Source organism: Flavobacterium sp. IMCC34518 (assembly GCF_027111095.2).
GTDB classification, from domain to species: domain Bacteria; phylum Bacteroidota; class Bacteroidia; order Flavobacteriales; family Flavobacteriaceae; genus Flavobacterium; species Flavobacterium praedii.
The window spans coordinates 4105001-4162671 of record NZ_CP114284.2 but is presented as its reverse complement, the minus strand read 5'-3'; the positions used below and the strand labels follow the sequence as shown (position 1 = coordinate 4162671).

Here is a 57671-nt window from a genome sequence, read left to right as displayed (position 1 = left end):
CGATGGCCTCGGGTGTAGCGTCCATGGTGATGCCTTGTTGGGCAAGCATTTTGGTAACGCTATTCAATTGCAATCCTACAATTCTAGTAATATTGGCAGTGGTCAATGGCGTGAACATTACGATTTCGTCGATACGGTTGATGAACTCGGGACGCACGGTTTGTTTCAATAATCCGAGTACCTCGACTTTGGCGAGTTCGGTGGCGGCTTCGACACTTCCTTTGAGGTTTTCAAACTTATCCTGTATGATTTGGCTTCCCATGTTGGAAGTCATGATGATAATCGTGTTTTTGAAATCGGCCAAACGTCCTTTGTTGTCGGTCAGACGGCCTTCGTCAAGTACCTGTAACAAAATGTTGAAGGTGTCTGGGTGGGCTTTTTCGATTTCATCCAACAAAATCACAGAATACGGTTTTCTGCGCACGGCCTCGGTCAATTGTCCGCCCTCGTCATAGCCCACGTATCCCGGAGGCGCACCCACCAATCGGCTCACGCTGTGGCGTTCTTGGTATTCGCTCATATCGATTCGGGTCATGGCGTTTTCATCGTCAAAAAGGTATTCTGCTAATGCTTTGGCCAACTCGGTTTTTCCCACTCCTGTCGTTCCTAGGAAAAGGAAAGTTCCGACAGGTTTTTTCATATCCTGCAATCCGGCACGACTACGGCGCACGGCGTCACTCACGGCTTCTATGGCTTCTTCCTGACCAACTACACGTTTGTGCAGTTCTTCTTCCAGATGCAATAGTTTTTCGCGCTCGCCTTGCAACATTTTCATCACCGGAATTCCAGTCCATTTGGCTACTACTTCGGCAATGTCTTCGCGGGTTACTTCTTCTTTAATCAATGAAGTTCCCGATTGGTTTTCCTGTAATTGTTTGGTGAAAACGGCTAGTCGCTCTTGGGCTTCTTTGATTTTTCCGTAACGAATTTCGGCTACTTTACCGTAATCGCCTTCACGCTCGGCACGTTCGGCCTCATATTTGAAATCTTCGATTTCGGTTTTTACAATTTGAATGTTATCAACGACTTCTTTCTCAGATTTCCATTTGGCATAAATCTCATTTCGTTCTTCTTTGAGATTGGCCAAATCCATTCCCAATATTTTGAGTTTGCTTTCGTCTTTTTCGCGTTTGATGGCTTCAATTTCGATTTCCAACTGCATTATTTTTCGATCCAAAACATCCAACTCCTCTGGTTTGGAGTTAATTTCCATTCGCAGTTTAGAAGCCGCTTCGTCCATTAAATCGATGGCTTTGTCCGGAAGGAAACGATTGGTGATGTAACGTTGTGATAGCGTTACGGCAGCAATAATGGCGTCGTCCTTGATTTGTACTTTATGGTGTGTTTCGTATTTTTCCTTGATTCCTCTTAGAATCGAAATTGCACTTTCGGTATCGGGTTCTTCGATAATGATTTTTTGGAAACGGCGTTCGAGTGCTTTGTCTTTTTCGAAATATTTTTGGTATTCGTCTAAAGTCGTTGCACCAATGGCTCTCAATTCGCCACGAGCCAAAGCCGGTTTCAGGATATTGGCGGCATCCATAGCGCCTTCGCCACCGCCAGCCCCTACAAGCGTGTGAATTTCGTCAATGAATAAAACGATGTCTCCTTCGGCAGCAATTACTTCTTTGACAACGGATTTCAATCGTTCCTCAAACTCTCCTTTGTATTTAGCACCCGCAATCAAGGCTCCCATATCGAGAGAGAATACAATTTTGTCTTTCAAATTGTCGGGTACATCGCCATCTACAATTCGGTGTGCGAGACCTTCGGCAATGGCGGTTTTACCCACTCCGGGTTCACCTACCAGCATCGGATTGTTTTTGGTTCGTCGGGTAAGGATTTGCAATACACGACGGATTTCTTCGTCACGGCCAATTACAGGATCTAGTTTTCCGGATCGAGCCAATTCGTTTAAGTTTTTGGCATATTTATTCAAAGCATTGTAGGTTTCTTCGGCAGAGGCAGAGGTTACTCGCTCGCCTTTGCGCAATTCTTCGATTGCTGCTTTTAGTCCTTTTCCAGTTACGCCTTGGTCTTTTAAGATTTGCGCCACTTTGCTTTTGGAATCGAAAATAGCCAAAATCAAATGTTCGACAGAAACGTATTCGTCATTCATTTTTTTGGCTATGATTTCGGCTTCATTCAGAGTAGAATTAGCCGTTCTGGAAAGCTGAATTTCGCCTCCCGAAACTTTCGGAAAACTCTGAATGGTACTGTCTAGAATTTGTAAAAACAAAGGCACATTGACGTTTAGTTTTTTCAAAATAAACGGAGCCACATTCTCATCTACTTCAAAAATAGCTTTGAAAATGTGTTCGTTCTCGATTTGCTGTTGACCCAAACTCTGAACCAGCTGCTGTGAAAGCTGTATGGCTTCCTGCGATTTAATGGTAAATTTATTAATGTTCATGTCTAAAGGTTTTATTTTAGTGAATAGTGAAAAGTGAATAGTGAAAAGTTAGTAGTTAATAGTGAAAAGTTAATAGTGAAAAGTTAATAATGAAAACTCAAGTTTATACTTATTGCTGATTATAAGTGAAATAATTACGTAAAATCTGCATAATTTTTTTTTGATGAATATTACTCTTTTTGTGTATTAGATGATGTGTATTCTTTTTTACTATCGGCTAATTACTTTTCACGATTCACGATTCACTAAATCTTACTATTTAATAACTAACTTTGCAAATTAAATATCAAATTATATTCCACTATAAATTTACGGACAATTTGACGTTTAAACTATGATTTTCATTACTTTATAAAGACAAAAAGACATAAAATACGACAAAATGAGTATATTTAATTCCCTATTTGGTAGTTCAGAGGAAAATAAGGCCAAAACAAGTAAAATCAATTGGATTCCGTTAACGAACGTAGACCAACTGAATGAGATTGTTGCGTTATCGAATGAAAAGCCGGTAGCAATCTTCAAACACAGCACCCGTTGCAGCATAAGCAGATTTGCGCTGAAACAATTTGAAAATGAATTTGATTCGGCTGATGCAACCGACACTTATTTTTTGGATTTAATTGAACACCGTGATGTTTCCAATGAAATAGCGAGCCGTTTTAAAGTGGTTCATCAATCTCCTCAATTGTTGTTGATTAAAAATGGTCAATTGGTTTATGATGTTTCGCATAGTGATATTGACGCAAAGGATTTGGAGGAGAGGTTGTAAGATTAATAAGTAGTTTGTATATTAGTCTTGTAAAAAAGTAACTATGCAACTAGAGTCTTCACAAATTATTTTTATTTCTGAGATGAAAAAACAAATCAAAGCCGCGCAATATCGCGCTTTGCAAAAAGTAAATGCCGAACAAGTTATGCTTTATTGGAATATTGGTAAAGCAATAGTCGAACGTCAACAAGAATTTGGTTGGGGTAAAAGTATTGTTGAGCTTTTGGCAATTGAACTGCAAAAGGAATTTGTCGGGATTCAAGGGTTTTCTGCTCGAAATTTGTGGAGAATGCGAACATTATATGAAGAATATCATGTAAGTGATTTAATTCTGCCACCATTGGTGGCAGAAATTCCCTGGACGCATAATATTCTTATAATTGAAAAATGCAAAGACGAGCATGAACGGTTTTTTTATATTAATAGAACCAAAAAATTCAGTTGGTCTAAGACGATGCTTATTAATGCCATTGATGCACAACATTATCAAAAAACAATCCTAAATCAAACCAATTTTGATACGACTTTAGCTTTAGAAGAGGCTAATGATGCTAATTTTATTGTAAAAGATGAATATTTATTTGATTTCTTAAATCTATCAGAACCTCATTCTGAAAGCCAATTGGAACAAGCGATATTGACCAATATTAGAAATTTCCTTACCGCTTTGGGCGGAGATTTTAGTTTTATTGGTAATCAGTTTTCTGTAAAAGTCGAAAATAAAAATTACGAGGTTGATCTTCTATTGTTTCATCGGGAGTTGCAATGTTTAGTTGCTATCGATTTAAAAATTGATGAGTTTAATCCCGATTTTGCAGGGAAAATGAATTTTTATCTTTCTATTCTAAATTCTAAAGTCAAAAAGGAACACGAAAGACCAAGTATTGGAATCATTATTTGCAAGTCTAAAAATAGGACTATTGTAGAATTTGCACTTCAAGATGTTAATAAACCCATTGGATTGGCCACTTATTCTACATCACCGAATCTGCCGGTTGATATGCAACAGTTTTTTCCAACGAATGAAGAATTTGTTGAAAAAGTAGAAAGCATTACGCAATATATAAATGAAAAAAGTCCCAAATTTTGATTTGGAATCACCTTTTATAATTTGAGAACTTATCAATCTACTGTAATTGTTCCAGAGATTAGCACATATTTTTTTAAATTATGCTTAAAAAGCTGTGCTAATCTGTGAAATTTGTATTTAAAAGTTTTTGTGTTGGTCTGAATCTAAAACTCCCCATTCGAACCACCACCACTAAATCCGCCACCTCCAAATTCCATTGGTGATTCCTCGACTTTTGCTTCGGGTTTCAATCCAAATTGAGAAGCAACCACAAGCGATTGAACATTAGCAAAGGCATTTGGGTTTGTGAATCGGTCGACTTTAAAAGTAAGGCCCGTTTCGTTGTGTTTTATTTTTTTTATAGCAAAATAGGTAAAAGCAAATACAATAAGTCCACCAAAAGTCAAAGCCACTTCGGGAGGCAAAACATGATGATACATTCTGATGGTAAAAAAGGCAAAGCAAAGCGCCAGAAAACCAATCCAAAGCATCATTCGGTCTTTGTTTTTCAATGAGAAAAAGAGATAAACCAAAGGAATCGACATTGTAAAAGCCCAAAAGAATATAGCAAAAGGAATTTCGGGACTTTGACCGTCATAGAAATAATCATCAGACAGGCTAAAATTTAATTCTCTCACCACATAATAATTTCCTGCGAGATAGAATAAAATTAGACAAAAACCTTTGGCTAGTTTCAGTCCGTTGTAATAATAAGGAACAGTTAAATTTTGTAATGCTTTTTTTGAAATAAAATAAGACCCGCCAGAAAACAGCAACATCACAAAAGGCAAAATGGTTTTTCCGATTGTTAAATACTCGAATGTCGCGTACGCTAGACTTCCTGTTATTCCAAAACAGGCGAGTAGTGCCAAAGACAGATTTAGGTATCGCAAATAAGCAATACTCGAAACGATTGCCATTACTAAAATAACCGCCAGATAGTTGGTGTTATAATTTTGTTCAAAAGTGAGTCCAACCGCCGTCAATAGTGTTGCAATGCCACCCAAAATAAAAGCATCATCCAGACCAAAACCAAAATAATTCATATTCTTAGACATATATTCTTTGGCTCCAAAACCAATTACAGCAAAAAGATAGATGAAAAACAAGTATGCATTGTCCATAACGCCTATGCCCAAGAGCGATATAAATCCACAAATCGAAGAATACAACATGCCACCCAGAATAAAGAAACCAATTCGGATAAAGAGGTTGTTTTGACTTTTTAACCTTGGTAATTGATTGCCCAAAGCTTTGTATTGTTCGTGATTAATAAAACCCGATTCTTTCAATCGATTCGCTTCTTCGTCTAGGTAAACGTTGTTTAAAAGTGCTTTATCGTATGCTATCATCGGTAGTGTTTTTGTTGAAATGTTTAATCAATTTTATAAATCCTATTATGGAGCCAATAAAATAAAAAGGCGTTGTGAATATCAATACAGAGGATAGATCTTCGAAATGGATGGAATCTAAAATCTTTACAAAAAGGATATTTATGCTAATATAGCCGTATAAAACTGTAAACAGGAACAATGAAATGGATCTGATTTGATAACTTAAATTATAAAAATAATAAGTTGCAATTCCCAAAACTAAACCAAAAAGCAACCAGAAATCTTCAAATAAATTGACGATACAGGCTATGCTAACCAAATGCAATGAAAAAGTAAGATAGACCAGATTGAAGTGTTTTTTCAAATTGATTTTGTTAGCATACAAAGCCCAAAGCAATAAAGTTAAACCAAAGGCTAATCCAACATAACTTAAATAGGTATTATCAATCATCTCGTTTTCAAAAACATGCTTTGGGTCAACCGAAAGTCCCAAATAAGCTGCCATTCCAGTGATTCCAATGGACAAGACACTTTTGTTGTCAAAATAATAGGCGCAAAAAAGACTGATAACCGTTGGCACCAAAGTAGCCAATCCGAAATGTGTTCCAAAAGTTTGGTATTGAAACTGCAAATAGCCCACAAACGTACAGCTCAATATAACCGCGGTAAGTACCAAATAATCATACAGCGGATTAGGGAATAGAACTTCTTCTTTTTTGAAACCCGGATGATTTTTAAAACAAAAGTAAAAACAGATTAAAGTTACCAAAAGCAATAGTCCCAATATTGCGGTATGTCCAATCGAGTCGATATTTTGGTAAATCAAAATTCCAATCCCAGAAGTAAACATCAATATCGAAAGGTATAGTAAAAATTTCAGTTCATTGTGAACCGAAAACAAGTTCAAACCTCGATACGCTTGAATGGCTTCAAATTGTTCTCCGGTGATGTGATTATTGTCAAAAAGCGTTTGGGTTGCCTGTTCTTCGAAATTTGCCATGCTATTTATTTAAGATATTTCTCAAATATATAGAATTTTTAGTATGAATTAAAGAGTGAATGAAGAGTAATTTTTAAAATATAAGAAATGGGAGCAGATTATCATTTTTTGTATTTCCTTTAGTTTTAATTTTAAATACAAAGAATAAAAAAACCAACTCTTCTATTTAGAAAAATTGGTTTTAAAAATTGAATTAGTAAGCAATGTTATTTTTGGATTTTAATATCCACTACAATTCTTGGATCGTAACCCACTCTGTGAACCGATTTAATATAGATCGCTCCTTTTTTGCCAGCTGCATTTTTGAATAATACAACATTTGGCATTTGGCTATCAGGGAATGAATCATAATCATCGGTGTCAATTTTTATAGTTTCAAAATCAGAACCTTTTACTATTTTTTTGAAATTTTCAATTGTCATTAAATCATTCGGAGCATTAATAAAAATGGAAGCTGTAGCATTTTTGATACCATAATCAGCATTATTGGGGCTCATAAAATAGTTTAAACTAGAATTTGAACTATAGAAAACGATATCAATTTTGGGTAAAGTTGCTGCATCAATTTTGCTTTTTTTAAATGATTTTCCTAATTCTGTTGAAAAAAGTAGACCAGCGTCATATCCTTCGGATTGGTCTAATGAAAAAGTAACATCGGTAAAGGTTTTTAAGGTAGCGTTATCAGTAGTACTCGAGTCTGTTTTTGTTTCGTCATTGCTTGAACAACTGTTAAATAAAAGAGAGCTGATACATACTAAAAATGCAATTGTGTAGGTTAATTTCATTAGGGTTAGTTTTATATTTTTTTGTGAAAATATATAATATTATGTATGCATACTATTTCTTTAGTGTTAAATTTTTGATTTATATTGTTATTTTTTAGAGTTGTTTTAGTAATGTTTTAAAGTATAATTGGTTACAAAAAAAAATCCATAAAGAGTATTTATGGATTTTTAATTAGGATTATTTTTGAATTAATATGAATTCTTCATTTTATTCTTTATTTCCTCCAAACACAAATTATTAATACTTCCTTCGTGGGTATGTTTGGTTTGTTTTGGAGATTGGTAGGTTCCGTTTTCCAATTGTTCGGCAACGGCTTTGTAAGCATCTCTAAAAGGCACTCCCGCAACCACCATTTCGTTTAAGGTATCAACAGTAAACAGATAGTTGTATTTAGGGTCATTCAAAATGTTGTCTTTTACCGTGATGTCTTTTATAGAGAAAATAGCAATATCCAAACACGCTTTTAGGTTTTGAATCGCCGGAAACAATCCTTCTTTCAAGAGTTGTAAATCCCTGTGGTAACCACTTGGTAGGTTATTGGTGATCAATGTAATTTCGTACGGTAAGGCTTGAATCTTGTTGCATTTACCACGAATCAGTTCGAAAACGTCTGGGTTTTTTTTGTGCGGCATGATGCTGGAACCAGTTGTAAGATGCGATGGTAAACCAATGAAACCAAAATTCTGACTCATATACAAACATACATCCATAGAAAATTTTGAAAGAGTAGAAGCTACACTACTCATGGCAAAAGCAACTGTTTTCTCCGATTTTCCACGGCTCATTTGTGCGGCAACCGAATTGTATTTTAAGGTTTCAAAACCCAATTCTTTGGTAGTAAATGTTCTGTTGATAGGAAACGAACTTCCGTAACCCGCAGCAGAACCAAGTGGATTTTGATCTACAATTTTCAAAGCGGCATTGAGCATTGTGATATCATCAATCAGACTTTCGGCATAAGCGGAAAACCACATCCCAAAAGAAGAAGGCATCGCAATTTGAAGGTGTGTGTAACCTGGCAACAATACATTTTGGTGTTTCTCTGCGGATTCCATCATTAAATCAAAAAGCGTTTTTACTTGCTCTTTCAATTCTTTGACTACATCTTTTAAGTATAAATTTACGTCGACCAAAACCTGATCGTTACGGGAACGTGCGGTGTGGATTTTTTTCCCGGCATCGCCGAGTTTTACCGTCAGTAAATATTCGATTTTGGAATGTACGTCTTCAAAACTGTCTTCGATTTCGAAATTCCCGTTAGCAATGTCTTTTATGATTTCATCTAAAGCTAAAACCAAAGAAACGACTTCAGTATCTGTTAACAGTCCAATTTGTCCTAACATTTTGGCGTGGGCAATAGAGCCTAAAGCGTCGTATTTGGCCAAAACTAAATCGAGTTCTCTATCGTTTCCTACGGTGAAATGTTCGATTTGTTTGTTGGTTGGTATTCCTTTTTCCCAAAGTTTCATATTCAATTTTAGATTTTAGATTTTAGATTTTAGATTTTAGATTTGGAAACTTCGGTTTTCAAACCTAAAAATGCTAAAATAAATTACTTTTTTGTTTTAAAAAATCCTCTTGTTTCCCTAATGCCCTAGCCCCGATAGAAGTGGAAATCCTTTTTATTTTTTCTTTAAAAATAAAAAGATTGCAACGGATAGCGGGATTAGCTCCTTGCTTCGACTATGCTCAGGATGATTATTTTAGTTTTTCAAAAAGTCTCCCAGTATTTTGATGTACAATTGGATTCCTTCTTCAATTTCGTTTACATATATAAATTCGTCTGCCGAGTGTGACCGCAGGGATTCTCCTGGTCCCAATTTCAAGGATTGACAACTTAAAACCGACTGATCCGAAAGGGTAGGCGAGCCATAAGTCGTTCTTCCCAATGCGATTCCGGCTTGTACCAAACCGTGTGAAACGGGAATAGATGAGGCGTTCAAGTGCATCGAGCGCGGTGTCACAATAACTTCGACTCCTGAATCTTTTACTCCCCCTTTGGGGGTTGGGGGGCTTATCGTTTCTAAAATCTCGATATTACTATAACAATCATTGACACGAATGTCGACCACCATATGGCATTCGGCAGGAACTACGTTGTGTTGTTTTCCGGCATTGATTTGGGTCACGGTCATTTTTACAGGTCCTAAAACATCTGATATTTTTTCGAATTGGTAGGTGTTAAACCATTCAATTACTTTCATCGCATTGTAAATTGGGTTGTCGGGGTTGTTGTGTGCGGCGTGACTGGCGGTTCCTTTGACAACGACATCGAGTACCAATAATCCTTTTTCGGCTACAGCCAATTGCATCAAAGTAGGTTCACCCACGATGGCGCAATCCAACACGGGTAAATGTTTCAAAACGCTGTTTAGACCTTGCTTACCACTGCTTTCTTCTTCGGCAGAAGCCACCATAACAATATTGTGGGATAAGTTTTCTTTGGCATAAAAATAAACGAAAGCCGCCATAAGCGAAACCAGACATCCTCCTGCATCATTACTGCCCAAGCCATACAATTTGCCGTCTTTTTCGATGGCTTTGAATGGGTCATTGGTATAGCCCTGATTGGGTTTTACAGTGTCGTGATGGGAGTTGAGTAAAAGTGTGGGTTTGGATTTATCGAAATGCTGATTGAAAGCCCAAATGTTGTTGTTTTCCCGTTCGAAAGGAATATTGTTATGACGGAACCAATTTTCGATTAAAAGCGCGGTTTGGTCTTCTTCACTTGAAAAGGAAGGAGTTTCAATCAGCGATTTTAGTAATGCGATGGCCTCTTGTGTTAGGGTTTCTATGTTCTTCATATATTTTCGTGAAACCTAACAGGTTTTAAAAACCTGTTAGGTTTGTTAGTGTTTTTTATAATTCAATGCTCGTATGAACAATTCCGACGTTTTGCAACATTCGGTGGTGTCCAATTTTTATTTTTTGAACGCCTTTGAACAAGCTGTTGAAACAATTGTCTAATTTAGGAATCATCCCGGAATGTATCGCTTTTTCGGCCTTTAATTTGGTGTACAATTCGTGATTGATTTTTTCGATTACGGAGCTGTCATCATCTGCATTATACAAAACACCTGGTTTTTCGAAGCAATAGGTCAAAGTAACTTCAAATACTTCGGATAATGCAATGGCCAATTCACTGGCAATCGTATCGGCGTTGGTATTCAATAATTGTCCTTTTCCATCGTGTGTGATGGCGCAAAAAACGGGAGTTATTCCGCTTTTTAGTAATGTTTCCAATAAAGAGGTATTTACTTTTTGTACGTCGCCCACAAAGCCATAGTCAATCGTTGGGTGATTTCTTTTTGTGGAAAGAATCAAATTGCCGTCGGCGCCTGAAAAGCCCATAGCATTAGTAGTATTCGCCTGCAATTGAGCCACAACATTTTTGTTGATTTCACCTGCATAAATCATTACCACTACCTCGAGCATTGGCGCATCGGTAATGCGGCGTCCATCAATCATTTGGGGCACTAATCCAATGCTTTTAGCCATTTTTGTAGCCGATTTTCCGCCACCGTGAACCAGTACTTTGTATCCTTCTATTTTGGAAAAATCAGTAAGGAATTGTGCCAATTCGGTTGGATCGTCGATGATGTTGCCACCTATTTTTATGATTGATAATGGAGTCATATTGATTTATGATTGTTGATTAACGATTTTAGATTTGTGTTGACTAAAATGTCTATTATCTATTTGTCTATGTTCTATTTTCTTTTCTCTAATTTTTTCAAAATCTTCTGCAATACCAATTGTGCCGAATAGGTTCTATTATTCGCTTGTTGAATTACAATAGAGTTTTCACTGTCAATTACTTCATCCGTCACAATTACGTTACGTCTTACTGGCAAGCAGTGCATGAATTTGGCATTGTTTGTCCCTTTCATTTTGTCGGCTGTGACGGTCCAATTCGGGTCAGAATTGGTGATTTTACCATATTCTTTGTAATTACTCCAGTTTTTGGCATAAATATAATCGGCGTTTTCAAAAGCTTTATCTTGGTCATACTCGATTTTAGAATCTTTGGTAATTTCAGGATTCAGTTCGTAGCCTTGGGGATGTGTAATCACAAAATCCATTTCGGTTTGCAATTGCATCATTTCCACGAAAGAATTAGGAACAGCTTGCGGCAAAGCACGTGGATGTGGTGCCCAAGAAAGTACCACTTTTGGTCTGTGTTTCGTTTTGTGTTCTTCCATCGTAATTGCATCGGCAAGGGATTGCAACGGATGTCCTGTGGCACTTTCCATATTCAGAATCGGTACAGTAGCATATTTCACGAAACCGTTTATTACAGTTTCTGCATTGTCTTTTTCTTTGTCAACCAATCCTGCAAAAGCCCTGATGGCAATGATATCGGCGTATTGAGAAACCACTTCGGCGGCTTCCTTGATGTGTTCCGAAGCGCCTTGGTTCATAATTGCACCGTCTTCAAATTCGAGGGTCCAGCCTTCGCTTCCAAAGTTCATCACCATAACGTTCATTCCTAGATTTATGGCTGCTTTTTGCGTGCTCAAACGGGTTCTCAAACTCGAGTTGAAAAACAACATTACTAAGGTTTTGTTTTTTCCCAGCTTCTTGTTTTTAAGTGGGTTTTCTTTAATTTTTAAAGCTTGTTTCACCCATTTTTGGAGTGAATCTATTTCTTTTATTGAGGTGTAGTTCATAATGTAAATAGTTTGTACGCTGATTAAACTGATTCGCTATCGCGAAGACACAGATAAGGCGCGGATTTTTTTCTTATGTTACTTATTATTTGTAAGCTGATTAAACTGATTCGCTATCGCGAAGACACAGATGAGGGGCGGATTTTTTAAACTTATAATTGATGCCGATTAAACGATTTTTTGTTTTCTTGCTTTTCGGTTGTTTTCATATATTTTTCTTTTGAATTCGGGTTTTTTTCCAAAGTTTAAAAGCAATCCCACTTCACAATCTGTAGCTCTTAAATAATTTAAAATTTGGTTTTCAAAATCTTTTACAATACAATCAGCGGCTTTTAATTCGAGAATAATCGTGTTTTCAACTATTAAATCAGCATAATATTCACCAACTTCAGTTCCTTTATAGTAAACGTTAATTCTCTTTTGAGCTTCAACATTGTAGCCTTTATTTTTTAATTCTAAATACAGGGAATTTTGATATACTTTTTCTAAAAAGCCATATCCCAATTCATTATAAACTTCATAAAAAGTTTTTATAATAATATCTGTTAATTCTTCGTGTAATAGACCCATATTTAAAATCAGTTTTAATTTATGTTTTAGCTAATCAGTATTATCAATGTTCTGTTTTTACACAATTTAAGTAAATTTATAAAATACTCAGTTTTTTTCTCAATATCTTAAGCTAATAAATAAAAAAAAATCAGTTTTTATCCGCGTCTTTGCTTTAGCAAATCCGGGTCATCCGCGTACTATTTCTACACTATCTTCGTAAATGCAATTTCATTGTTCAAAGCCTTCAACATAAAATTATCTTCCAGTCCATTAACAATCCAAGTTTCTATATTTGCCGCTTTAGCTATGGCAGCCGAATCAATTTTAGACTGCATACCGCCTGTTCCGTGAGACGATTTTTTGTCTCCAATTTCTTTTTGCAACAGCGACAAATCGGTAACCAATTCGATTGTTTCTGGAACTTCATCATTTATTGACGATTTGGTATAAATTCCATTAGTGTTGGTTGCAATAATCAGAATATCAACGTTTAATAATACCGCAGTTAAGGCTGCTAATTTATCATTATCACCAAATTTAATTTCATCTGTGGCAACCGTATCATTTTCATTGATAATCGGAATGTAACTGTTTTTGACCAATACATTGATGGTGTTTACAATATTGACTTTCGATTGTTCCTTTTCAAAATCAGAGTAGGAAAGTAGGCATTGCGAAATATGCAATCCCAAATCACTAAAATTCTCATGGTAAATCCGCATTAAATGGGGTTGACCAATTGATGCCAAGGCTTGTTTTACAAACACATCTTGATCGTTGTTGTCTAGTTTTACAAATTGTTTGGCGGCAGCAATTGCTCCTGAACTCACAATAATGAATTCGTATTCGTCTTGTAAAGCGGCTATTTGCACCCCAATGTCTTCAATTTTTCCTCTCGAAATATGATTGGTTTCTTTGGTTAAGGTGTTACTGCCTAACTTTAGTAATATTCTTTTTTTAGCCATTTTTATGTTTTTTTACCGCTTGAGGATTTTACCGCAAGGGACGCAAAGTTTTTTATAATTGAAACGCTTAAAAACGCGTAGTTCGCAAAGCTTTGTGCCAATATTTTACCGCAAGGGACGCAAAGTTTTTTATAATTGAAACGCTTAAAAACGCAATGTTCGCAAAGCTTTGTGTTAATATTTTACCGCAAAGGGCGCAAAGTTTTTTATAATTCGAACACTTAAAAACGCGAAGTTCGCAAAGCATTATCTTCCTAAAAATCTTTATTCTTTGTTCTTTTCTCTTTATTCTGAAATCAAAAATCGTTAATCAACAATCTGCAATCTTATCTTATCTGTCCGTCACCATAAATATACCATTTATTGGTCACCAAATGTTGCAATCCAATGGGACCTCGTTGGTGTAATTTATCTGTGCTTATCGCTAATTCTCCGCCAAGACCAAATTGTCCTCCATCGGTGAATCGGGTAGAAGCGTTTTGATATACCGCTGCCGTATCCACATTTTCCATGAATTCTTGAGCAACAGCGTCATTTTTGGTGATGATGGAAGCCGAATGTCCACCACAATATTTATTTATTTTTTCAATCGCTTCTTGATTGGAATTGATAACGCCAATTACAATTTTATAATCCAAAAATTCTTCGTACCAAACCAAATCAGATTCTATTTGAGGAACGTTTGTTGTTATTGAAATCGTTTCGTCTCCCAAAACGGTAACGTTTTTTTGTTGTAATTCGGCAACCACTTTTTGGGCAAAAGCTTCCCAGTTTGGCAAATTTGTGTCGATTAATATTTTGTCCAAAGCATTGCAAACTGAAATATTTGAGGTTTTAGCATTGATAATAATAGAAAGTGCTTGGTCTAAATTGGCTTCTTTATCTACATACACAAAATTGTTACCACGACCGCTTACAATCACGGGGCAAGTAGCGTGTTTCTTGACAAAAGCAATTAGATTTTCACCGCCTCTTGGTACAATCAAATCTACTTTTTGAGTTGGTTTTTCCAGAAAGGCTTGTGTTTCGTTTCGGTCGTAATTCAAATATTCGACCCAATTCGTATCTACATCATTGTCTTTTAAAGCTTGGTGCCAAAGACTGACAATCTTCAAATTGGAACGTAAGGATTCTTTACCTCCTTTCAAAAGGATTTTATTTCCCGATTTGAAAGCGATACCGCCTGCTTCAACGGTTACGTCCGGTCTGGATTCGTAAATAATCAATATCGTTCCGAAAGCCGCTGTTTTATTGGTGATTTTGATGCCATTATCGTGTACAAAATGAAAGCGTTCCTGGCCAACAGGATCTTCTTGCGCAAACAATTGACGTAATGAAAGTATCATACCGTCAATTTTGGTATCATCTACAAGTAAGCGTTTTTCCATTGCTAAATCATCTCCTTTATAGTTTTCAAGGTCTTCTTGATTGCTTTTTTTGATGTTGGTTCTTTCTTGCTCGAGCAAATGGGCCATTCGATTGAGAACAGCATTTCTTTTTTGTATGGGTAATAAATGGCTCATTGGTTTTTGGTTATTGGTTAGCGTTTATTCTATTTTAAAAAAGGATAAACTTTTGCTTAATTTGTTTAATCTCTTAATATTTCAAAAAAAGTTCAAACCATTAAGAGATTAAGTTTGTTAAGTTTTGCTTTGAAAAAGCATTCTATTGTTTTTATCTAGGCCTTTAATTCAGCTAAGCTTTCTTTCAATGCAACTATAAATGTATCAATAGCTTCCTTTTTGACAGTCAAAGGTGGAAGGATTCTCAATAGATTTTTATTGTTGGCACTTCCTGTAAAAATTAGTTTTTCGACAATCAGTTTTTTACGTAACGGACCTACTTCAAAATCAAATTCTACGCCAAGCATCAATCCTTTTCCTTTTACTTTTATTATTTCAGGAACTTGTTTGATAGCTTTAAGAAAATAAGTATAAACGTCATTTACGTTGTCTATCAGTTTTTGATTTTCAATTACGTCCAAAACGGCAATTCCAGCAGCACAAGCAAGATAGCTTCCACCAAAGGTAGTTCCCAGCAATCCGTGGCTAGCGGTGAATTTTGGAGCAATCAAGATTCCGCCAATTGGGAAACCGTTCCCCATTCCTTTGGCAAGACAAATAATATCCGGTTTAATGTTGTGGTGTTGAAAAGCGAAAAACTTCCCGCTTCTTCCGTATCCCGACTGTACTTCGTCCAGAATTAAAACTGCTTCGTATTGTACACACAATTTTTCTAATCCTTGAAAAAATTCGGTTGTTCCTTCGTCCAATCCACCAACGCCTTGAATTCCTTCGATAATCACAGTACAAACATCACCTTTTTTCAATTCGGCTTCCACTAAATCAAGATTGTTTAACGGCAAGAAAGTAACCACTTGCTGTGCGTTGATTGGAGCAACAATTTTCTTGTTGTCTGTTACCGCAACCGCTGCCGAAGTTCTTCCGTGAAAAGAGTTCTCAAAAGCAATTACCCTTGATTTTCCGTTGTGGAAAGAGGCTAATTTTAATGCGTTTTCATTGGCTTCAGCACCAGAACTGCACAAGAATAAGCTGTATTCCTCGCATACTGAAAGTTTGCCTAATTTTTCGGCCAATTCCACTTGTAATGGATTTTGGATCGCATTCGAATAAAACCCGATGTTGTCTAATTGATTTTTCAATTTGGCTACATAATCTGGTTGTGTGTGGCCAATAGAGATTACTCCGTGGCCACTGTATAAATCTAAATATTCTACACCATTTTCATCTGTAATTGTGCAATCTAATGCTTTTACAGGAGTGATGTTGTATAATGGGTAAACGTCAAATAAGTTCATTTTTAATTATTTAAAGATTTAAAAATTGAAGAATTTAAAGATTTATATCTTTTATGAATTTCACTAATTTTTCAACCATTAAATTCTTCAATCTTTTAATTATTTCTAGAATCCACTTGGTTTCAAATGCAATCCCGTACTTTCTTCCAGTCCAAACATCAAATTCATATTTTGGATGGCTTGTCCCGAGGCGCCTTTTACTAAATTATCAATTACTGAGGTAATCAAAATCCGGTTTCCTTTTTTGACTAAACTAATAATACATTTATTGGTTTGAACCACTTGTTTCATATTGATACCAGATGTGGTAACAGTTACAAAAGGTTGGTTTTTATAGAATGTTTCGTATTTGGCTACAAGATCCTCCAAGCTTTCGTCGCAAGTAGTGTATAATGTTGCAAAAATTCCTCTTGGAAAATCCCCTCTGTTTGGAATAAAAAGCAATTCGTTTGTGAAATCGTTTTGCAATTGGTGCAAACTTTCTGAGATTTCTCCCAAATGTTGGTGTTCGAAAGCTTTGTAATGCGACATATTATTGTTTCTCCAACTGAAATGAGAGGTTTCCGAAAGTCCGACTCCAGCTCCTGTGCTTCCGGTTGTGGCGTTGATGTGAATATCTCCATTTAATAATTTGGCATCCGCCAAAGGCAATAAAGCCAACTGAATTGCTGTGGCAAAACAGCCCGGATTAGCAATAAACTGAGCGTTTTTAATCGCTGATTTGTTCAGTTCCGGTAAACCGTAAACGAATTTTTTGCCATCAAAAACTTCGTCTTTGTGCAATCTGAAGTCATTTCCTAAATCGATGATTTTAGTATGGCTTGCAAACTGGTTTTCGGTCAAAAATGTTTTTGATTTTCCGTGTCCTAAACACAAGAAAACTACATTTACGTTAGGGTTTACGGTATCGGTAAAATTCATTTCGATATCGCCCAATAAATCGTGATGCGCTACCGAAAGCGGTTTTCCAGCATTTGTGGTGCTGTAAACAAAATCGATAGTAACATCGGGATGAAACATTAATATTCTGATGAGTTCTCCGGCTGTATAGCCAGATCCGCCAATTATACCTATGTTAATCATAATTTTTTATTTTTAAATATGCTATAAAACTGAATGCGTTTTGTTGCCTTTTCCTGCAAGGTCTTTTTTTGACCTTGTAGGTATATTTTAGGATATTTAATACCTACAAGGTTAAAAAAAACCTTGCAGGATAAAACCTGGTACTTCCTAATATTTCCTCTTGAGCCCCGATAGCAGTGAAAATCTCCCGATTTAGAAAAACAAGGCTTTTTTGCCGTAGTTTTTGTTTATCGGGAATTGCAACGAATAGCGGGAACCCATACCTCCAATAATGCCTAAACTTTCGCTCCTAACAATTCTTTAAATTGCCGTATTAATCGTGTGTCAATTTGTTTACAGATGAGAATATGTTTTGCGCATTACCCAGAATTTTGATAAATCCTTTGGCATCGTCAGACGTCCAAGCGTTGTTCATTTCGCCGTATTGACCAAAACCAGTATTCATCAAGTCGTTTTCGGACTCGATTCCATCAAGGGTAAAGTGATACGGTTTAAGCGAAACAATCACGGTTCCGTTTACCGTAGCCTGAGTGTCTTCAAGGAAAGCTTCGATGTTACGCATCACGGGATCCAAAAATTGCCCTTCGTGGAATAACATTCCGTACCAGTTTCCTAACTGTTCTTTCCAGTATTGCTGCCATTTTCCAAGAGTATGTTTCTCTAACAAATGGTGCGCTTTGATAATTATTAAAGGAGCAGCGGCTTCAAAACCAACTCTTCCTTTGATTCCGATAATGGTGTCACCCACGTGAATGTCTCTACCAATCGCATAGGCGTTGGCTAATTTTTCCAAAGCAACGATATTTTTGGTTGGAGTATCAAGAACATCGTTGATGCCCACTAATTGTCCTTTTTCGAATTGAAGTGTTACCTTCTCTTCATCTGTTTTTTGTAATTGTGATGGATAGGCTTCGCTTGGCAATGGTTTACTTGAAGTCAAAGTTTCTTTTCCGCCTACGCTAGTTCCCCAAAGTCCTTTGTTGATTGAGTATTGCGCTTTTTCCCAAGAATAGTGAACGCCGTTTTTTGCTAAATAATCTACTTCTTCCTGACGAGATAATTTTAAGTCTCTGATAGGAGTGATGATTTCAATTTCGGGAGCGATGGTTTGGAAAATTAAGTCAAAACGAATTTGGTCATTTCCAGCACCCGTACTTCCGTGAGCAATAGCTTCTGCACCAACAGATTTGGCATATTTTATGGCTTCAATAGCTTGAAAAACACGTTCGGCACTTACAGATAGGGGATAGGTGTTGTTTTTTAGAACATTTCCGTAAATCAAATATTTAATGGCTTTGTCATAATATTTGTCAACGATAGTTAGGTTGGCGTGTTTGGCGCTTCCTAGTTCGTAGGCTCTGTCTTCGATTGCTTTTAATTCGGCTTCATCAAAACCACCAGTGTTAATTAATACGGTATGAACTTCATACCCTTTTTCATTTTTCAAATATTTTAGACAATAAGAAGTGTCTAATCCTCCGCTGTATGCTAATACTACTTTTTTCATGATTTTGTGGTTTTTCCTATTCCTTAACATTCTCCGAGGGTGAATTTGCGGAAAAGGATTATGTTATATTTTGATTATATTTATTTGTTCTCTTTTTTTGTTTACTATCAAAAATCAATTTTAGATTTTTTGATGTTCCCCTTTCGGAGGATGTGGTCCCAAAAACAAAGCTTGTTTTATGGCTCTCAATCGGTTTAGAATTTTTACGTTAAAAGGATGTTTGGGTGGGTCTTTCGGTTTTTCTTTTGGGTCAAAAAGCATTCCGGTACACAAACACATTTTGTGTTCCTTGCTTTTTAATATTTCATAATTAGTGCAGGTTTGACAACCTTTCCAGAAACTAGGGTCGTTAGTCAGTTCCGAAAAAGGAACCGGTTTGTAGCCCAAATCCGAATTGATTTTCATTACCGCCAAGCCTGTTGTAATTCCAAATACTTTGGCGTCTGGATATTTTTGTAATGAATAGTCAAATACAAACGATTTTATTTTTTTGGCCAGTCCCAAATTTCTGTAATCTGGATGAACTATTAGACCGGAGTGTGCCACAAACTGACCGTGTTGCCAACTTTCGATATAGCAAAAACCAGCAAAGATTCCGTTGTTAAGTGCAATAACTGCATCGCCTTTTTCCATCTTCTTTTGGATGTATTCTGGTGTTCTTTTGGCAATTCCAGTACCTCTCAACAAGGCAGATGATTCTATGGTATCGCATATTTCCTGCGCATACTTATAATGTTCTTCCTGAGTTACTACAATAGAAATATTCATTTCAAGAGTTATATTTTAGGTTAAATAATGTACTGTAATGAAGTGTGGAATGTTCTGGATTTACAATGTCAAATATAGAATAAATGAAGTAAAGAACAATCCAAATAATTGAATTACAGATAGATAAAATGTGTTTGGTGATTTTTTTTGGATGTATAAATCCAAATAAAGATGGAAATAATTTCAAAACGATAAAATAAGAAATGAATAAATATAATACGATTACACTATGGAAGCTATGATTATAGCATCCGTACTTCGGGAGAAGTCGTAGGTGTAATTATCCGAGAGATAACTGTTTTATATGTTTCTATTTTTTTCATTGGTGCAAATTTACACTTATTTTTCAATCCAAATGCTAAAATTTTTGTAAAAGTCAATTTTTTAACAAATGGGTCTATTTTTGTAATAAAAAAGAAATTTTAAATTTAAATGAGTGTTTTTGAGCTTAATTTTTCTTTTTCAGGAAGTAAGGCTAAGGATTAGAAAAGAGTTTTTAAAATGATTTTGACTCATTTATTCTAAAAGTTCGTTTGGGCGTAACCGCCGCTAGAAAAAAGGGCTAGTTTCTTTGTCGTCATGGCCCTTTTCTCTAGCGGCGGTCGTGCTATTCGCCTTTACTTTGTATTTAATATAACACTAAATTTATTCAAAGGAAAACAGAGGTGAACTATGCTATCCGCCAAGCTTGTGACTTATGTAGCGCATTAGTCCTCTGTCTTCTCCTTGAATCCCGTTGAATTGCTTCAAATAGAATGATAGACATCAAGGTCTAATAAAGGCTCTAAAGAAGTTCAACATTTTTGTTTATCCTAAATTCAAAGTTATGAAAAACTATTTATTTTATGTAGGCGTTGACATTTCAAAATCAAAATTGGATGTGGTTCTTTTAAAAAAAGAAGAACCTAATGTAACTAATCATTTCATTGTCGAAAACAATTTAAAAGGCGTTAAGGAAATTTTTAAAAACTTAATAAAACAGAAGATAGATTTAAGTGCTGTTTTATTTTGCTGTGAAAACACTGGGGTTTATACTTTCCCTTTAAGCAGCTGTCTATCTGAAAACAATCTTGATTTCTGGGTTGTGCCGGCCATTGAAATCAAACGATCTAAAGGGATCTCGAGAGGTAAAAATGACAAAGCAGATGCCAAAGACATTGCTTTGTACAGTATTCGAAATATTGACAAACTAAAACTGTCTACTTTACCAGAAACAGTAATTCAACAATTAAAATTGCTTTTCACTGAAAGAGAAAAAGTAATGAAATCATTTAAAATTTTTGAAGGGACAAAAGAGAATGCTGATTTTACACCAAAACAAGTTTATCAATCAATTAAAGGAATAAATAATAAAACAGTGAAGTTTTTAAAAGCAACATTAAAATCTATTGAGAAGGAAATGAAAGCAATAATATGTAATCATTTTGAATTGAAAAAACAATTTGAGTTGATTAAAAGTGTTCCTGGCATTGGAGATAAAACGGCTATCTATATGCTAATTGTTACAAGAGGCTTTACAGCATTTGATAATGCCAGAAAATTGGCTTGTTACGCTGGAACCGCACCTTTTGAACATACATCGGGTTCGAGTATAAAAGGACGAACCAAAGTCAATCATATGGCAGATAAAAAAATGAAATCAATATTACAAATGTGTGCTTTAACAGCGGTAAAACACGATCCGCAACTCAAAGAATATTATGAAAGAAAAAAAGGAGAAGGCAAAAATGCTATGTTAGTCTTAAACAATGTAAAATGCAAAATAATAGGACGTGTTTTCTCTGTAATTAACAGACAAACACCATATATAAATACATATAAATTTGCCTGTTAATATTTTAAAATTATTTGTTTTTTATCATAGAATGCGCTACTTTGGTAGCTAGCTGCTATCACTTACGCGGATATAACATCTTTAGGAAAAAATAGGGGGTTTTTTTTATAAAAATAAAAAAAAAGAGAATTCTTTATGAACCCAAAATATATTAACAATATCGTTTGAGAATTATGATTGATTTTATTTCTCTTATATAATGCATTGAATATGATAAATGTCAATATTTGCGCAGTTTGATGTTCTTAAATTTACGACTCATTACTATTTATTACTTTGTTTAAATTCTTTATAACAATATAAGATTTGTTGTAATTTAAGACTATTATCATGAAAAAAGGATTGCTTTATTTACTATTTATAAGTGTAGTATTCGCTTGTAATAAAACTGAAAAAACAGAAGATGCTAATTTAACTCCACTTCAAAAACTCGAAGCAGGAAACAAACGATTTGCCTCAGGAAAACCCATGCATCCTGATGAAACTTTGGAAAGAATTCGCGAACTAAAAAAGGGTCAGCATCCATTTGCTATTGTTGTAAGTTGTTCCGATTCAAGAGTTCCGGCTGAACTTGTTTTTGATCAGGGCCTTGGAGATATTTTTTCGATAAGAACTGCAGGTAATGTAATGGGAGATTATGAATTAGGAAGTATTGAGTATGCCGTTGAACATTTAGATTGTAAACTGGTGATCGTGATGGGACATAAAGATTGTGGAGCTATGAAAGCTTTTATAAAATCAAATGGACATTATGAACAAACGGATCATATTAAAAAAATTATAGAATATATTGAAAGTGAGAAAGAAGAAAAAAATCTGGCAATTCATAATGATTTAGTGCTGGATAAAGTTATCGATGCCAATATAGAACATGGTGTTGCTTTTTTGAAAACTGCAGAACCTATTTTAAAAGAGTTTTATGATAACAAAAAAGTAGCTATTGTTGGAGCAGTATATGATATTGAAACAGGTAAAGTTATTTTTAATACTGACAAATAGTTTTTAATTTGTTTTATGTAAAAAAAAGAGGCAGTCTAAATTTTTAGACTGCCTCTTTTTTTAGTAATGAAAAGATCTTATTTTCTAAACGAATTTCGGGAAATAACCGAATTGATTTTGGCTTTCAAATCTTCGCCTGTGTCATAAACCATCTGTTCACTTGAAGGAAAGGGCATAATTCTCTTGTCGAAATAAGAGTAATAATTATCATCGGCTGCACGACGATCTCCTTTGTATGTAGAATAGATGTTTTCGAAAACAAATTCGCTAGTTATAGGGAATGACTCTATAGGTTGTTTGGTTTTGTTATCTACATAGTCCACTTTGGCAGTAATCTGACAGGATTTAAATTGTCTAACTTCATAAATATTTACTCTTGCATTAATAAGATTATCTATCATTACAGGTTTGCCTTCTCTGTCTACAACAACTCTGCCATTGGCATCAAGCTGTTTTTTCTGCCCGTCAACTACTTGGCGTTCTTTGATAAATTCTCTTTCTTTTATTTGTTCAGGCGATATAAAAATAGATCTAAATTTGATTTGCATTCCGTAATCGTAGTAAATATCTTTTTGTTTAACACTATGGTAAACAGTCCATTTATCATTTAATTTGTAACTTTTAAAATCCAGTAAATCATTCTGCAATTGTATCGGAATAATCATGTTAGTTTCATTTTGGGTATATACGATAACAAAATCAGTACCTTTAAATTGAGCTTCTTCCATGATTTTGGATACATCCTTAAAATTTGGATTTATTTTGTCCAAATAGGCTAAATCATCATAAACCCTACGGTAATTCATTTTATTTTTGGTTAGCATCAAGGCTTTAGCATTTGCGTACAAATAATTGGATAAAGCATTTTTGCTACTTATAATAGGTTCATTATAATTATCGAATGGAAAAATGGCATTTCGTCCTTCTTTAATTAATTTTAGCGGAAGCAAAGGTTTAATTTTTTCTTGTCGCTCATTTAGAGTTAGGTATGTGCTGTAAATTTTTTCTAGTTCATTCGGATTGTTCTCTTTACTCAAAAAACTGATAGTATTTAAATCGCGTTCTTTAGCTTTAGCGAAAGCTTCTTCGAGTAAATAAATGTAATCTTGTTTTCCTTTTTTGTCTTTATTGGAGCGTAAATTGGAAAGAGCAATGTCAATAGCTGCATCGTAATTTCCTGATGCCAAATTGTTTTGAGTTTGTTTTACTCCACAAGATGTAAATAGAACAAAAAAAGCAATTATAGTAGTAATTTTTTTCATGTTTTGGGGCAATGAATTATTTTGATTTTTGACTAAAATTATTTTGCAAACTTACTATTCCTTTGTCAAATTCAATCTTTAAATAGCATAAAAAAACCGACAACTATTAAATTGTCGGTTGGTTAGAAAGTATTGGGATTATTGTCTTACAAATGGAGGAAGTAATTTACTGGAGCATTCTCCAAAACCAATTCGAACCTGTCCGTTTTGACTGTATCCTTTAATGATAACGGTATCACCATCGTTTATGAATTTACGTTCGGTACCATCATTTAATTGTATTGGGTTTTTACCACCCCAAGTTAGTTCTAACATTGATCCAAAACTGTCAGGGGTTGGTCCTGAAATGGTTCCTGAACCCATCATGTCACCGGAGTTTACCCGACAACCGTTTGAGGTATGGTGCGCTAATTGTTGACTCATTGTCCAATACATATGTTTGAAATTAGATCGAGAAACAACTGTTGGAGTTCCATTTTCGGGTGCAATAGCCACTTCTAGATTGATATCAAAGGAGTGTTTTCCTTTTTGTTGCAAATAAGGAAGAGGTGTAGGTTCTTGTTTAGGGCCTTTGGTTCTAAAAGGTTCTAGCGCATCTAGAGTTACAATCCAAGGTGAAATAGATGAAGCAAAGTTTTTGGCTAAGAACGGTCCTAATGGTACGTATTCCCATTTTTGAATATCACGAGCACTCCAGTCATTTAATAAAACCATTCCGAAAATATAAGCTTCGGTTTCACCTACAGGAACATTCTCTCCCATAATATTGACATCGGTTGTGATAAATGCTGTTTCCAATTCAAAATCTACTAGTCGAGATGGTCCAAAAACGGGGCTCGTTTCACCATTTGGCAACGTTTGTCCCATAGGTCTGTGAACTGGAATTCCAGACGGAATAATAGTTGAACTTCTTCCGTGATATCCTACTGGAATATGTAGCCAGTTGGGTAATAAAGCATTTTCTGGGTCACGGAACATTTTTCCAACATTAGTTGCATGTTCTTTACTGGAATAAAAATCTGTATAATCGCCAATTAGAACGGGAAGTTGCATTTCTACATCTTCCATTCTGAAAATTACAATGTCTCTATGGGTAGTATTATCTCTTAATTCTGGATTTTTTGCATCAAAAAGTTCTGCAATTCTATTGCGTACTAATCGCCATGTTTTTTGGCCATCGGATATAAAATCATTCAGGGTATCTTGCATGAACATATCGTCCGTCAATTCGATGCCTTCAAAATAATTTAATTGCTGTAAAGCGCCTAAATCGATTGCAAAATTACCAATTCGAGTACCTACGGTAACGATATTTTCCTTGGTAAGAAAAACTCCGAAAGGGATGTTTTGTATAGGGAAGTCACTGTCTGACAGTACCTCTAACCATGATTTTCTACTGGTATCGTTGGCTGTTATTGGCATGATAATGTTAATTGTTTGTTGAAAATTACTTGTCAAATATATTATAATCTAACAGTTAAACAAACGTTTTTTTGTATTTTTGCGACAAATTAACGAAAATCAAAGAAATGCAACGCGACGAACAAATTTTTGACCTCATTCTTGAAGAACAAGACAGACAAATACACGGACTAGAACTTATAGCTTCTGAAAACTTTGTAAGTGACGAAGTTATGGAAGCAGCTGGATCTGTTTTAACGAATAAATATGCTGAGGGTTATCCTGGCAAAAGATACTACGGAGGATGTGAAGTAGTTGATGTAGTCGAACAAATTGCTATCGACAGAGCCAAAGCATTATTTGGCGCAGAATATGCAAACGTTCAGCCTCACTCTGGTTCACAAGCGAATACAGCCGTATTTTTTGCTTGCTTGAAACCAGGCGACAAAATATTAGGTTTCGATTTATCTCATGGAGGTCACTTGACGCACGGTTCACCAGTAAACTTTTCTGGACGTTTGTACAGCCCAGTTTTTTATGGTGTAGATCAAGAAACAGGTCGCTTGAACTATGATAAAATTCAAGAAATTGCTACTAAAGAACAACCAAAATTAATCATTGCTGGAGCTTCGGCTTACTCTCGTGATATGGATTTTGAGCGTTTTAGAGTGATTGCTGATAGTGTAGGGGCTATTTTAATGGCTGATATTTCTCATCCTGCAGGGCTTATCGCCAAAGGGTTGATGAATGATCCAATTCCTCATTGTCATATTGTAACCACTACAACTCACAAAACATTACGTGGACCTCGTGGAGGTTTGATCATGATGGGTAAAGACTTTGAAAATCCTTGGGGATTAACTACTCCAAAAGGAGAAATCAGAATGATGTCATCATTATTAGATCTTGCGGTTTTCCCTGGAAATCAAGGTGGACCATTGATGCACATTATTGCTGCTAAAGCGGTTGCTTTTGGTGAAGCATTGCAAGATGAGTTCTTTACGTATGCTAGACAATTGCAAAAAAATGCAAATGCAATGGCAGATGCTTTTGTAAAAAGAGGATACAATATTATTTCTGGAGGGACAGACAATCACATGATGTTGATTGACCTTAGAAACAAAGGAATCTCAGGAAAAGAAGCTGAAAATGCATTGGTAAAAGCTGAGATAACTGTAAATAAAAACATGGTTCCATTCGATGATAAATCACCATTTGTGACTTCAGGAATCCGTGTGGGAACTGCAGCAATTACCACTCGTGGTCTTGTGGAAGAAGATATGGAAACAATTGTTGCTTTAATCGATAGAGTTTTGGTAGATCACACTAACGAAGATGTTATCGAAGAAGTAGCTAATGAAGTAAACGAAATGATGAGCGAAAGAGCAATCTTTGTGTTCTAAATTTTTGTTTAAAAGTTTAAAGAGTTTAAAGTTTAAGGTTTTGTATTGTGCAAAAGTTCGAACTTTAAACTCTTTTTCTTTTTCAAGAAAACCTTAAACTTTAAACAAAATTTTAAACCTTAAACTAATTTTATAATGTCAGTACTAAGATTAAAATTACCAACCGACCCAAGATGGGTAAATATTGTTGAGAAAAACATCGAAGAGATTCTTACCGATCATGCTTGGTGCGAACAAAAAGCAGCCACCAACGCGATTACCATTATTACTAATAATTCAGAACACCAAGATTTAGTTCAGGATTTATTGGCTTTGGCCAAAGAAGAAATCGATCATTTTGAACAAGTGCACAACATCATCATTAAGCGCGGACTGAAATTAGGTCGCGAGCGCAAAGACGATTATGTAAATGAATTGTATTTGTACATGAAAAAAAGCGGTGACGGAAGCCGAGTTTCTGGTCTAGTGGAGCGATTGTTGTTTTCGGCCATGATTGAAGCTAGAAGCTGCGAACGTTTCAAAGTACTTTCTGAGAACATTAAAGACGAAGAACTATCAGTTTTTTATAGAGATTTGATGGAAAGTGAAGCCGGTCATTATACCACTTTTATAACCTATGCCCGAAAATATGGTGTTGGAATTGATGTAGAAAAACGCTGGAGAGAATGGTTGGAATTTGAAGAGTCTGTTATTGCCAATTATGGTAAGAATGAGACGATTCATGGTTAAAAAAAGTGTTCAGTGTTCAAGTTCTAGTGATCAGTTGATTGCTAGTTCTGAATTCTATTTTCTCCTTCAAACTTCTATTTTATATATTCAATGATCACAATAGTTAAAGCTACGGCAAACGATTACCCAACGATTCAAAATATAGCACATCAAACTTGGCCCGTTGCTTATGGAGAAATTCTTTCGAAAGTGCAATTGGATTATATGTTGGATGCCTTTTATAATGAGGAAGCCTTAAAGGATAGTGTTGCCAATAAAGGGCATCATTTTATTTTAGCCAAAGAAGGAGAGGAGACTTTAGGTTTTGCTTCCTATGAGCATCATTACAACCAAAAACAACAAACCAAGATCCATAAAATTTATATTTTGCCACAAACGCAAGGTAAAGGAATTGGGAAAAGTTTAATCGATTTTGTCGAAAATATTGCTAAAGAAAATGATTCGATTGCTCTTTCTCTAAATGTCAATCGTTTTAATAAAGCATTGGTTTTTTATAAAAAAATTGGTTTTAATATTGTAGATGAAGTTGATATTAAATTAGAACATGGTTATTTGATGGAGGATTATGTAATGGAGAAGCCATTTTAACGGGTTTAATTTTTTTTAATCAAAATTTAATTGAGCTAGTAATTATGTAACAATCATTATTTTTTTACATTTTTTTAAGTCGTATATTTATATCAGTTTTCGTATAAATAAGCGTCAAAAAAATATAAAATGAGGTTAAAATCAATATTTGTTTATGGATTTGCTTTTTTTCTAGTAATAGCTTGTGCTAAGAAGGACAACGGAGAAATTAAGCCTACTGTAGGAGATGTAACAGAAAGTGTCTATGCGTCAGGAGTAGTAAAGGCTCAGGGACAATATATTGTTTACGCTACCGTAAGTGGAAATTTAAAAAAAATTGATGCGACTGTTGGACAATCAATAGCGGTAGGTCAGAAACTATTTGAATTAGACGAAGATAGAGCTAGTTTGAACTCTCAAAATGCTGAATTGGCTTATCAACTTAGTAAAGAAAACAATCAATACTCCAAAGATCGAATTGCCGAAATTGAAATGAAAATTCAAACAGCAAAGAATAAAATGCTTTTGGATGAATCTATTTTAAAACGGAATAAAAGGGTTAAAGAGTTAGAATATATTTCGGATGTAGAATACGAAAAATTAGTGCTCACTTATAAAACTTCCAAACTGGAATATGAAGTAGCAATAAAACAATTGGCGCAACTCAAAGCTCAATTGCAAAACCAAGAAACTATAAATAGCAATACACTAAAAATCAATCAAAGAAATCAAAAAGATTTTACTGTTAAAAGTGCATTCTCTGGACAATTATTTGATATATTGGTTCGAGAAGGAGCTTATATTACCCCACAAATTCCACTAGCAACTATTGGTAAAACCAATTCTTTTTTGTTAGAACTTGAAGTCGATGAAAACGATATGGTTCGAGTAATCCTCGGACAAAAGGTCTATGTTACCATGGACAGTTACAAAGGAGCTGTTTTTGAAGCCATTGTTGATAAAATTTATCCCATTATGGTCGAACAATCCCGTACTTTCAAGATAGAAGCTCACTTTGTAAAACCGCCTCCTAAACTGTATCCCAACTTGACTGCCGAAGCGAATATCGTCATCAAAACCAAAAAGAATGTAATTACAATTCCAAAGAATTATTTGATTCAAGATGAATATGTTTTAGTCAGTAAAAAGGAAAAAAGAAAAGTAAAAACAGGCTTGAGTGATTATCAAAAAGTCGAAATTTTGGAAGGTCTAAAACCTGGCGAATCTATTTTTAAACCCGAATAATGAACTTCAAACTCATTTTAAACATTGCATTGCATTTGCTTCAAGCAAGGCTCAAACAAACTATAGTCGCCGCTATTGGTGTAACTTTTAGTATTGCTATGTTTATTGCTCTGGTTAGTTTTATGAATGGATTAAATGACCTGTTGGACGGTTTGATGCTCAACAGAACTCCGCATGTGCGTTTGTATAATGATATAAAACCAGCGGAACATCAGCCGATAACTTTGGCGGAAGCCTATAAAAACAACACTAATTTTATACGATCTATAAAACCAAAAGATATTGGTAAATCGATTTATAACAGTAAAGCCATTATTGCATATTTAAAAAAAGACCCACGTATTATTGATGTGGCGCCAAAAATTACTACCCCTGTTTTTTTTAATTCAGGAACGATTGAAATTTCGGGAGTTATCAATGGAATTGATGTTTTGTCAGAAGAAAAAATATTCAAAGTCAGCGAATACATTATCGAAGGTAAGGTTACCAATTTACTGCAAAATAACAGCATTATTCTTGGGAAAGGCCTTGCCAGTAAAATGATGCTCACTGTTGGGGATATTATTAAAATTACTTCTCCCAGTGGCAATTTGTCTTCTCTTAAAATTGTGGGTATTTCTCAAATGGGTATTGCTGAGGTTGATGATGTAATGAGTTATACTTCGCTCGACACTGCACAAAAAATATTGGGCGAACCTACTAATTACATAACCGATATTCAAATACAATTGCATGATAAATTAACGGCTCCAGAAGTTTCCAAAGAGTTTCGAGACAAATTTAATTTGGATACCATTGATTACAAAACTGCCAACGCCCAATTTGAAACAGGAAGCAGTGTTCGAACTATTATATCCTATGCAGTAGGAGTTGTGTTGCTGATAGTGGCTGGTTTTGGTATTTATAATATTCTAAACATGATGATTTATGAAAAAATGGACAGTATTGCCATTCTAAAAGCTACAGGTTTTTCTGGAAATGATGTAAGGTGGATTTTTATTTCTCTTTCCTTGATAATTGGTTTTGTGGGAGGAATGTTTGGATTGTTGTTTGGTTTTATTTTTTCATCGATTATAGATGTAATTCCGTTTAAGACTCCTTCTTTACCTACTATTTCAACCTATCCAATTTATTATGATGGGGTTTATTATGTCATAGGAATCATTTTTGCCTTATTTACAACTACAATTGCAGGCTACTTTCCTGCTTCAAAAGCCAGTAAGATTGATCCAGTAGAAATCATTAGAGGAAAGTAATTATGGAAAATAGTAAGATATTAGAAACCAAAGGATTGACAAAATATTTTTATGATCCCGTAAAATTCAAAGTGCTAACAGAAATAAATATGAGTATTGATCGGGGCGAATTTGTTTCGATTGTTGGGAAATCGGGTTGCGGAAAATCGACTTTATTGTATTTGCTTTCTACTATGGATACCGATTATGAAGGTCAAATATTAATTCATAATGAACTTGTAACAGGAAAAGAAGACAAAGTATTAGCCCAAATCAGGAATGAAAAAATTGGTTTTGTATTTCAGTTTCATTATTTGTTAATTGAATATAATGTTTTAAGAAATGTGATGTTGCCTGGACTAAAATTGGCAAAATATTCAGAACAAGAATTAGAGCATCGTGCATTGGAACATTTAAAAACGTTAGGCATGGAAGAACAAGCCTTAAAAATGCCAAATCAATTAAGTGGAGGTCAAAAACAGCGAGTTGCCATTGCTCGGGCTTTGATTAACGATCCTTTGATAATAATGGGAGATGAACCAACAGGGAATTTGGATAAGAAAAATAGCGATTTGGTTTATGATATTTTTAAAGAACTGACATTAGAAAAAAAACAAACCTTACTCATTGTTACTCATGATAATGATTTTGCACATAAAACCAATAGAATTATCACTATGGAAGACGGGAAGATTATTTCCTAAATAGTTACTTCACTATAATGTCGTGTCTATAAAGCAAACCTTTCAGACCTTCTAATGCAAAGATTGCTTTCTTTAATTTTGTGACTTTTGGGTCAATAGTGTAATTGTAACTGGTCTTGAAATTGGCTTTGTTGGCAATGGCTTTGGCAAATTCGGCGCGGTACAAATCACAATTTTCAAAAAGTACTTCGGTCAAATCGGTAGCCATAAAATCTACTGCAACCAAACTACAATCAATGAATGGAGTTCCTTTTATTTTCAAAGTATAAAACTTGGAAAAATCCAGTACACAATCGTTAAAGCGGACTTCAAAAATAAGTTTGTTGCACATCGCAAAATTAACATCCTTAATTTGGCAACGGTTAAAAGTCACGGTTCTCAAAGCCACATGATTGATTTTGCCTTCGCTAAAAATACAATCATTAAAAACACAATCAATAAAAGTAACGTCCATAAAGTTACAAGCCGAAAAGGTACATTTATTGAACGTACAACATTCAAATTCCTTGAAATTGACCTCATCCACGCCATAAGTATGGTTGTTGTATTCTTTATCTAGGAAATATTCAGGCATTAAAAGATTTTAAGTTCGTTGTTTGTATCATAATAGTGAACAAAGAAACAAATTTCTATAGTTAAAAAAGAGAAATATAAAAGTTTATAATTTGTGAACCTATTTTAGGCTGAAAGGGAATGGTTAATTAATTGATCTTCAGTTTGCACTTTGATTTTTAGTCATAGTCGAAAATAGGATGGTTGTATTGATAATGGGAATCATTATTTAAAAAAAAGTTAAAATTTATAAAAAGGAATTGCTTAGTCATTAACTTCGCCGACAAATGAAAGCAAATGTTTTATACATATTCTTAAGTTTCTTTCTACTTGGCGGTGGAAGTTATCTGCATGCAGAAACGCTTCCTGATCACATCGGTTACTCCTTTTCTAATAATCTTGTAAAAAAGGAACAAGTAAAACATAAAAATTCAAATCGAAAAAGCGTTGTTATTGAAGAAGCTGATATAGATTTGGACGAAGAATTTCATAATGTTGATGAATATAAAATTGGTGGAGATACTAAATTTTTAGTTCCAACAAACAATTTCCTTCAAAGTTGGTATTTAAATTTATCCAATCATTATCTTTTAAATTCTAATTCTAAGTGTACTAAGACTTTAGTGCCTTTTTGCGGTCAATCCAATCGTATTTATATTACACAAAGCGTCTTAAGGATTTGATCCAAACATTCATCAGTTACCACATTTGCAATTAAACAGATCTTGTCAGCGTAAAATAGTTTTACTTCTGCTGGTATCAACATTCAAATTTTGCTTTGGTTGCTGATTTTTTCTCCAAGTACCAAACTAATTCCAATTTTTTAATTACTTAATTTTTTAGCTCTTCGCTAAAATGTTTGGGTTTATGTCGTTTATTAATAAAAATGATTATTTGAATAACAGAAGTTTTATTTCTGAATATTTCAAATTCGTCATTCTTACTTTTAATAAAATGACTTTTCACCAATCGTTTTTTCCGAAGGCTTTAATTTCCATTTACACCATGAAGAAAACAATTGCATTCACAGGCTTGATAGCCTTGTTGTGCCTAACAAGCTGTACAACTAAAAAAGAAGAAAAAGAAGAAGCTGGTAAGTTTACCGTTACTAATGCTGCCATAATTGACACCTCATTTACCAAGCAGTACGTTTCTCAGATACGTTCTGTCCGTGACATCGAGATCCGTGCCCAAGAAAAAGGATTTCTGGAAAAAATTTATGTAGATGAAGGCCAATCTGTAAAAGCAGGGCAATTGTTATTCAAAATCATGCCAAAAATGTATGAGGCTGAATTGCTAAAAGCGCAAGCTGAAGCCAAAGCGGCAGAAATAGAATTGCAAAATGCCAAGACGTTGGCTGATAAAAATATAGTTTCAAAAAGCGAACAAGCAGTAGCTCAAGCCAAATTGGAACAAGCAAGAGCTGAAGTTTCGTTAGCCAAACTGCATCTCTCATTTACCGAAATTAGAGCGCCGTTTGACGGAACCATTGACCGTATTCCTAAAAAACTGGGAAGTTTAATTGACGAGGGTGAGCTATTGACTACGCTTTCTGATAACAGTCAGGTATATGCCTATTTTAATCTCTCTGAGCCGGAATACTTAGAATATCAAACCAATATAAAAGGACGCGGAGATAGCAAAGTAAGTTTGTTATTGGCCAGTAACGAACCTTTTGCTTACAAAGGAAATGTAGAATTGGTCGAAAGCGAGTTTGATAGTGAAACTGGTAATATTGCCTTCAGAGCTAAATTCCCAAATCCCAATAAACTTTTAAAAAATGGAGAAACAGGTTCGGTAATGATGACAGTCCCTGCTAAAAATGCATTAATTATTCCGCAGAAAACTACTTATGAAATACAGGACAAAATGTATGTATTTGTTGTGGATAATAAAAATGTAGTGCGATCTAGAGAAATTACTATTGCTGGAGCAATGCCCGATTTGTTTGTGATCAAAAGCGGTATTACTAAAAACGATAAAATTCTTTTAGAAGGTGTTCAGAAAGTGAAAGATGATGATGTCATTAAATATGACTATCAGAAACCCGAAGATGTTCTCGCTCATTTGAAATTAAAAGCAGAATAATTGTAATTCTAAATCTAAAAAAATGTTTAATAAATTTATACAAAGACCAGTCCTATCGATAGTGATATCTCTGATGATTGTCTTACTGGGTGTTTTGGCACTTGTCAAATTACCGGTAACATTATTTCCTTCGATATCACCGCCAAAAGTAAATGTTACCGCTTCGTATCCAGGAGCAAACAACGAACTTTTGATTAAATCGGTAATCATTCCGCTAGAAAGAGCCTTAAACGGTGTTCCCGGAATGAAATATATAGCTTCAGATGCTGGAAATGATGGTGAAGGATCAATTCAGGTTATTTTTAATCTTGGAACTGATCCAAATCAAGCGTCACTAAATGTACAAAACCGTGTGGCTTCGGTAGTAAATAAACTACCACCAATTGTAGTTCGAGAAGGAGTAAAAATTACTCGTGAGGAATCCAACATGCTTTTGTATGTCAATCTTCATAGTTCTGATCCAAAAGCAGATCAAAAATTTCTTTACAATTTTGCGGATATCAACATATTATCAGAGCTAAAAAGAGTTGATGGAGTTGGAGATGCCGATATTTTGGGTAATAGAGAATATGCCATGCGTATCTGGTTAAAACCCGATCGTATGTTGGCTTATAAAATATCTGCTGACGAAGTGATGGAAGCCTTATCACAGCAAAGTTTGGAAGCATCACCAGGTAAAACAGGTGAAAGTTCTGGTAAAAGATCACAAGCATTTGAATATGTATTGAAATATCCAGGACGTTTTACTACCAATGAGCAATATGAAAATATTGTTTTAAGATCCAGTCCAAATGGTGAAATCCTTCGATTGAAAGATGTTGCAAAAGTAGAATTTGGAAGCTCGATGTATGATATTTATTCCAATTTAAATGGAAAACCTTCGGCTGCAATAGTCTTAAAACAATCTTATGGAAGTAATGCAACTCAGGTAATTAAAGATGTCAAAGCTAAATTGGCCGAACTAAAAGTTTCAACATTTCCAAAAGGAATGGACTATGAGATTAGTTATGATGTTTCTAAATTTTTGGATGCCTCAATCGAGAAAGTAATCCATACTTTGGTGGAAGCATTTATATTAGTAGGTTTGGTGGTGTTCTTGTTCCTTGGGGATTGGCGTTCTACTTTAATTCCCGCAATTGCTGTACCGGTATCCTTAATTGGAACTTTTATGTTTATGCAATTCTTTGGAATTAATTTAAACCTGATTACTTTATTCGCATTGGTTTTGGCTATTGGTATTGTTGTAGATAATGCCATCGTGGTTATTGAAGCGGTCCATTATAAAATGGAAACCAAGAATCTCAAACCAATGAAGGCCACCAAAGAGGCCATGCATGAGGTAAGTGGTGCTATTGTCGCAATCACTTTTGTAATGGCAGCGGTATTTATACCTGTTGCATTTATGTCGGGACCTGTTGGAATATTTTACAGACAGTTTTCGATAACTATGGCAACTGCAATTATCCTTTCTGGAGTTGTTGCATTGACGCTTACGCCTGCGCTTTGCGCGATGATGCTAAAAAATACGCATGGTCAACCTAAAAAGAAAACAATAGTAAATAAAATTGTAGAAAGTTTTAATGGTTGGTTTAATGGAGTTTCAGAAAAATATAGAAATTTATTGGGGCTGATTGTAAACAGAAGAGTCATTACTTTTGGAATGTTGACGTTTTTCTGTGTGGGGACTTATTTTTTGAATGGCAGTCTTCCTTCTGGTTTTATACCTAACGAAGATCAAGGAATGTTTTATGCGGTTATTCAAACTCCTCCGGGATCAACATTGGAAAGAACCAATCAAGTTTCTGAAAAACTGCAAAAAATTGCCGAAGGTATTGAAGGAGTTAAATCGGTCTCTTCATTGGCTGGATATGAAATTCTTACCGAAGGAACAGGATCTAATTCTGGAACATGCTTAATCAACTTAAAAAGCTGGGAAGAACGTTCTCATTCTTCACAAGAAATCATTGATGAACTGGAGAAAAAGGCCAAGGATATTCCGGGTGCCACCATTGAATTCTTTGAACCGCCTGCTGTACCGGGTTATGGAGCTGCCGGAGGATTTGAATTGCGTTTGCTGGACAAAGCAGGGTCTGGTGATTACAAGAAAATGGAAACCGTGAGTAATGATTTTGTTAAAGAACTCAACAAAAGACCGGAATTGGCATCGGTATTTACTTTTTACAGTGCCAGTTTTCCGCAGTATATGTTGAATATTGATAATGATATTGCACAACAAAAAGGAGTAACTATTGAAAATGCTACCAATACGCTTTCGACACTTATAGGAAGTAATTACGAAATCAGTTTTATTAAATATGGTATCAATTATAAGGTAATGGTTCAGGCGTCTCCTGAGTACAGAGCATTGCCTGAAGATGTTTTGAAATTGTATGTAAAGAACAATCGTGATGAAATGGTGCCTTTCTCGGCTTTTATGACAATGGAAAAAGTATATGGTTTGTCTGAGATTACCAGACATAACATGTACAATGCTTCAGAAATAAGCGGTCAATCTGCGCCGGGATACAGTAGTGGTGAATCCATAAAAGCAATCCAAGAAGTTGCAGAAAAGAAGTTGCCAAGAGGATATGGAATTGATTGGGCAGGTATTTCCAAAGATGAAGTTGGTCGTGGAAACGAAGCGATGTATATTTTCTTAATCTGTCTTGGTTTTGTGTATTTAATTTTGGCTGCACAATATGAAAGTTTCATTCTTCCATTAGTGGTTATTTTATCACTTGTTGCCGGAATTTTTGGAGCATTCTTATTCCTAAAATTATTTGGTTTGGAAAACAATATTTATGCACAAGTTGCCATGGTAATGCTAATTGGTTTACTGGGTAAAAATGCTGTACTTATTGTTGAATTTGCTGTTCAGAGGCATCGAGCTGGAGATACAGTATTGCAGGCCGCAATCGAAGGTTCTGCATTGAGATTCCGTCCTATTTTAATGACTTCATTCGCTTTTATTGCTGGGTTAATTCCATTGGTTATTGCTTCTGGGCCCGGTAAAATTGGAAACAGAACAATTGGATCTGCCGCGGCAGGAGGAATGCTTATCGGAACTATTTTCGGTGTACTTCTCATTCCTGGATTGTATTATGTTTTCGGAAGAATTTCAGAAAAAATAAAATTTGTCAAAAACGAAGAAGAGAATCCATTAACCGAAGAAATTGATCACAATGTATAAAATAAAGTTATATCAATATTTTATCCCGCTAGGCATTTGCCTGGCGGTGGTAAGCTGTGCTCCGACTAATGTGCCGTTGACTGCCAATGCAACTGTTCCCGAAGCTTTTACTAAAAACAAGGAAACGGATACTACAAATATAGCAGCTACTCCGTGGCGTGTTTATTTTAAAGACCCAAATCTGGTAAATTTGATAGATACTGCTTTGAAAAATAATCAGGAATTACAGATTACTTTGCAGGAAATTGAAATTGCAAAGAATGATATCCGTGTAAAGAAAGGGTTATTATTGCCAACAGTTGGAATAGGAGCAGGGGCTGGAATTGAAAAAGTGGGGAGATATACCAGTCAAGGTGCTGGAGACGCTTCTACCGAAATTATGCCCGGTAAAGAAACGCCAGACCCGCTAAAGGATTTCAAAATAGCGGCCTACGCAAACTGGGAAGTGGATATTTGGAAAAAACTGCGCAATTCCAAAAAAGCTGCAGTGAGCAGATACTTATCTACTGTTGAAGGTAAAAACTTTGTTATTACAAACCTTATTTCTGAGGTGGCCGATTCGTATTATGAACTATTGGCTTTAGACAGTCAGTTGGAGATTGTGAGAAAGAATATCGAATTGCAATCTAACGCTTTGGAGGTTGTTAAAATTCAGAAAGAAGCGGCTAGAACAACCGAATTGGCAGTTCAAAAGTTTCAGGCTGAAGTAATGGCTTCCAAAAGTATGGAATTTGACATTCTTCAAAACATAAAAGAAACAGAGAATAAAATCAACTTTTTGTTAGGGCAATATCCACAGGAAATTAAAAGAGATAAAACCAATTTTATGAGTTTGTTGCCATTGACAGTCAATTCGGGAATTCCATCTCAATTGTTGTCCAATCGTCCCGATATCAAACAAGCAGAATTGGAACTAGAAGCCGCAAAGCTGGATGTAAAAGTAGCGCGCTCCGAGTTTTATCCGTCGCTGGATATTTCGGCAGCGATAGGTTTTAATGCCTTTAAACCATCATTACTTTTTTCCATGCCTGAGTCGCTTCTGTATTCTTTAGCCGGTGATTTGGCTATGCCATTAATTAACAGAAATGCCATCAAAGCAGAGTATAGCACTGCGAATGCAAGACAACTTCAAGCTTTGTACAACTATGAGCGTACTATTTTAAATGCGTATCTGGAAGTATCTACTCAGCTTTCCAAAATCAGTAATTTGGAAAAAAGCTACGACTTAAGATCGCAACAAGTGGCAGCATTAAACCGATCGATTGACGTAGCAGGTGATTTATTCAAGTCAGCCAAAGTTGATTATTTCGAGGTTTTGATGACCCAACGAGATGCTTTGGAGTCCAACCTTGAATTGATTGACACCAAAAAAGAACAGCTAAATGCCTCTGTTATGGTATACAAAGATTTAGGTGGTGGTTGGAAGTAATAATTAATTTTATTATTTCTTTTCAAAGAGCCGGCAAAGTTTGTCCGGCTCTTTACTTTTGTTATTTTAATCCATAAAGGTTTAACCCCGATTCTGCACTAGAAATCTACTATATCTAGTTTTTTTATTAAAACCAAGTACTTACTACTGTTTTTTATGAAAAATTAAACTTCGTAATGAGTCTAATGAAAAAGAAAGAATTGTGTTATTCTTTAGCAGTTGCATTTGATAATTGTTTAAATTTTTGCAAAAAATCATTGGCTTTTTCGTCCTGACCAATCGATTTTAAAGCAACCGAATAGCGATAATAATATTCAGGTTCTAAGTCAGAAGTCTTATTAAATAATTTAGTGTAGTATTTTTCGGCTTTTTCTAGCTCATTATTAAAATAGAAAGAATTGGCCAATTTTTTTAATATGTCCAAAGTAGCATATCCTTTCTCTGCAACTCCTTCATAAGTTTTTATAATATCAATATAGGAGATTTTATCTTCCTCTTCTTTTGACATAGCAGTGATTGACGGTTTTGTTGAACTTTCAATAGCATTTAAACTATTTAATGCTGTGAGAGATTCATTGGGTTGCTCTTTTTGTATTTGAGATGGTATAATTATGCTTTTATTTTCCAGTTGTAAATCATCTGTTGTAGTTGCTTTTTCAGTTGAATTGATACTTGATAACATACTTGATTCATCAGTTTTCTTCAAAGCATTAGATTTTATAGCCTTGTTAAAGTTTGCATCTTCATTCTCGAAAATTGGAGTGATAATTCTGATGTTATTTGGACCTAAATCAAAGGTTTGAATTAATTTGGAATCTGAAACATTGTAAATGGTTTTACGACTACCAAATTTCATTACAATGATTTCTTCAACATGGTAATATTTAACTTTTCTATTGGGGATTTCAATAGTGTTTTTAAAAATGGAAGTGTTATTGGATTCACTTATTTTTTTTTGATTTAAAGGGTTTTTTTGTGACCAACAATTTAATGGAATAAATCCTATGATTATAATGCAAACGAGTAGTTGATTTTTCATATTTTTTATTTTTTAGATAAAGAAAAAGGATATGCAATCAAGGTCACAAATACAGTTATTTTTATTCTCTAAAACTAAATTTTTAAATCACTTTTCGAGTTATTATTGTTTTATTGTAAGTATATCTATATAGTTTATTATGCATTGTTTTTTACAATGTATTATTTTAAGGGTTTTTAATAGATGAATTGAACTAAAAGTAGTAATTTATATTTAGTTTGTAAAGATACTCAAAAGTAATCGACTCTACTTTGTAATCTTAATAGCTTTGGGAATCATACTGAGTGTTTTTTATACTTTCTTATGTCTTTATGAAACAAAAGAAAATAAGAGATGTTATTTTTTGGTGCTCTTAGTGATACAATTTTTAAGCTATTTTTTTCGAAATTTGGACAAAGTAGTAGATTGTTAATCGTGTTTGTGTGTTAAATTTTTTCTATTTTATACTCATAAAGTATCCAATTAAGTTTTCTTTTTGAGTTAATTCTAGTTTTTTTCTCAATCGATATCTGGCTAAATCAACTCCTCCTGTAGATATATTCATGAATTCAGCAATTTCTTTTGTAGACATATTCATTAATAAATAGGTAGCCAAATCCATTTCTCTTGGCGTAATGGTAGGGTGTTTTTCTTTTAATTTTTTTAGAAAATCAAAATGTACATTTTTAAGGTGTTTTTCAAGATCTTTCCAACTTTTATCAATGCTGACTTCCTTGCTAATGCTTTTACTGAGTTTGTTAAACTGAGTCTTTGCAGCTTCATCAAATGAGTTTGTATCGATAACTTTTAGTTTCTGAATTACGCCGTTTAATACTTTGTTTTTCTTAACTACTTGTAATGTGTTGTTTACAAGTTCTTTGTCTTTGGATAGTAGTTTTATTTGCAATTTATCATTTTCTAGTTTTTCAATTTCTTTTTCCAATTCATATTGCTCTAACCTAATTTTAGTTTCTTTTTCTAAATATAATCTTCTTTGCTCTAAGGTTTCAGCATATTTGTTTTTTCTTATTTTCATTTTTGTACTATATCGGATATAGTATACTAATCCAGCTGCAGTCAGTAAGTAAAATAAATAGGCTAGTGAATGCCTGTACCAAGGGGGAAATATTCGGAATTCAATAGAAGTTTCCTCCGACTGAATCCTAAAGCTGTTTCTTGCTTTTATTTTCATTTTATACGTGCCTTCTTTTAAATTGGTATATTCTTTTATCGTGTTGTTTGACCAAGCACTCCAATTTTCATCAAAGCCTTTCAGCTGATAGGAGAATTCTATATTTTCAAGATTTTCGTAAGAAGGAGACGAAAACGTAAACTTTACTTGATTTGAAGCATAAGGCAACTCATATTGTATTTTCTTATCTTGCTTATTCCCTAAATATATAGTGTCTCCCGGAAATGTAAAACTTCTAATATGAGCTATTGGTTTTGATATGGATTTGGTTTCGATGGTAGAATCATAGTATGCCAAACCATCCGTTAAGCCAATAAAAGTGTTTTTGGAATCAATAGTATTTATAGACATATAATTGTCTACTAATTTTCCAGTTAAATTTGTAAATGGAGTGATGACATGTTTGTATTTGTTGTTGCCCGCTTTTATCAACGCTCCCATTGATTCATTATAGAAGTACCAAATATTCCCATTAGTATCTTCTGTTAGTTTTTTTACTTTTGGGATGGACTTAAATATTTTAGTCATTATAGGATCTTCTACAAAAGTGCCTAATGTTTTTGAATAGGTATAAAAAATATTATTGGATTGAAATAAAACTTTATTATCTATTTTTTGTAAACTTCCAATACCTGGATTTTGTTCTAAAAATTGGGTAAAAGTTTTAATGGCAATGGCTTTTCTTAAATCCTTATTTAGGGTAATTTGATGAATATATTGGTCTTTTTTTAGCCATAAATAATCATTGTCAAGTTCAAATGAATTAGATGATTTATCGATACCTTCTATTTTATTTCTAAATTTCATTCCAGAACTTGTCTTTTCAAATACAGAAAACCCATTGTAGTTTGCACCAATAAAAAAATTAGGATGATTTGGTATTGATTTAAATCCATAGTAACCTTTTGGATCAAGATTTTTAATCATATTTCCGTTCTGTATTAATAAAGCTCCTTTGTTACTGGCACATATTAATTCTCCGTTTATGATCTGAACATTCCATGCTTGGGTAGTAGTTCCTTCTATAAGTCTAAATGAACCTTCTTTAAAATCGGTATTCCAAGGGTGGCAAAAAACGCCTTGATTGGTTGCAACATACAAATAGCCTTTATGTACAACAGAGGAATAAACAGTGCCTAAATTATAGCTAAATCCAAAATAGGTTAGAAATGAATTTTCGTTTACATATGCAATTCCATTATCCAATCCCAGCCATAAATTATTGCTGTTGTCTATAAATGAAGCAAGAACTGTATTGTTTTGAAGTCCTTTGCTGCGGTCGATATGCTGTATAATATTTCCATTTAGATCGCAAACTATAATACCATCAAGAACCGAATTAATTATAACGTATTTGTTTTTATAAAGGACACATCCAAGAGAACCATTCTTTTTTATGAATGTATTGGCTTCGGTATTCCATGGCAGAGCTTGATTGTTTGTTATTATAAAAAGTCCTTTGTCTAAAGTGGCAGTCAAGATTTTATTCTTTTCTAATTCAATCATGCCCCAAATTTCTGAATTATTCAAAGTAGTTAAACCTTTGAGATAATTCAGTTTACCATTTTTATATTCTAGAATTCCAGTTGAAATATCTTGAAAATACAATTTGGAATTGATCAGAAATGAGAATTGAAATTTTTTTGGAGCATTTATGATTTTAATTTTGTTATTCTTATAAATATAGATATGATCAAATGATTGAAAAATAACTTCATCTTTAAAAAGGTGTATTTTCCAGATAAAGTCGATTATACTTATTTTTTTTTTATCTAATAAGCTGGAAATAGAAAAGTATTCAAGTTTTCCTTTAGGATTGGCTTCAAAATAACCAAACTCATTATAACAGCCTACATATATTTTTCCAGAAGAATCAACTTTTAAACATTTAATGGCATCCGAATTTTTTGCTTTGTATTTGTTCCAACGCGTTCCATCAAATTGTAAAAGACCATCATTATTTCCAAAATAAACATTGCCATTTTTGTCTTGGTCAATGTCCCAGTTTTGGGTTCCACCTTTATTATCAGTTTTAGTATAGTTTTTAATAAGAGGTAGGCCAATTTTTTTTACTTGTCCTAAAAATAGAAGAGGTGAGACAAGTAAAACAAGTAGCAAAAAATGTTTCGTTATTTTTCTATAAAGTTCTTTATTGTTTTTTAGAGTTTGCATAAGAATTGATAGGATTATTGGGGGAATTATAAAATGCTTTTTAAATGTTTTAGTGCTGAATTTAAAGGTCTTTTTCGGTTTTTTAGCTAAAGTATTTAATTTATAGTAATTGTAGTGATTTTTTTTAATTAATATTTTTTTAAGTAATGTTTTTTAATTTTTAATAAATTGATAATCAATATTTTAATTTTTTTTTGATAATATTTTGTAATACTGGTATGGTGTAAATGATGTGAATTTGTAGTGATTGTAAATTCTGAAATTAAAAATTTAAGATATACTATTGCATCAAATAACTAAATTTTTAACCAAAATAATCAGAAAAATGAAATTATTAAAAGCATTTATTTTTTGTATTTTGTCAGTCTTATTCTCAGTTTATGGGTATGCACAAGAAGCATCAATTAACGGGAAAGTGATTGACGAAGCGGGGATGCCAATACCAGGGGCAACCATAGTTTTAAAAGGAACATTATCTTCAGTAGCAACTGATTATGATGGTAGGTTTCAGATCAAGGCTCCTACAAATGGTGTTTTGACAATTAGCTTTATAGGGTATAAAGCTGTAGAGACTTCTATCAATGGTCGAACATCAGTACAGGTAAAAATGTATACTGCATCACAAGACTTAAATGAAGTTGTGGTAGTAGGGTATGGTACCCAAAAGAAGGTTTTATTAACTGGAGCAATTTCAGGAGTTAGAGCTGCTCAGCTGAAGGATTTACCTATTACTAGAGTAGAACAAGCTTTGCAAGGTAGAGTTTCTGGAGTTACTATAGCTGCAAATGCTGGACAGCCGGGTTCATCTTCAACAATTCGTATAAGAGGTATTACTTCAATTGGGAACAACGATCCTCTTTGGGTAGTTGATGGTGTTGTAGTTGATAACGGAGGTATTGGTTATTTAAACCAAGCCGATATTGAAACTATGGATGTTTTGAAAGACGCAGCTTCTCAGGCAATATATGGTGCACGTGCTGCAGCGGGAGTAATTCTTATTACGACCAAAAAAGGAAAATCGGGTAAAATGAGTATGTCTTATAATGGATATATTGGTTTTTCTCAAGCGGCAAGAAAGTTAGATTTACTAGATGCAAATCAGTACACTACATTAATGAACGAGCGTTATGCAAATGGTTATGTTCCATCTCCAACCAATCCTTATGTGCTTCCTTATCAATCTACTACAGCTTATGGAAAAGGAACTGACTGGCAAGATGCTATTTTTAATGACAGTGCATTGCGAACTGGACATGAATTAAGTTTAAGCGGCGGAAATGATGTTTCAACTTTTTATGTGTCTTTTGGTTTATTAGATCAAGAAGGAATTGTTGCCTCTAAAATTTCTAATTACAACAGAAAGAATATTCGTTTAAATTCTACACATAAAATTGTAAAAGGATTAACTTTTGGTCAAACATTAGGGTACTCTCATGAGAAAAATATCGGATTAGGGAATACAAATAGTGAATTTGGTGGACCTTTAAGTTCTGCAATTAATCTTGATCCTACAACACCACTTGTTGTTACCGATCCTGTAGAGGCTAATCTTTACCCATATGTTAACCAAGCTGGCATTTTTAGAGATGCAAATGGAAATCCATATGGGGTATCACAGGTAGTTCAACAGGAAATGAGTAATCCATTGGCCTATATTCAAACTCGATTGGGTAATTATGGATGGTCAGATAACTTTGTTGGAAATGCATATTTAGAGTTAGAAGTGATTAATGGATTGAAGTTTAAAAGTACCGTGGGTGGTAAATTAGCTTATTGGGGTTCAGAAAGTTTTGATCCAGTGTCATACCTTAACTCTTCAACGATAAATTCAGTGAATAGTCTGAGTAGAGGAACTAATAAAGGTTTTGGATGGAATGTTGAAAATACAATCTCATACAAGAAAAAAATTGGCGATCATAATTTTACAATTTTGGGTGGTCAGGGTGCCTATGTTGATAATATTTCTTCTGGAACTTATGTAACTTATAAAAACATTCCTGCTAATAATTTTGATGATGCCTCATTCGGTTATGGCGCTGTAAAAGATAATATTACTGCATCGGCATATAATGGTTTTGAGCATATTGTGACTTCTTTGTTTGCTAGGGTTACTTATGATTATAAAGAAAAATATTTATTTACTGGAAATATTCGTCGTGATGGTTCATCTCGTTTTGGAGCCAACAACAAATATGGTGTTTTCCCATCATTCTCGTTAGGTTGGGTTCCAACAAATGAAGATTTTTGGCCACAAAACAATATTGTAACAAGTCTAAAAGTTAGAGGAGGTTACGGAATTGTAGGAAGTGATGCTATAGGTGATTTTAAATATTTACCTACGATCAGTGGAGGACGAAATTATACGGTAGGTAACCAAGGTTCTGTTGTAATTGGAAATAGTCCAAATGCTCCAGCCAACCCTGATTTAAAATGGGAAGAAACGAGCCAAGGTAACATCGGATTTGATGCGACATTTTTCAATGACCTTAACTTTGTTGTGGATTTTTATAATAAAAAAACTACAGGAATTCTACAAGACATTAAACTTCCTGGTTATGTAGGAACCACTGGAAATCCTTCTGCAAATATTGCTGACATGGAAAACAAGGGTATAGATATCGAATTAGGGTATAGAAAAAAAATAGGAGAAGTTAATTTTAAATTAGGAGGTAATATTTCCTATGTCGAAAATAAAGTAACCTATTTGGGTAATGACATTAAATTCATTGATGGAAACGCTTCATTCCAAAGTATGGGTAATATTACTAGAACGCAAGTAGGTCATCCCATAAATTCATTTTACGGTTATAAAACAAAAGGAATTTTTCAGAATCAAGATGAGGTTAATGCCTATAAAAATGCTTCAGGAGGATTAGTGCAACCGAATGCTAAGCCTGGGGATTTTAGATGGCAAGATACAAATGGAGATGGCAAGATTACAGATGATGATAAAACATTCATCGGAAGTTCACTTCCAAAATTTACTTATGGGATTACATTGAACGTAGATTTCAAAAATTTCGATTTAGTAATATTTACTCAAGGGGCTGTTGGAAATCAGATTTTTCAAGGATTGAGAAGGTTAGATGTTATAAATGCTAATTATCAAACGGCTGCTTTAGGTCGCTGGACTGGAGAAGGAACTAGTAATTCTTATCCAAGATTATCAACAGCAGATACCAATAAAAACTTCACAAATGCATCTGATTTTTATTTAGAAGATGGTGATTACTTAAGATTTAAAACGATCCAATTGGGTTATAGCTTACCGAGTGCTACAATTGGTAAAGTAGGATTGTCAAAAACTAGAATTTATGTAACAGGTGAAAACTTGTTCACATTTACTAAATACACTGGTTATGATCCTGAAATTGGGGGTGGTGTAATTGGTGTTGATAAAGGATATTATCCGCAGGCAAAATCATTTATGTTGGGAGTTAATTTACAATTTTAAAAAAAAGATTATGAAATTTAAAAATATAAAATATTTAGGCATTGCAGTTGGTTTACTTTTTACAGCGGCAGCCTGTAGCGAAGAATTCTTATATGTTGATCCTAAGGGTCTTGACTTAGTAGAGAATTATTATAAAAATGAAGATCAAGCATATTCTGGTTTAATCGCTGTTTATGATATTATTGGCAAACAATCCAAAGGGTTTGAAAATATGATCTGTATGCTGAATGCAGGATCTGATGATTTTTTTGCTGGTGGTGGTAATGTAGGAGATGGAGCAGGAATTCATGCATTTGATAATTATACGTTAGATCAAATTAATATGCCGGAAAGCTTTTGGAGTGATTTCTATCAAGGAATTTCACGAGCTAATATTTTATTAGAGAAGTTACCGGAAACTAAAATGGATGCTGATAAAAAAGCACGCTTTGTAGCAGAGACAAAAGCACTAAGAGCGTATTATTATTTTGAGTTAGTGCGTACTTTCAAAAACATTCCTTTGATTTTGCAGCCTATTTCACCATCACAAACTTATAATACGTTACAAGTTTCACCAGATGCCGTTTATGCTCAAATTGAGAAAGATTTAATGGAAGCGAAAGCGGATTTGCCTAATAAATTACTAGATGTTAAAACTGAAGCAGGCCGATTAACCAAGGGTTCTGTTCAAGCTTTATTGGGTAAAGTGTATTTGTATGAAAAGAAAAATAGCCTAGCCGCAACAGAATTTGCTGAAGTAAATGGTACCCCAGGAAGCACCAGTGTTTACGGATACAAACTCTTGGACAATTTTGCTGATCTTTGGGTAATTAACAACAAATTTAACTCAGAAGCCATTATTGAAATTTTACATACGGACAAAAGTAATGCTGATTGGGGATTTTGGGGTAGTGGTGCCGATGAAGGAAATAGTATAAATATTATGGTTGGTCCTCGTGGTTATACAAGACCTACAGGTTCAACTGCTCCAGAATACGTTTCTGGATGGAGTTTCAATACCGTAACACCTGCTTTGTATGCAGTTTTAAAAGGAGATCCTCGTTTTGATGCAACCATATTAGATATGAAAGCAATGAAAGCATCAGGTAAAGCTGATTGGGCACCCCATTATCAAGACACGGGATATTTTTTAAAAAAATTCATGCCTTTAAATTCAGATACTTCAACAGGAGCAGGAGCAACAGCATTGAATTACAAACAAGATGTTTATGCTATTCGTTTAGCAGATACTTATTTGATGGAGGCAGAGGCACTTGGAGGAACAGGATCAAGAGCACAAGCATTATTAGATGCAGTTAGAGCGAGAGTAGGATTGGCTTCGGTGCCAGTTTCTATTGATGCGATTATGTTAGAAAGAAGAAAAGAACTTGCTGGTGAAGGTCACCGTTGGTTTGATTTAGTGCGCACAGGAAAAGCGGCTGCAGCTCTAGCTGATAAAGGGTTTGTAGCTGGCAAAAATGAAATTTGGCCAATACCTTATAGTAACTTACCGAACACAAAAATAGTTCAAAATCCTAATTACTAATCATTTAAATGACATTTTATGAACTTACATATAATTAAAAAGAAAAGAATTTTACTATTGTTTGCTGTGGCTGCAATTGTAAATTTCACAAGTTGTCAGCCTGAAGACTCGTTTGTTGACAATGGCTTAACTCCAACAACTGTTGATGCGTCTTTTACGGTTAAACCAGTTGAAGGTAAAGTGAATGTATATAGAATTGTTGCACAACCAAAAGGAGTTTTAAGATCTCTTTGGGATACAGGTACAGGATTAGCTGAAGGGAAAATGGATTTTGAAATTTCGTTACCTGATGTTGGTACTTATCCTATCACACATGCTGCTATCGGAAAAGGAGGAATTGTAAATACTGCAACTCAAGAAATTGTTGTAACTACTCCAGATCCTGTGGCTGGAAATATTCTTAAAGGAGGAAGATTAACCAATAGTGATGATTGGTCTAAATGGACAATTACAAATCCAACTTCTAGCGCCAGTATTGTTTTTGGAAATGGTTCTGCTACTTTAACAGCTAATGGTTGGGCAGGTAATGGAATGTATCAAGCAATTAGTGTTATTGCAGGAAAAAAATACAAAATCGATATGGTAACTTCTTCAACTACAGGTTGTAGTAATACTTGGTTAGAAGTCTATTGTGGTTATTCGGCTCCAGTACCTGGAACTGATTATTCCGAAGGTGGAAAATTAAGAGCTTTAAGTACTTGGGATGGTTGTGCAACGGCACCTTTTTCAGGAAAAATTTCAGCTGTAGGGTGTAAGCCAGAAAACAATTTAGGAATATTCACTGCAACTACTACTGGTACTGCCTATTTAGTTATAAGAGGTGGTGGGGAAGATATGAAGTCTGGTATCAAATTTCAAAATATTGAAATGAGACCAACTTTGTAATTGTTCTCAAGATAATTAGGTTTTTTTTAAGTTAAGTTTGAGTTGGTAGAATGGCCCATTCTCAATTGATTATGGGTCATTTTTTTTAATGGAATATTTTAATAAATAGCAAAAATGAAAAAATATCTTTCTAGAATTAATCTGATAATTGTACTAAATTGTTTTCTGTTTATTTCCTGTAGTGGGTCAAATTCAGACGAACCAGAAGCAGATATTAAAACACCTGCAAATTTAAAAGTTACAGCTGCAATAGTTGGCATTTCGCCACAAAATCCAAATGGAGATGGAACTGGTGTAGTTAATTTTACTTTATCGGCAACAAATGCCACATCCTATAAAATTACTCTTGGGAATGGAGAAACAAAAGAAGTAACAAGCGGAAGCTTTTCATACACCTATACAACATCGGGTACAAATACTTATGTGTTATATGTGTCTGCTTATAATGCTGGTAAATTTGTTAGCACGTCACTCTCTATTACCGTTTTGGTAGAATCCAAGTTAATTTGGTCTGATGAATTCAATACCGATGGTGCCCCTGATGCTAGCAAATGGACTTTTCAAATTTGGGATCCAGGGAATGTTAATAATGAACTGCAATCGTACACCAATCGTCCTGAAAATACAATTGTTCAAGATGGAGTTTTGAAAATAAAAGCCATCAGGGAAAAATATGGAAAAGGAGACTTCACTTCGGGAAGATTAGAATCTAATGGAAAATTTGATTTTACGTATGGCAAAATAGTGATTAGAGCAAAATTGCCTACCGGCGTTGGGACTTGGCCTGCTGTTTGGATGCTGGGTAGTAATATTGGTAGTGTTGGTTGGCCCGCATGTGGGGAAATAGATATTATAGAATCTGTTGGAAAAGAGTTGAATGTTAATCATTCTTCATTACACTCTCCGGGACGTTCCGGAGCTACTCCAGATACAGGAACTATAAACGTGCCTAATGACAATACCGAATTTCATATTTATACGGCAGATTGGACAGCAAGTTATATAAAGTTTTATGTAGATGACAAGTTGTTTTACACTTTTGTAAATTCAGATAAATTTCCATTCAACAAAAACTTTTATCTAATTGTAAACTTAGCAATGGGAGGCGTTTGGGGAGGTACAGTAGACCCAAATTTTACATCATCAACTTTGGAAGTAGATTATATACGAGTATATAAATAGGAAACGGCAGCGCATATACTTTCTGCTTGAACGAGATTATTATCTCCAATGGTTGAAACCGTTGGCTGAGGTTAAATGTTAGATTTTTTTTGAATGATGGCAAAAAAGCAAAATCTTTCCTTTTAGCCCCGATTGCAGTGAAGATCCTTATGACCCGGGGTTCGGGGCATAAGATTGTAACGGAAAGCGGGACGATACTTGCTGAAAATCCTAATCTTTCTGCTCCAAAAATTAAAAATCGAGTTTAGGTTATCAACAGTAAAAAATTAAATAACAACAATTCAGAATCCAAAATAGAGCAGTTCCTTTTTTGGGTTTTGTCAAAATTAATTACATATAAATAATGAAAAAAATACATCAAATAGGAAAGCTTTTTTTTATAATAGCTTTTTCAGCCATGCATATCAGTTGTTCCTCTTCTAATGATGGAGGAGATTCACCAGCTCCAACACCTACGCCAACTCCGGTAGTAAAGAATGAAGTTGATTTTTGGTTGACTAAAGGTAATCAATCTGCACTTTTGCAAAAACAAACCAGTATTTTAGCTTTTGGCAGTAAAGCAAATATTTATCAAAACATTGAAATTAATGATACTCAAAAGTATCAGACCGTGGATGGTTTTGGATTTACATTGACAGGAGGTAGTGCTCAAGTGATCAATCAGTTGACTACTCAAAAAAAGAAAGACTTATTGCAGGAATTATTTGGTTCAGGTGATAGTTCAATAGGTTTAAGCTACCTAAGAATCAGTATCGGTGCATCCGACTTGAATGCTACTCCTTTTACTTATGATGATATGCCGACTGGACAAACAGATGTTAGTTTGACTAATTTCAGTCTAGCTCCTGATATGACAGATTTGATTCCGTTGCTAAAAGAAATTCTGGCTATCAATCCGAATATAAAAATAATGGGGTCACCATGGTCTGCACCACTTTGGATGAAAGACAATGCTAATTTTGTGGGTGGCAGTCTTCAGCCTAAATATTATGAAGTATATGCTCAGTATTTTGTAAAATTTATTCAAAAAATGAAAGGGGAAGGAATTGTAATTGATGCGATTACTCCTCAAAATGAACCTTTACACGGGGGTAACAATCCGAGTATGGTAATGACTGCTCTACAGCAGACCGATTTTGTAAAAAACAACTTAGGTCCTGCATTTAAAGCTGCTAATATTGCTACAAAGATCATTACCTATGATCATAATTGTGATAACCCCCAATATCCAATTACGATCTTAAAAGACGCTGTAGCTTACCCTTTTGTAACTGGTTCTGCATTTCATTTGTATGGAGGTGATATTAGCGCACTTACAACCGTTCATGATGCATTTCCAGATAAGGATGTTTATTTAACAGAGCAATACACTTCCTCTACAGGTGCATTTGACGGAGATTTAAAATGGCAAGTAAAAAATGTAATTATAGGTTCAATGCGAAATTGGAGTAAAAATGCATTACAGTGGAATCTTGCTAATGATGGTACTTTTGGTCCTCATACACAAGGAGGATGTACAACTTGTAAGGGAGCAATAACAATAAACAGCACCGAATCATTAACCCGTAATGTTGGTTATTACATAGCAGCTCATGCTTCTAAGTTCGTGCCAGTGGGTTCTGTTAGAATTGGTAGTGCTATTGTAGGTAATTTACAAAATGTAGCTTTTAAAACTCCTGAGGGTAAAAAAGTATTATTAGTTCTTAACGACGGAAGTGCTGCAGAATTGTTCAATATTAAATACAATGGAAAATGGATTACTACTTCACTAGAAGCGGGAGCGGTAGGAACATATATCTGGTAATAACGTATCTGTAAAATCAATTTTCACCAAATAAATCATGAAAAAAATAACTACCACGTTAGTAGTGCTATCCTCATTTTTTGTTTTTGCACAACAAAAAAGTAAATCACAAAATCAATCGTATAGTACAAATGGTAAAACGGTTACAGTTTATACAACTGCTAAAAGCACTAATTTAAGATTGACTAAAACAGATGCTCTAACATTTTCAGAATTAATTCAACCTACTGAAAAGCAAATTTCGGTCTTTGTGAATCCAGACAAAACGTTTCAATCTTTTCTGGGAATTGGAGGCGCAATTACGGATGCCAGTGCTGAAGTTTTTGCCAAATTATCGAGTGACAAACAGCAAGAATTCTTGAATGCATATTACAGTCAGGACAAGGGAATTGGGTATTCTTTGATGCGAACCACAATTCACAGTTCGGATTTTGCTTCTGGGAGTTATACCTATATAAAGGAAGGCGACACTGAATTGAAAACTTTTTCAATAGAACATGATAGAGCATTTAAAATACCACTGATCAAAAAAGCAACAGAGACAGCTGGCGGAAAAATGACTTTATATGCAAGTCCATGGAGCCCTCCCGCTTTTATGAAAAGTAATAAAGGCATGCTCAAAGGTGGGACACTTTTGCCAGAGTATTTCCAGTCTTGGGCAACGTATTATACCAAGTTTGTAAAGGCCTATGAAAAAGAAGGGATTCCGATTTGGGGTATTTCAATTCAAAATGAACCAATGGCAGTTCAAACTTGGGAATCCTGTGTGTTTACCGCTGAAGCTGAACGGGATTTCTTGAAGAATTTTCTTGGTCCAATAATGAAAAAAGAAGGCTTAGGAGCTAAAAAAATAATAGTTTGGGATCACAATCGCGATTTGATGGTGCAACGTGCCAATACTATTTTTAGAGATCCAGAAGCGGCCAAATATGCTTGGGGAATGGGTTTTCATTGGTATGAAACTTGGGCGGGTGGTTCCCCAATGTTTGATAATGTAGCTCGAGTGCATGAAGCATATCCTAATAAAAATCTGCTATTTACAGAAGGTTGTATTGAAAAATTTGATGCCAAAAACTACCAACTATGGAGCAATGGAGAACGTTATGGAACTTCAATGATAAATGATTTTAATAATGGAACTGTGGGTTGGACAGATTGGAATATCCTTTTGGATGAAAAAGGCGGACCCAATCATGTAGGTAATTTTTGTTTTGCACCCATTCATGCGGACACCAATACAGGCGAATTAATATACACCCCTTCTTATTATTACATTGGACATTTTTCAAAATTCATTCGTCCAGAAGCCAAAAGAGTGAGTACTGCCGTGAGCAGAAGCAGTTTGTTGAGCACTTCATTTTTGAATAAAGACGGAAAAATGGTAACGGTTGTTATGAATCAGACTGATGCTACAGTAAATTACAATCTGTGTATTGGAACTCAAGCTACCCAAATTACTATTTTACCCAATGCCATTCAGACTTTGGTGTATTAAGTTAAGAGATTAACCCGCTGTACGAAAATCAAATACAATAAAAATTTAGCCACATAGATCATAGATTAGTACTAAAAAGGGAAAGAATAAATAGAAATAGCACTATTTCACACATAGAATAGCTATGTGAATAGTAAAACGGCTATTTGTTTCTTTCTTTTAAAAACTATAAATTCTATGTTATGGGGTAAAAATTAATTTCACCCAACGGGTTATTCTTAATTTCATACTTGCATAAAACTCCCGGAGACCAAGAAAAGATGCTGCAATATCTAATTACGATGCTTCATAACCATCACTCTGGGAGCAAATGCAAAATCAAAGTTGAGGTGTTGCGACAAAAAAGCTTCTATTTATTTGCTAATAAGTTACACTCAAAAATATAGTTTTCAAACAAGAAATTAATAAAATTCACGTTCAATTTGAAGGAGGAAATTTTGACCTTAATTTTTTAGAGTTTAAAAAAGGAGCTAAAGTGGGTTTGGTGGTACGCCCGATAATCGAGCTGAAAGATTTTCAAAAAATCAGTTTGAATCGTGGAGAAACCAAAACCATTCAGTTTACGATAGACAATCAAAAGCTGTCGTTTTACAACAATGCATTGGAGTTTGTTTCGGAACCAGGTGATTTTGATCTTATGATTGGCTCGTCTTCGGCAAATATTCGTTTGAGAGATAGTTTTGAATTGTCAAAATAATTTAAAGAATTGATTATGAAATATATTTTAATGTTTATTCTAGTTCCTTTTTTGCTTTTGGCACAAACCAAAAAAGATACCATCAGAGTGTTTTATTTGGGCGGTCAGTCGAATATGCAGGGGTATGGGTATGTAAAAGAGCTACCGGATTCTTTAAACAAAAAAAATAAAAATGTTTTTATTTACCAAGGAAACCCGGTTGGAGACAATAATGAAACTGGAGGATTAGGAAAGTGGGAGGTACTTCAGCCAGGGAACGGAACTGGTTTTGCCTCGGATGGAAAGAGCAATACATTTTCGGATCGATTTGGTGTTGAGGTTTCGTTTGCCAAAAAACTGCAAGAATTATATCCAAACCAAAAACTGGCCATTATAAAATATGCCAGAAATGGCTCATCGATTGATAGTAGCGGGACTGCCTATTTTGGTGCTTGGGAGCCTGATTTTAGAGGAGGAAAAGGAATCAATCAATACGATTATTTTCTAAAAACAGTCAATAATGCAATGGCAGTACATGACATAGACGGAGATGGAGTTGAAGATGTATTGATTCCGAGTGGTATTATTTGGATGCAAGGAGAAAGTGATGCCGACAAAACAGAACTGGTAGCCAATCAATATTATGCAAATTTAAAAAGGTTGATGGAACTCATGCGAGCAACTTTTAGAAACAATGATTTGCCTATTGTAATTGGAAAAATATCCGATTCTGGTGATGATGTCGATGGAAAAGTTTGGGGTTTTGGAGAATTGGTGCAATACGGACAAGAAAAATTTGCCATAACCGAACGCAATACTACCATTGTACGAACGACAAGTAGTTATAAATATTCAGATAAATACCATTATAAAAGTGACGGTTATATTGATTTGGGAAAAGAATTTGCAAAAGCTGTTTTTCTTCTAAATAAATAGAAATACAAAAAGGCTAAAGATTATCTTTGAATTGAAAAAGGATTGAAACTATAATCTTTTACATTATTAAAGTTACAAACGAAATGTAATATCAAAAGCCTAAATATTTTATAAGTTTTTAGTTTTTTTTGTTCTCCGTGAGATACCTATTTCAAACTATTTTCTCCATTATTTAAAGAAGTTGATATATTTTTAGGATAAGTTTTTAATATGTTTGAAAGCATTTAACGTCCTTTTTGTGGTTAATATGCTTAAAAATAAATATGTACATCAAAATTAGGTGATGATATTGAAATAAATTTTATGTTTTGAATTCTTTACCGCCCATCATAATTTAAAGAAGCTTTCAAAGTATAAATTTTGATGTCTTTATTTGTTCAATAAAATGATCAATGGTTTTGATTGATAATTCGTTATGTTCTTTACTTTAATACTAGTTCGAATCCTTTTAAATTTTTTACATATATGTTTAACTTATATAAGTAACTATGGTTTTGATATAGTTTGGCTAGTAATAAAAAAAAGCAAATGTTAAGTTTGAATTTTTCTTAATTCGATATATGTTTTTATTAGAATATCCAAGAACTATATATAGGATCAAATCCGTTGTAGTAGCGATGTTAATATATAAGTACAATTCAGGAATTATTTGATGTCTGTATTGACCGGGATATTAATACTAAATTATAATCCGACTTTATCTTGATATCTACATAATGTATAAAGTTGATGTTAAATGCTAAATAATACTATGTATTTAATAAAAAGCTTCATGATTCAGATATTAATATTTCTAAAAAATCAACAAAAGCAAGAAAAATCTTTAATAAGTTGTAAAATGACTAAAATCTAAATTAATCGTTATTAGATTGTTAAGAAAAAGTTTTTAAAAAAAATGAAATTAAATAAAGAAAAGGTTTGTAAATGTGAATTAAGGCAGTACTTTTGCACCCCGCTAAACGCGCAACGTTCCTTGAGAGGCTGATAAGAAAAGAGAAGAAATTGAGAAAAATATTTTTCAAAAAAACTTCAAAAAGTTCTTGCCAGTTATAAAAAGAATTGTTAGTTTTGCACCCGCTTCGAGAGATACACAATGTGAGTTAAACGAGTGGAAAAACTATAAGAATACGTTCCTAGACATATTGAATTGACAGCCGTTTTAACAGAGATGTTAAAACAAAAGAATAAGAGTAATAGAATCGAAAGATTTGAGAATAGACCACTAGAATTGGAGTCGCATAATAATAGCTTAATTAATTAAGCGCACAATATACGATGAAGAGTTTGATCCTGGCTCAGGATGAACGCTAGCGGCAGGCTTAACACATGCAAGTCGAGGGGTATTGTTCTTCGGAATGAGAGACCGGCGCACGGGTGCGTAACGCGTATGCAATCTACCTTTCACAGAGGGATAGCCCAGAGAAATTTGGATTAATACCTCATAGTATAGTACAACCGCATGGTTGAACTATTAAAGTCACAACGGTGAAAGATGAGCATGCGTCCCATTAGCTAGATGGTAAGGTAACGGCTTACCATGGCTACGATGGGTAGGGGTCCTGAGAGGGAGATCCCCCACACTGGTACTGAGACACGGACCAGACTCCTACGGGAGGCAGCAGTGAGGAATATTGGACAATGGGCGCAAGCCTGATCCAGCCATGCCGCGTGCAGGATGACGGTCCTATGGATTGTAAACTGCTTTTGCACAGGAAGAAACAACATTACGTGTAATGTCTTGACGGTACTGTGAGAATAAGGATCGGCTAACTCCGTGCCAGCAGCCGCGGTAATACGGAGGATCCAAGCGTTATCCGGAATCATTGGGTTTAAAGGGTCCGTAGGCGGTTTAGTAAGTCAGTGGTGAAAGCCCATCGCTCAACGGTGGAACGGCCATTGATACTGCTAGACTTGAATTATTAGGAAGTAACTAGAATATGTAGTGTAGCGGTGAAATGCTTAGAGATTACATGGAATACCAATTGCGAAGGCAGGTTACTACTAATGGATTGACGCTGATGGACGAAAGCGTGGGTAGCGAACAGGATTAGATACCCTGGTAGTCCACGCCGTAAACGATGGATACTAGCTGTTGGGAGCGATCTCAGTGGCTAAGCGAAAGTGATAAGTATCCCACCTGGGGAGTACGTTCGCAAGAATGAAACTCAAAGGAATTGACGGGGGCCCGCACAAGCGGTGGAGCATGTGGTTTAATTCGATGATACGCGAGGAACCTTACCAAGGCTTAAATGTAGATTGACCGGACTGGAAACAGTTTTTTCGCAAGACAATTTACAAGGTGCTGCATGGTTGTCGTCAGCTCGTGCCGTGAGGTGTCAGGTTAAGTCCTATAACGAGCGCAACCCCTGTTGTTAGTTGCCAGCGAGTCATGTCGGGAACTCTAACGAGACTGCCAGTGCAAACTGTGAGGAAGGTGGGGATGACGTCAAATCATCACGGCCCTTACGCCTTGGGCTACACACGTGCTACAATGGCCGGTACAGAGAGCAGCCACTGGGTGACCAGGAGCGAATCTACAAAACCGGTCACAGTTCGGATCGGAGTCTGCAACTCGACTCCGTGAAGCTGGAATCGCTAGTAATCGGATATCAGCCATGATCCGGTGAATACGTTCCCGGGCCTTGTACACACCGCCCGTCAAGCCATGGAAGCTGGGGGTGCCTGAAGTCGGTGACCGCAAGGAGCTGCCTAGGGTAAAACTGGTAACTAGGGCTAAGTCGTAACAAGGTAGCCGTACCGGAAGGTGCGGCTGGAACACCTCCTTTCTAGAGCTTTAGTGTTAGTTGAAAGACACGCTAAAGAAAGAAGACGAAGAGACTATTGGTTACAGATTTAAGGTTATATTACTCTTGCTGTTAATTTAAAAAAATAATTGAAAGATTTAAAAATTTAAAAATTTAAAGATTAAAAAATTCGCAAGAATGGTTCAATCTTTA

The 57671-nt window shown here is 34.8% G+C and carries 42 protein-coding genes and 1 rRNA gene (1 of these 43 cut by a window edge); 23 read left to right on the top strand and 20 right to left on the bottom strand.

The window, feature by feature from the left end:
- On the bottom strand, positions 1-2413 hold the 5' portion of the coding sequence (gene clpB / locus OZP06_RS17840; RefSeq protein WP_281324053.1) for an ATP-dependent chaperone ClpB. It extends 191 nt beyond the left edge of the window; the window shows 2413 of its 2604 coding nt (coding positions 1-2413); its start codon is at positions 2411-2413; its stop codon lies off the left edge, out of view.
- Positions 2414-2795: 382 nt separating this feature from the next.
- Between clpB and ytxJ the strand changes: the two genes are divergently transcribed.
- Together ytxJ and OZP06_RS17830 are read left to right on the top strand one after the other, a co-directional pair.
- Complete coding sequence (ytxJ, locus tag OZP06_RS17835) at positions 2796-3185, top strand: bacillithiol system redox-active protein YtxJ (RefSeq protein WP_269223054.1); 390 nt, start codon at positions 2796-2798, stop codon at positions 3183-3185.
- A gap of 43 nt (positions 3186-3228) precedes the next feature.
- Positions 3229-4275, top strand: coding sequence for a PDDEXK nuclease domain-containing protein (locus OZP06_RS17830; protein ID WP_269223053.1), 1047 nt, complete (start codon positions 3229-3231; stop codon positions 4273-4275).
- Between the two features lie 143 nt (positions 4276-4418).
- On the opposite strand, the gene OZP06_RS17825 is transcribed toward OZP06_RS17830, so the two are convergent.
- The 14 genes from OZP06_RS17825 to OZP06_RS17760 all read right to left on the bottom strand — a co-directional run bounded on the left by OZP06_RS17825 (position 4419) and on the right by OZP06_RS17760 (position 19737).
- Positions 4419-5606 carry a hypothetical protein gene (locus OZP06_RS17825; protein ID WP_281324052.1) on the bottom strand — a complete coding sequence of 396 codons (1188 nt, stop codon included), beginning with the start codon at positions 5604-5606 and terminating at the stop codon, positions 4419-4421.
- A complete protein-coding gene (locus OZP06_RS17820; RefSeq protein ID WP_269223051.1) occupies positions 5590-6588 on the bottom strand; it encodes a DUF2157 domain-containing protein in 999 nt (332 codons plus the stop codon). Before OZP06_RS17820 ends, OZP06_RS17825 begins: the two co-directional genes overlap by 17 nt.
- A 206-nt stretch (positions 6589-6794) precedes the next feature.
- The gene (locus OZP06_RS17815; protein WP_269223050.1) at positions 6795-7373 is read right to left on the bottom strand and encodes a hypothetical protein; all 579 of its coding nucleotides are present in this window, start codon (positions 7371-7373) and stop codon (positions 6795-6797) included.
- Between the two features lie 189 nt (positions 7374-7562).
- Complete coding sequence (gene argH / locus OZP06_RS17810) at positions 7563-8843, bottom strand: argininosuccinate lyase (protein ID WP_281324051.1); 1281 nt, start codon at positions 8841-8843, stop codon at positions 7563-7565.
- A gap of 234 nt (positions 8844-9077) precedes the next feature.
- On the bottom strand, positions 9078-10178 hold the full coding sequence (locus OZP06_RS17805; protein WP_269223049.1) for a M20 family metallo-hydrolase: 1101 nt from the start codon (positions 10176-10178) through the stop codon (positions 9078-9080).
- A 55-nt stretch (positions 10179-10233) separates the two neighbouring features.
- On the bottom strand, positions 10234-11010 hold the full coding sequence (argB, locus tag OZP06_RS17800) for an acetylglutamate kinase (RefSeq protein ID WP_269223048.1): 777 nt from the start codon (positions 11008-11010) through the stop codon (positions 10234-10236).
- A gap of 74 nt (positions 11011-11084) precedes the next feature.
- Positions 11085-12044 carry an N-acetylornithine carbamoyltransferase gene (locus tag OZP06_RS17795; RefSeq protein ID WP_269223047.1) on the bottom strand — a complete coding sequence of 320 codons (960 nt, stop codon included), beginning with the start codon at positions 12042-12044 and terminating at the stop codon, positions 11085-11087.
- A 168-nt stretch (positions 12045-12212) separates the two neighbouring features.
- Positions 12213-12614 (bottom strand): GxxExxY protein, encoded by a 402-nt coding sequence (locus OZP06_RS17790; RefSeq protein WP_269223046.1) that lies wholly within the window; start codon positions 12612-12614, stop codon positions 12213-12215.
- Between the two features lie 185 nt (positions 12615-12799).
- A complete protein-coding gene (proB, locus tag OZP06_RS17785) occupies positions 12800-13561 on the bottom strand; it encodes a glutamate 5-kinase (protein ID WP_281239502.1) in 762 nt (253 codons plus the stop codon).
- 326 nt (positions 13562-13887) lie between these two features.
- Positions 13888-15084, bottom strand: coding sequence for a glutamate-5-semialdehyde dehydrogenase (locus tag OZP06_RS17780; protein ID WP_269223045.1), 1197 nt, complete (start codon positions 15082-15084; stop codon positions 13888-13890).
- Between the two features lie 155 nt (positions 15085-15239).
- Positions 15240-16379: an aminotransferase class III-fold pyridoxal phosphate-dependent enzyme gene (locus OZP06_RS17775; RefSeq protein WP_269223044.1), complete on the bottom strand. Its 1140-nt coding sequence runs from the start codon at positions 16377-16379 to the stop codon at positions 15240-15242.
- A gap of 105 nt (positions 16380-16484) precedes the next feature.
- On the bottom strand, positions 16485-17462 hold the full coding sequence (gene argC / locus OZP06_RS17770; RefSeq protein ID WP_269223043.1) for an N-acetyl-gamma-glutamyl-phosphate reductase: 978 nt from the start codon (positions 17460-17462) through the stop codon (positions 16485-16487).
- Positions 17463-17775: 313 nt separating this feature from the next.
- The gene (locus OZP06_RS17765) at positions 17776-18969 is read right to left on the bottom strand and encodes an argininosuccinate synthase domain-containing protein (protein WP_269223042.1); all 1194 of its coding nucleotides are present in this window, start codon (positions 18967-18969) and stop codon (positions 17776-17778) included.
- A 120-nt stretch (positions 18970-19089) separates the two neighbouring features.
- Positions 19090-19737: a GNAT family N-acetyltransferase gene (locus OZP06_RS17760; RefSeq protein ID WP_269223041.1), complete on the bottom strand. Its 648-nt coding sequence runs from the start codon at positions 19735-19737 to the stop codon at positions 19090-19092.
- Positions 19738-20563: 826 nt separating this feature from the next.
- On the opposite strand from OZP06_RS17760, the gene OZP06_RS17755 reads away from it, so the two are divergent.
- Both OZP06_RS17755 and OZP06_RS17750 read left to right on the top strand, forming a co-directional pair.
- A complete protein-coding gene (locus tag OZP06_RS17755) occupies positions 20564-21571 on the top strand; it encodes an IS110 family transposase (RefSeq protein WP_269221582.1) in 1008 nt (335 codons plus the stop codon).
- A gap of 330 nt (positions 21572-21901) precedes the next feature.
- Positions 21902-22570, top strand: a complete 669-nt coding sequence (locus tag OZP06_RS17750) for a carbonic anhydrase (RefSeq protein WP_281324050.1) — start codon at positions 21902-21904, stop codon at positions 22568-22570.
- Positions 22571-22647: 77 nt separating this feature from the next.
- On the opposite strand, the gene OZP06_RS17745 is transcribed toward OZP06_RS17750, so the two are convergent.
- Together OZP06_RS17745 and fahA are read right to left on the bottom strand one after the other, a co-directional pair.
- Positions 22648-23832, bottom strand: a complete 1185-nt coding sequence (locus OZP06_RS17745; RefSeq protein WP_269223038.1) for a hypothetical protein — start codon at positions 23830-23832, stop codon at positions 22648-22650.
- Positions 23833-23970: 138 nt separating this feature from the next.
- Positions 23971-25254 (bottom strand): fumarylacetoacetase, encoded by a 1284-nt coding sequence (fahA, locus tag OZP06_RS17740; protein WP_269223037.1) that lies wholly within the window; start codon positions 25252-25254, stop codon positions 23971-23973.
- 107 nt (positions 25255-25361) lie between these two features.
- On the opposite strand from fahA, the gene glyA reads away from it, so the two are divergent.
- The 6 genes from glyA (at position 25362) to OZP06_RS17710 (ending at position 31116) form a co-directional block, all read left to right on the top strand.
- A complete protein-coding gene (glyA, locus tag OZP06_RS17735) occupies positions 25362-26636 on the top strand; it encodes a serine hydroxymethyltransferase (protein WP_269223036.1) in 1275 nt (424 codons plus the stop codon).
- 135 nt (positions 26637-26771) lie between these two features.
- The gene (locus OZP06_RS17730) at positions 26772-27365 is read left to right on the top strand and encodes a tRNA-(ms[2]io[6]A)-hydroxylase (protein ID WP_281239510.1); all 594 of its coding nucleotides are present in this window, start codon (positions 26772-26774) and stop codon (positions 27363-27365) included.
- Positions 27366-27455: 90 nt separating this feature from the next.
- Positions 27456-27953 (top strand): GNAT family N-acetyltransferase, encoded by a 498-nt coding sequence (locus OZP06_RS17725; RefSeq protein WP_269223035.1) that lies wholly within the window; start codon positions 27456-27458, stop codon positions 27951-27953.
- Positions 27954-28082: 129 nt separating this feature from the next.
- Positions 28083-29177: an efflux RND transporter periplasmic adaptor subunit gene (locus tag OZP06_RS17720; protein ID WP_281324049.1), complete on the top strand. Its 1095-nt coding sequence runs from the start codon at positions 28083-28085 to the stop codon at positions 29175-29177.
- Complete coding sequence (locus OZP06_RS17715) at positions 29177-30433, top strand: FtsX-like permease family protein (RefSeq protein WP_281324048.1); 1257 nt, start codon at positions 29177-29179, stop codon at positions 30431-30433. Before OZP06_RS17720 ends, OZP06_RS17715 begins: the two co-directional genes overlap by 1 nt.
- A 2-nt stretch (positions 30434-30435) precedes the next feature.
- Complete coding sequence (locus OZP06_RS17710) at positions 30436-31116, top strand: ABC transporter ATP-binding protein (RefSeq protein ID WP_281239514.1); 681 nt, start codon at positions 30436-30438, stop codon at positions 31114-31116.
- A gap of 4 nt (positions 31117-31120) precedes the next feature.
- On the opposite strand, the gene OZP06_RS17705 is transcribed toward OZP06_RS17710, so the two are convergent.
- On the bottom strand, positions 31121-31690 hold the full coding sequence (locus OZP06_RS17705; protein ID WP_269223034.1) for a pentapeptide repeat-containing protein: 570 nt from the start codon (positions 31688-31690) through the stop codon (positions 31121-31123).
- A gap of 265 nt (positions 31691-31955) precedes the next feature.
- On the opposite strand from OZP06_RS17705, the gene OZP06_RS17700 reads away from it, so the two are divergent.
- The 4 genes from OZP06_RS17700 to OZP06_RS17685 all read left to right on the top strand — a co-directional run bounded on the left by OZP06_RS17700 (position 31956) and on the right by OZP06_RS17685 (position 38375).
- Complete coding sequence (locus OZP06_RS17700; RefSeq protein WP_269223033.1) at positions 31956-32351, top strand: hypothetical protein; 396 nt, start codon at positions 31956-31958, stop codon at positions 32349-32351.
- Between the two features lie 322 nt (positions 32352-32673).
- Positions 32674-33756: an efflux RND transporter periplasmic adaptor subunit gene (locus OZP06_RS17695; protein ID WP_269224522.1), complete on the top strand. Its 1083-nt coding sequence runs from the start codon at positions 32674-32676 to the stop codon at positions 33754-33756.
- Positions 33757-33778: 22 nt separating this feature from the next.
- A complete protein-coding gene (locus tag OZP06_RS17690; protein ID WP_281324047.1) occupies positions 33779-36946 on the top strand; it encodes an efflux RND transporter permease subunit in 3168 nt (1055 codons plus the stop codon).
- Positions 36939-38375, top strand: coding sequence for a TolC family protein (locus tag OZP06_RS17685; protein WP_269223032.1), 1437 nt, complete (start codon positions 36939-36941; stop codon positions 38373-38375). The genes OZP06_RS17690 and OZP06_RS17685 overlap by 8 nt, the downstream gene beginning before the upstream one ends.
- A 205-nt stretch (positions 38376-38580) precedes the next feature.
- Here the strand turns inward: OZP06_RS17685 and OZP06_RS17680 are convergent, their stop codons facing one another.
- Together OZP06_RS17680 and OZP06_RS17675 are read right to left on the bottom strand one after the other, a co-directional pair.
- Positions 38581-39414 (bottom strand): hypothetical protein, encoded by an 834-nt coding sequence (locus OZP06_RS17680; RefSeq protein ID WP_281324046.1) that lies wholly within the window; start codon positions 39412-39414, stop codon positions 38581-38583.
- 436 nt (positions 39415-39850) lie between these two features.
- On the bottom strand, positions 39851-42757 hold the full coding sequence (locus OZP06_RS17675; protein WP_281324045.1) for a triple tyrosine motif-containing protein: 2907 nt from the start codon (positions 42755-42757) through the stop codon (positions 39851-39853).
- Between the two features lie 325 nt (positions 42758-43082).
- On the opposite strand from OZP06_RS17675, the gene OZP06_RS17670 reads away from it, so the two are divergent.
- The 9 genes from OZP06_RS17670 to OZP06_RS17630 all read left to right on the top strand — a co-directional run bounded on the left by OZP06_RS17670 (position 43083) and on the right by OZP06_RS17630 (position 57500).
- The gene (locus tag OZP06_RS17670) at positions 43083-46211 is read left to right on the top strand and encodes a TonB-dependent receptor (protein WP_281324044.1); all 3129 of its coding nucleotides are present in this window, start codon (positions 43083-43085) and stop codon (positions 46209-46211) included.
- Between the two features lie 10 nt (positions 46212-46221).
- A complete protein-coding gene (locus OZP06_RS17665) occupies positions 46222-47736 on the top strand; it encodes a RagB/SusD family nutrient uptake outer membrane protein (protein WP_269223026.1) in 1515 nt (504 codons plus the stop codon).
- Positions 47737-47754: 18 nt separating this feature from the next.
- Positions 47755-48621 (top strand): hypothetical protein, encoded by an 867-nt coding sequence (locus OZP06_RS17660; RefSeq protein ID WP_269223025.1) that lies wholly within the window; start codon positions 47755-47757, stop codon positions 48619-48621.
- Between the two features lie 114 nt (positions 48622-48735).
- A complete protein-coding gene (locus tag OZP06_RS17655) occupies positions 48736-49803 on the top strand; it encodes a family 16 glycosylhydrolase (protein WP_269223024.1) in 1068 nt (355 codons plus the stop codon).
- Between the two features lie 343 nt (positions 49804-50146).
- Positions 50147-51607 (top strand): glycoside hydrolase family 30 beta sandwich domain-containing protein, encoded by a 1461-nt coding sequence (locus tag OZP06_RS17650; protein ID WP_281324043.1) that lies wholly within the window; start codon positions 50147-50149, stop codon positions 51605-51607.
- Positions 51608-51644: 37 nt separating this feature from the next.
- On the top strand, positions 51645-53102 hold the full coding sequence (locus OZP06_RS17645; protein WP_269223021.1) for a glycoside hydrolase family 30 protein: 1458 nt from the start codon (positions 51645-51647) through the stop codon (positions 53100-53102).
- 484 nt (positions 53103-53586) lie between these two features.
- Positions 53587-53799: a fibronectin type III-like domain-contianing protein gene (locus OZP06_RS17640; RefSeq protein ID WP_269223020.1), complete on the top strand. Its 213-nt coding sequence runs from the start codon at positions 53587-53589 to the stop codon at positions 53797-53799.
- A 15-nt stretch (positions 53800-53814) separates the two neighbouring features.
- On the top strand, positions 53815-54714 hold the full coding sequence (locus tag OZP06_RS17635; RefSeq protein WP_269223019.1) for a sialate O-acetylesterase: 900 nt from the start codon (positions 53815-53817) through the stop codon (positions 54712-54714).
- 1272 nt (positions 54715-55986) lie between these two features.
- Positions 55987-57500: ribosomal RNA gene (locus tag OZP06_RS17630) — 16S ribosomal RNA — on the top strand.
- Positions 57501-57671 lie beyond the last annotated feature (171 nt).

Coding starts and splice junctions, on each gene's coding strand:
- ytxJ (WP_269223054.1), top strand. CDS start 2,796: ATGAGTATATTTAATTCCCTATTTGGTAGTTCAGAGGAAAATAAGGCC.
- OZP06_RS17830 (WP_269223053.1), top strand. CDS start 3,229: ATGCAACTAGAGTCTTCACAAATTATTTTTATTTCTGAGATGAAAAAA.
- OZP06_RS17825 (WP_281324052.1), bottom strand. CDS start 5,606: ATGATAGCATACGATAAAGCACTTTTAAACAACGTTTACCTAGACGAA.
- OZP06_RS17820 (WP_269223051.1), bottom strand. CDS start 6,588: ATGGCAAATTTCGAAGAACAGGCAACCCAAACGCTTTTTGACAATAAT.
- OZP06_RS17815 (WP_269223050.1), bottom strand. CDS start 7,373: ATGAAATTAACCTACACAATTGCATTTTTAGTATGTATCAGCTCTCTT.
- argH (WP_281324051.1), bottom strand. CDS start 8,843: ATGAAACTTTGGGAAAAAGGAATACCAACCAACAAACAAATCGAACAT.
- OZP06_RS17805 (WP_269223049.1), bottom strand. CDS start 10,178: ATGAAGAACATAGAAACCCTAACACAAGAGGCCATCGCATTACTAAAA.
- argB (WP_269223048.1), bottom strand. CDS start 11,010: ATGACTCCATTATCAATCATAAAAATAGGTGGCAACATCATCGACGAT.
- OZP06_RS17795 (WP_269223047.1), bottom strand. CDS start 12,044: ATGAACTACACCTCAATAAAAGAAATAGATTCACTCCAAAAATGGGTG.
- OZP06_RS17790 (WP_269223046.1), bottom strand. CDS start 12,614: ATGGGTCTATTACACGAAGAATTAACAGATATTATTATAAAAACTTTT.
- proB (WP_281239502.1), bottom strand. CDS start 13,561: ATGGCTAAAAAAAGAATATTACTAAAGTTAGGCAGTAACACCTTAACC.
- OZP06_RS17780 (WP_269223045.1), bottom strand. CDS start 15,084: ATGAGCCATTTATTACCCATACAAAAAAGAAATGCTGTTCTCAATCGA.
- OZP06_RS17775 (WP_269223044.1), bottom strand. CDS start 16,379: ATGAACTTATTTGACGTTTACCCATTATACAACATCACTCCTGTAAAA.
- argC (WP_269223043.1), bottom strand. CDS start 17,462: ATGATTAACATAGGTATAATTGGCGGATCTGGCTATACAGCCGGAGAA.
- OZP06_RS17765 (WP_269223042.1), bottom strand. CDS start 18,969: ATGAAAAAAGTAGTATTAGCATACAGCGGAGGATTAGACACTTCTTAT.
- OZP06_RS17760 (WP_269223041.1), bottom strand. CDS start 19,737: ATGAATATTTCTATTGTAGTAACTCAGGAAGAACATTATAAGTATGCG.
- OZP06_RS17755 (WP_269221582.1), top strand. CDS start 20,564: ATGAAAAACTATTTATTTTATGTAGGCGTTGACATTTCAAAATCAAAA.
- OZP06_RS17750 (WP_281324050.1), top strand. CDS start 21,902: ATGAAAAAAGGATTGCTTTATTTACTATTTATAAGTGTAGTATTCGCT.
- OZP06_RS17745 (WP_269223038.1), bottom strand. CDS start 23,832: ATGAAAAAAATTACTACTATAATTGCTTTTTTTGTTCTATTTACATCT.
- fahA (WP_269223037.1), bottom strand. CDS start 25,254: ATGCCAATAACAGCCAACGATACCAGTAGAAAATCATGGTTAGAGGTA.
- glyA (WP_269223036.1), top strand. CDS start 25,362: ATGCAACGCGACGAACAAATTTTTGACCTCATTCTTGAAGAACAAGAC.
- OZP06_RS17730 (WP_281239510.1), top strand. CDS start 26,772: ATGTCAGTACTAAGATTAAAATTACCAACCGACCCAAGATGGGTAAAT.
- OZP06_RS17725 (WP_269223035.1), top strand. CDS start 27,456: ATGATCACAATAGTTAAAGCTACGGCAAACGATTACCCAACGATTCAA.
- OZP06_RS17720 (WP_281324049.1), top strand. CDS start 28,083: ATGAGGTTAAAATCAATATTTGTTTATGGATTTGCTTTTTTTCTAGTA.
- OZP06_RS17715 (WP_281324048.1), top strand. CDS start 29,177: ATGAACTTCAAACTCATTTTAAACATTGCATTGCATTTGCTTCAAGCA.
- OZP06_RS17710 (WP_281239514.1), top strand. CDS start 30,436: ATGGAAAATAGTAAGATATTAGAAACCAAAGGATTGACAAAATATTTT.
- OZP06_RS17705 (WP_269223034.1), bottom strand. CDS start 31,690: ATGCCTGAATATTTCCTAGATAAAGAATACAACAACCATACTTATGGC.
- OZP06_RS17700 (WP_269223033.1), top strand. CDS start 31,956: ATGAAAGCAAATGTTTTATACATATTCTTAAGTTTCTTTCTACTTGGC.
- OZP06_RS17695 (WP_269224522.1), top strand. CDS start 32,674: ATGAAGAAAACAATTGCATTCACAGGCTTGATAGCCTTGTTGTGCCTA.
- OZP06_RS17690 (WP_281324047.1), top strand. CDS start 33,779: ATGTTTAATAAATTTATACAAAGACCAGTCCTATCGATAGTGATATCT.
- OZP06_RS17685 (WP_269223032.1), top strand. CDS start 36,939: ATGTATAAAATAAAGTTATATCAATATTTTATCCCGCTAGGCATTTGC.
- OZP06_RS17680 (WP_281324046.1), bottom strand. CDS start 39,414: ATGAAAAATCAACTACTCGTTTGCATTATAATCATAGGATTTATTCCA.
- OZP06_RS17675 (WP_281324045.1), bottom strand. CDS start 42,757: ATGCAAACTCTAAAAAACAATAAAGAACTTTATAGAAAAATAACGAAA.
- OZP06_RS17670 (WP_281324044.1), top strand. CDS start 43,083: ATGAAATTATTAAAAGCATTTATTTTTTGTATTTTGTCAGTCTTATTC.
- OZP06_RS17665 (WP_269223026.1), top strand. CDS start 46,222: ATGAAATTTAAAAATATAAAATATTTAGGCATTGCAGTTGGTTTACTT.
- OZP06_RS17660 (WP_269223025.1), top strand. CDS start 47,755: ATGAACTTACATATAATTAAAAAGAAAAGAATTTTACTATTGTTTGCT.
- OZP06_RS17655 (WP_269223024.1), top strand. CDS start 48,736: ATGAAAAAATATCTTTCTAGAATTAATCTGATAATTGTACTAAATTGT.
- OZP06_RS17650 (WP_281324043.1), top strand. CDS start 50,147: ATGAAAAAAATACATCAAATAGGAAAGCTTTTTTTTATAATAGCTTTT.
- OZP06_RS17645 (WP_269223021.1), top strand. CDS start 51,645: ATGAAAAAAATAACTACCACGTTAGTAGTGCTATCCTCATTTTTTGTT.
- OZP06_RS17635 (WP_269223019.1), top strand. CDS start 53,815: ATGAAATATATTTTAATGTTTATTCTAGTTCCTTTTTTGCTTTTGGCA.